Source organism: Shewanella metallivivens, from assembly GCF_028750675.1.
Classification (GTDB): domain Bacteria; phylum Pseudomonadota; class Gammaproteobacteria; order Enterobacterales; family Shewanellaceae; genus Shewanella; species Shewanella metallivivens.
Map to the genome: position 1 here is coordinate 1 of NZ_JAQQPZ010000004.1, position 57,671 is coordinate 57,671.

The window sequence follows — 57,671 nt, forward strand, 5'->3', positions numbered from 1 at the left end:
CGAAAACATGTACTTTTCGTGGATGCGCGACATTAACGACTGGTGTATCTCGCGCCAATTATGGTGGGGACACCGTATTCCAGCTTGGTACGACGAAAACGGCAAAGTCTACGTTGGCCGTAATGAAGCTGAAGTCCGTGCTAAGCACAAGCTTGCTGATTCAGCCGTACTGCGCCAAGACGATGATGTACTCGATACCTGGTTCAGTTCAGCATTATGGACCTTCTCAACCCTAGGCTGGCCAGACAATTTAGAAGACTTAAAAACCTTCCATCCAACCGACGTGTTGGTGACAGGCTTTGACATCATTTTCTTCTGGGTTGCCCGTATGATCATGATGACCATGCATTTCATTAAAGATGAAAACGGCAAACCACAAGTGCCTTTTAAAACCGTTTACGTAACCGGGCTAATCCGTGACGAAGCCGGTAATAAGATGTCAAAATCTAAAGGCAACGTACTTGACCCACTCGACATGATTGACGGGATTGAACTCGAAGCCCTCGTAGAAAAACGTACCGGTAATATGATGCAGCCACAACTGGCCGCAAAAATTGAAAAAAGCACTCGTAAAGAATTTGCCGATGGTATCGAAGCCCACGGTACTGACGCACTGCGCTTTACGTTAGCCGCTATGGCATCAACCGGCCGCGACATTAACTGGGACATGAAACGCCTAGACGGTTACCGCAGCTTCTGTAATAAGTTATGGAACGCATCACGCTACGTGTTGATGAACACCGAAACTCAAACCAACCCAGACAGCGACGAAGCAGGCACACCACTTGATTGTGGCCAAATACTCGTTGATGGCAAACCGGGCGAAATGGAGTTATCACTGGCCGATCGTTGGATTATTGGTTTATTTAATCAAACCGTGAAAACCTTCGACGACCATATGGCTGCGTACCGTTTCGACTTGGCAGCTAACACCTTATACGAGTTCACCTGGAACCAATTCTGTGACTGGTATTTAGAGTTAACTAAGCCGGTAATGCAAAATGGCAGCGATGCACAAATGCGCGGCACCCGCCATACATTAGTGACCGTGCTTGAAAAAATGCAACGCTTAATGCACCCAATCATGCCGTACATTACCGAAACCATTTGGCAGCGTGTTAAACCTTTAGCTGGCGTAACAGGCGACACCTTGATGTTGGCTTCATTCCCAACATATCAAGCTGATCAAGTTGATGCCACAGCAATGGCCGACCTTGAATGGGTTAAGCAAGTGATTGTGGCAGTACGTAACATTCGTGCCGAGCTCAACATTGCCCCTTCTAAGCCGCTTAACGCGCTGGTTCGTGGTGTCAGTTATCAAGACCGTATCCGCCTTGAAGCCAACCAAGCTTTCTTTGCAAGCCTTGCCAAGCTTGAAACCATCACAGTGCTTGAAGAAGGTGACAGCGCGCCAATGTCGACGACCCAATTAGTCGGTAACATGGAACTGCTGATCCCAATGGCAGGCTTAATCGATGTTGCCGCCGAAATGGCGCGTATCGACAAACAGCTTGAAAAACTAGCCCAAGAAATTGCCCGTATTGAAGGCAAATTATCTAACGAAGGTTTTGTGGCTAAAGCGCCTGCGGCAGTCATTGATAAAGAACGCGCCAAAATGACTGATTTAACTCGTGATATTGAAAAATTAAACGAGCAAAAAGTCGAGCTAGCTAAAATAGAAGCATAATCAATTAGTTAAATTGATACAAAAAACCAGCGACGTGTCGCTGGTTTTTTATTTTGCACTTATAGAAAACTTTAATATCCCATTTTGCGTTTTTGCTGTATAAGCTTGCGCCAATATCATCATTCTATTTAATGGGTCAAAACCATGTCTGATAAATTCTTTTTTAAAGGTCGTAGAACCCCAAAGCCTGCCTATGGCGAGAGCGGTTATAACACCAAGCGTACCACCAAACCCGGCACAGAACTGTCGCCATTATTGTTGTCGGTGCAAACCGATGAACGTAAAGCAGAAGTTGCAGCCATGGTTGCTGAGCATAAGCTATTTGCTCACATTACGGTTGATGCAGATAAAGCTGAGAACATTATTGAGCTAACAGGACTGCTAAATAAGCCTAAGTCAGTGAGTTTTGAAGCCAAACCTAATCGCAACGACGCTTGTACCTGCGGTAGCGGCAAAAAGTACAAAAAGTGCTGTGGCGCCTAAATATAGGCTAAAAGACACAGCAAATGACAATAAACAAAGCGGATCTCACGATCCGCTTTTTGTTTTTTGGATATTTTCCCTCAACTTAGGTAGAGTGTCTTGCGTTAACTCAACACACAATAATAAAGGGTGACTTATGAGCACTAATTCGCATTCAGGTAACGACCTGAGTGAAGTAAAACAACTGGGGATGTGGGCATCAATCACTAGCCTCGGTTATATTTTTTGGCTGGTCGGCGGCATGGAGCTGGTTGAACGTATCGCCTATTATGGCGTAAAAGCCTCTGCCGGTTTATATGCTAAATCCCCCGTCTCTGAAGGCGGCCTAGGTATCGACTTACACGACTACGGTATTATTATTGCGGTGTGGGCTATGCTGCAAACCTTTATCCCGGTGTTTACCGGCGGTATTTCAGACCGTGTCGGCTATAAAGAAACCATTTTTGTCTCGACCATCATTAAAATCATGGGTTATCTCACCATGGCGTTTTTCCCAGACTTTTGGGGATTTTTAGCCGGAGCCATGTTGCTTGCCGCTGGTACTGGGGTATTTAAACCCGGTATTCAAGGCACGCTAGTACTGTCAACCAAGCGCGAAAATACCTCAATGGCTTGGGGCATATTTTATCAAGTGGTTAATATCGGTGGCTTCTTAGGGCCACTGGTGGCTGTGCATATGCGTCAGTTATCGTGGGACAATGTGTTTTATGCTTGTGCAGCGATTATCTCGCTTAATTTTTTATTTTTATTGGCCTATAAAGAGCCAGGTAAAGATGAACGTTTAGTCAGAGCCGCTAAAGTCAAGTCGGGAGAGATCCAGCAAGAAGCACTATGGAAAGATGCACTACATGAACTGAAAAAGCCTATCGTGCTTTATTACATGTTAGTGTTTGCCGGTTTTTGGTTTTTGTATAACTCGTTATTTGACGTACTGCCTATTCATATTGCCGAATGGGTTGATACCAGTATTATTGTCACCTCACTATTTGGTCCAGAAGGCACCAGTAACGGCATATTGCAGTTCTGGCTAGGCTTGAGTAATGACGGCACCAAGGTGATGCCAGAGGGCATGTTAAACCTCAATGCAGGTATGATCATGACCACCTGCTTCTTAGTGGCAGCGTTTACGGCTAAATACCGTATTACTACGGCCATGCTGGTAGGGTGTATTTTAAGTATTACCGCCATCATGTTCGTTGGTGTCTTTAATGCTGCTTGGATGATTGTGTTGGCCATTGCGATGTTTTCTTTAGGTGAAATGATGATTAGCCCAAAGAAAAACGAGTTTATGGGCAACATTGCCCCTGAAGGTAAAAAAGCCATGTACCTAGGCTTTGTCATGTTACCGCAAGGGATAGGTTGGACATTAGAAGGCTACTTTGCCCCTAAGCTTTACCAAATTTATGCTTCTAAAGAGATTATCTCGCGCAATGAATTAGTGAGTCGTGGTATGAGCCAAAGCGACGTTGACGCGATTCCGCAAGGCGAAGCCTTTATGCGATTAGTTGATTTTACTGGTATGGAAGCACAACCGTTAACCCATATGCTGTATGAAGCCAATAACATCGGTATGGCATGGTATATCATCGCCGCTATCGGGATTATTTCAGCGGTCGGTATCTTCATCTACGGAAAATGGTTATTGAACATGCAGCGCCAACAAGCGGCAGCCTAATCGTTAATAGCACTCAATGAGTGCTGCAAATCAACAATACCAATAAGGGAGGCAGCAATGCCTCCCTTTTGCTATCTAGAATAAAGTCACGCCCATCAACCCACAATAAAAACCGTAAGTCGTCCTAGCAACCGCTAGCACTCTATTCCTTGAGTCTTGAACCTGGGACCTAGATCGATACGCTGCTAGGACGCTGCGCGGCTAGGGTCTATAAAATCTTAGCTACAAAGTTGTCCCCTATACCTAAGCGCAACGTTCGCTTGTGATCGTTTTCTAGCAGAGCGAAGAGTGTCCTAAAAACGAAGTAACATCCAGCAAGATAGGGTCCGTCTTAGCAGCGAAGCGACATCTAGCAGCGAAGCGACAAAGCGACAAAGCCAGCTCAGCTGCAAAGCAAACCTAGTACTATAAATGACTTATGACTTCATTCCAGCTGCACTGATGGATAAAAAATCAAATAAAAAAAGAGGGCGACATTGCTGCCGCCCTCTTAGTCATTTTCTTAAGTGATGATTAAGAAATTAATTTTTCTCTGTTAACTCGTTTAGTGAGCCACACTTGAATGCACGGTATCAATACCATAGGTTTTACCTTCAGCATGACATGTTGCACAAGACTCTACTGGTAAATCAGCTGTTGTATCAGGTTCACCTTCAACAGTTGCACCATTCGCTTTAAAGTGAGCAAGTGCAGCTGCATCAGAGTGAGCGTGACAAGTACGGCATGACTCTGCAACAGGAGAGATAAACTGAGTACCAGCTGAATTTACTGCGATAGCGCGTTTACCTGATGCTAAACCACCGTCAGCGGCAAAGATATCCATGCCGTCTTTGTGACAAGCAGAACATTCGGTTGCAACAGCTGGGTAACCTTGAGTTTCCATATCAGCATTTAAGTTAATTGCAGGGAAACCACGGTTGTCATCCCATAAACCACTGTGGAAGCGGTGAGATACGGTCATTAAGTCGCGGTTGTTGTAAGTTAAACCTTCGATAGTTTCGAATACTGGTTCGCCATCCTCATCAACAGCATCAGTTTTGTATTCAACAGCGACATGGTATGAACCACCCCATGTATTGTTGTGACAACCCATACATTGGTCAAAACGTTCGTTACCATAGTGTTTTGCAATGCCTAGAGATGTATGACAAGTGCTACATTTCGCTTCATCTGCAGTCACCATTGATGGCACACTTTGACGAGCAATATTTGCACCTGATCCATCTGCATTAGCTAGGTTCCAGTATTTGGTATCCATAGTAACTGCAACATACTCAACTGCGTACTGGTCTTCACCACTAGCATCTTGACAAGCAATCAACTGCGCATCTGAATCTGCACATACTGAAAAGCGAGGTGTAATCGCGATAGTTTGACCAGCAACATTAAAGTCTGCCACTTTAGTCACAACAAACTGACCACCAGATGAAACTACACCAGATAGGTTTACAGAAGTACCGACATAATAAGTGCCATCAGCGTCAACTGTACCAGTTTTGATTTCGTCATAGTTTGCATAATCTGCAAAGTCAAAACCATCAACAATTGGTGAACCATCTACTGTTACATCAAAAGTAATGCTCATTTGATCTTGCATAACACCGCTTACATCAACGGCATCTTCAGCATAAGTCACATTACTTACTGCAAATACAATTGAATCCGTTGTCATTGCGCGCACGCCAACATTATGTGCTTCAACAGGGCTTAAGCTACCCGCACCGTGACAACCAGAACAAACTGCATCACTTGCAGGCACAATGCCGTTATGGTTTTCACCCGTTGCCAAATCAACATCAACGTGACAAGACACACAGGCTTCTTCATAGACGTTGTCGTTCCACTGAGTGCCATTATCATGACATGCAGTACACTCATTTAACTCAGATGGAAATCCAATTTCACCAAACAACTCTGCAGCTTCGCCAGTTAACGAATCAGCAATATGGTGTCCAGCATGGATAGTATGGATCATGGCGTTGAAGTTAGCGTTAAAGCCAACATCTTCGTCATCTTGCCCACCCGCGTAAGCAGGGTTATGACAAGCCACACAGTTTTCGACTTTTTGATAGTTATGGTGAGCATCAATGTTAGCGATACGCATATCTGTATCTGCGTAACCATCTAATGAGCTGTGGCACTTAATACAAGCCGCATTAGACACTGAATCTTTTTCAGAAACAGCTAACTCGCCAGTCGCAGGAATAAAATCTAGCGGTGTTGATAAAATTTTATCACTGATACCAGTACCGTCAGCATTAACCACATCATAAGTACGTACCATCACACGTACTAAATCGTTAGCATCACCGTCGGTTAATACCACTGGTGCATTACCATCGTGTGCCCAAGTACCTGTATAAGTTCCAGGGTTTGCAGCATCTTCCACTAATGTACATGCTTCAACTTCTGCTCCACCACGAGCAACAGCAGTACCTGTAGGGGTACAATACATGCTGCTGCCAAAATCATTAGCAAGAGCATGGTTTGTCCATAACATTGGTGCGCCTGTGTCAGTCGTATTTTCAGACTGACTAGTAACATACAAAGCTATTTTTTCAAGGCCAGAGAAAGGTACTTCTGCGTTGCCAGTACCCACACCGGTTACAGTAAATTTAATACTAAATGGATCGCTGCCCACAACCACGATATCAGCTGGGTCAAGCGTTAAATTATAGTCATAAGCATTTTCAACTGTCGTTACAGTTAAGCCTGCATTGGTACCGTCAGCGCCATCGGCACCATCAACACCATTGACACCATCAACTCCGTCAGCACCATCACTGCCATCAGAGCCACATCCTGCTAAACCAAAAGCAGCGATAAAGGCTGCCGCAAGTAAGGTTTTATTATATTTTCTCATCTTAAATCCCCCGATTTAGATTTGTTAGTCTTACACGTACAAAATATAGGGAAATAAGACAGAAAGCCCGTGAGATGTTACAAAGGTGTGATAGCTGGTTGTAAATTCGTTAATTGAAATCGGTAATTTCAATATGCGATATTACCAAAAGTAAAATTAACACCTTGATTTTAATCATGCTGATAAGGGATTCAGCATACAAAAATTAACGAAAAATATTGCCTATAATGAATTGTTTATAGACAACATTGAATAAAAAAGAGAGGCAACATTGCCTCTCTTTTACTTAGTTTTATACGAGATAATTAAGGAATAAACTCTTTTATTCAATAATTTACAAGCATTCTACTTAGTGAACACTATCAATGCCATAAGTTTTACCTTCAGCATGACATGTTGCACAAGACTCTACTGGTACAGCGTCTGCAGAAGTAATGTTATCACCAAATACAGTTGCACCATTACTCTTGAAGTGAGCAAGCGCAGCATCACCAGAGTGAGCGTGACAACTACGACATGCTTCAGTAACAGGAGAAATAAATTCGCCATTACCTAGTGCTACCGAAGTTTTGCCTGAGGTTAAAGTACCAGTACCATCAAAGAATGGCATCGCATCACCATCAGCATTTGCATCTTTATGACACGCTTGGCAGTTAGTTTGATCAGCAGGGTAATTAACTAAGTCACCATCAGCATTAATATAAACACCAGATGCTTCTTCAGCATACGTACCACTGTGATAACGGTGAGCAACTGTAACTAAATCGCGGTTATAGTACTCTAGCCCTTCAACAACTGTAAACGTACCATCAGCAGATTCAATTTGAACTGTTTCATGGTGAGAACCTACAGGGCTCGCATTATTATGACAATCAGCACATTGGGTAAAGTTAGTCACACCATGACGAGGCGATTTAATGTGCGCTAAGTTATCATGACAAGCATTACACTTCGCTTCATCTGCTGTGGTACGGTCATTACCGACCTGTGTAGGTGCGGTATACACTGTAGCATTAATGAAACGCATGTTATCGGTAGTTTCAACACCTGTGGCTGCTGTATCACCAAATACAAAGTATTTAGTGGCAATGTTAGCTGGAATACCAACATCACAACCCTCATCTGTTGCAACAATCATATCGGTCTCAGCATCACCACACATGCTCAACTCAGATGATACATACAGTGTCTGGCCATCTAATGATGTTGTTTCTTCTAATGTTTGAGTTAATACGATTTGACCTGCGTCATTGACCACAAACATCGTTTCATCAGAAATACTAGAACCTTGTACGTAATCACCATTGTCATCAAGCGTACCGATTAAGATGGCTTTAGCATATGATGCGTTGAATAGGTAATCAAACAAGTCAGTACCGCTAGCAGCTGTTTCACCGTTTAATTCAACACCGATAGTAACAGTTAATACACCTGCAGAAACGTCAGCAGAAACAACATCTAACACTAAGCCATCAGCTAAGTCAGCACGACGGTTAACACTGTGTGCTTCCATAGGGCTTAAACTACCAGCACCATGACAGCCAGAACAAACAGCATCACTTGCAGGCACAATACCGTTATGGTTATCACCTGTTGCTAAGTTAACATCAACGTGACAAGACACACAGGCTTCTTCGTAGACGTTGTCGTTCCACTGAGTGCCATTATCATGACAAACCGTACATTCATTATGTTCAGCAGGGAAAGCAATCTCACCAAACAACTCTAGTGCATCACCCGTTAGCGAATCAGCAAGCTCATCGCCCATATGAATAGTGTGGATCATAGCGTTGAAGCTGATGTTATATCCTAAATCAGAATAGTCTTCATCAGCAGCCATCGCAGGGTTATGACAAGCTACACAGTTTTCAACTTTTTGATAGTTATGATGAGCACTAATATTGCTAATACGCATATCAGTATCAGCGTAACCGTCTAATGAACTATGACACTTAATACACGCCGCATTAGACACTGAATCTTTTTCTGATACTGCTAACTCGCCAGTGGCAGGAATAAAATCAATCGGTGTTGATAACAGCTTATCACTGATACTAGTACCGTCAGCATTCACAACATTATATGCACGTAGCATCACACGAACTAAATCGTTCGCATCACCGTCAGTTAATACTGATGGCGCATTACCATCATGCTCCCAAGTACCTGTATAAGTACCAGGGTTTTCAGTATCTTCAACCAAAGTACACGCTTCAACTTCAACACCAGCACGAGTAGTTGCTGTACCTGTAAGGGTACAATACATCGCGTTATCGCTAACAAAGTCATTAGCATATAAATGACTTGTCCAAAGGTATGGTGCACCTGTGTCAGTTGTATTTTCAGACTGGCTGGTGACATATAACTGAACTTTTTCAAGTCCAGAGAATGGCAAAGTCGCTCCACCAGTACCTTCAGCTGTAGCAGTAAATTTAAAGCTAAAATCGTCAGTACCCACGACAACAATATCTGCTGGCGCTATCGTTAAGGTAAATTGTGAAGCATCTTCAACGGTCGTAACAGATAAACTAGCACTAGTACCATCTGTACCATCAACACCATCGACACCATTTACACCATCAACTCCGTCAGCGCCATCGCTGCCATCAGAGCCACATCCTGCTAAACCAAACGCAGCGATAAAGGCTGCCGCAAGTAAGGTTTTATTATATTTTTTCATCTTAAATCCCCCGATTTAGATTTGTTAGTTTTGCACCTACAAAATATAAGGATTTAAACAAAAATACCCGCGCCATATAACAAACCTGTGATGCTTGGTTGCAAATTCAATAGCGGAAATTGGTGATTTTAATTTTGGTTATACATGAATGTGAAACTACCAATTTCACATTTTACTACCCCAAAGAGGTATCTAAAATTCAAAAAAAAAGTTTGAACCATGAAAGTTCAAACTTAAAACACACAAAGCACTGATATTGCAGGATTAAATCAAATAAAGTGTAATAAAGTTGTTAAGTCAGCCATGACACGTATAAAGGTTACTTTTTATACAGCAAGTCTATTTCAAGACAGAGTTAACAATATTAATTATCATTCCCCGTAAATCGGCAGAATAACGTCGATAATGCTCTGCACGCTCAATTAAACAATAATTTGGCATCGGCATCACTGAATGAAGTCGTTCAAGTTCTACTTTCGGTAAGCGCTTTACGCGTAATTGTGGGAGTTGCTCTGCAAAAGAGCCTTCATGACAAATGGCTAATGACAAACTATTCATGGTTAATATATGCCAATACCAATCCTCTAACTTGCCAACATACTCAATGTCTTCTAATAACAAGCCATTGTTTTGGCAATACAGTTCTAATGGATCAATACGATTATTAAAACCGCGACAACGTAAATACACCAGCGAATGTTGCACAATATCTTCAATTTTAATGTTATCGGCATTATCCCAAAAAGGGTGTTTCGCATTGCCGACAACAGAAACGTTACTCGGACTTGCTATAGGATAAACATCTAACCCATGAGAATCTTGGGTATCATAACCGATACCAAAATCTAACTCGCCATTGTAAATCAACTCTTCTGTGTCAGCTTGCCAACTGTGTAATCTAACTTTACCGACAGTATCTTGAGGGCACTCACTTAACGCTATGGCAACACTGGTAATAATGTTTGGCGAAACAGCAACATGCAATACGCTACGTTTACATTGATTGATATTTTCTTCAACCGAGCGCTCCATTTGGCTAAACATGTCACAAAGCTGACAAACCGGATGATATAAACGATCCGCTAATGGCGTCGGCTTAAGCCCCTGTTGACGGCGAAAAAACAGTTCGTCATTAAAAATAATGCGCAACGACGTTAAACAGCGACTAATCTTGGGCGCAGATACAGCCAACTCTTTTGCAGCAAAATTTGCATAACCGGTTTCATAAATGAACTTAAATACCATTAAGCTAAATACATCGAGTTCACTGACTTTTTTTAATGCTTGTAAATCCACGTTATATCCAACCCGTTGCCGATGAACACATAAATTAGCACGTTAAGCGGCTTAAAAATTTGATCTACTGCTGAATTACACAATCAATTTCAGCTTTTGTTAATGAACGAAATTCTCCGGGTAACAAGGTGTTATCAAGTACAATCTCTCCTATCGACTCACGATGCAATCCGACCACAGGATTGCGAAAACGGCCAAACATGCGCTTTATTTGATGATACTTACCTTCGCATAAACTCACCCTTGCCTGATGGCTCGACAAAATCGTTAGGGTTGCGGGTAATGTTGTTATATTTTCAAATTCAAAATACATCCCATGAGCAAATGCGTCGATATATCGCTCATCAATTGGGTTGGCTAAGGTGACAATATAATGTTTATCTACTTTATTGTTAGGCGCCATTAATGCCGCAGACCACTTCGCATCATTGGTTATCAATAATAGTCCTGTTGAATGTAAATCAAGTCGCCCTGCAATATGCAGCATATCGTGCTCAACGCCCAATAATAAACTGAGAGCCGTAGAATGTTTGTCATCAACCGTTGCACTCACTACACCATCAGGTTTATTGAGCATGTAATATTGCTTTTGGTATTGCTGTAAAACCACCTCATTACACACAATATGACTAAATTCATCAATCAACAAATCAGGTGATTTAGCCCACTTACCGTCTACCATCACTTTATTGCCAATTAATAACTGACGAACCATTTTTTTAGGAACCTGTAATCTACGAGCAATAAATTGATCCAGTCGACCACGCTTAGATGCCATAAAACCTCACTATACCAATTTGATTAAGAATACCTTATTCTGTTTACGGACTACATTAATAAGGAGTAACATGCTTTCGCTACCTGCTAGTACAGATATGCGCCCTGACATGACCACCGCTGAGTTTAAACAGGCGATTAAGTCACTGGATCTATTTTTACAAGAGAACATATTTCAAAGTGCAATTAACGACACCTTGAATAAGCGATCGCAGTTTTTCGACACTCTACTATGCCTACTCTGGCAATCTCTCGAACTAGACAATAATCATGTCTCGCTTAACGCAGTTGGCGGTTATGGCAGGCAAACCTTACATCCCTTTTCAGACATTGATATCTGCATTATCCACGATGGTAAACTGTCTGCCAGCGACGGCGCTAAAGTCAGCGAGTTTTTAACTCAATTATGGGATATTGGCCTCGACTTAGGCCATGCAGTACGTAGCTTAAAAGATACCTTCCAAGCCTGTAAAGAAGATGTCACCATCGCCACCAGTTTACTTGAAATCAGGCATTTATACGGTAATACCGAGCATCAACAACAAGTATTAAGCGCATTATATGGCCAGGATTTATGGCAAAGCCAAGCGTTTTTTAATGCAAAACTAAGCGAACAACAAGAGCGCCATGCCAAAGCTCAAGACACGTCATTCAGTATCGAACCTAATTTAAAAACCAGCCCGGGTGGTATTCGCGATATTCAAACCCTCACTTGGGTTGCCCGTAAGCATTTTGGTGTGTCCAGTATGCAGTCGTTACGACGCTTTGGCTTTTTAACCAATGATGAATACTCAGAATTAATGGAGTGCCAACACTTTTTGTTTCGAGTGCGTTTTGCTCTGCACCAAGCAGCACAGCGCTCAGAAAACCGTTTGTTACTGCAGCATCAAGCTGAAGTAGCCAAATTGATGGGCTTTGGTGATGGTATGCCCATCGGTGAAAGCGGCAATATCGCCATTGAAAAAATGATGCGTCAGCTGTTTAGAGCAATGAAACGCATTGGCGAATTAAATAAAATTCTCATGGCGTATTTTCAACGGGAAATTATTCCGCAACTCAATCCAGAAATCATCCCAATTAATGACAACTTTGAAATAGTCGACCAGTACATTCATGTGCGTGATGAAACGGTATTTATTGATCGTACTCAAATCATGGCGTTATTTGAATTTATTGCCATTCACCATGACAAAATCATCGGCATTAGCGCCGAAACCTTACGCTCACTGCGTCAAGTGAGACGCCGCCTCATGGGCGATTTACAAGATTTTCAGCGTTGCCGTGAACAATTTAAAGCCATTTTTGCCCACCCTCAAGGTATGGGCCTCGCGATTACCTTAATGCATCAACATGGTATTTTAGCTTCGTATTTACCGCAGTGGCGTGAAGTGGTCGGCCAAATGCAGTTTGATTTATTTCATGCTTACACCGTCGATGAACACACCCATAAGGTGCTAAAAAACATTTATGCCTACGGCAAAGACATAAAAAGCCTCGATAAAGACCTCGCGTTAGCAGCAGACATTTACCAAAAAATGTCCAATAAATCGACCTTGTTATTTGGCGCATTATTTCATGATTTGGCCAAAGGTCGTGGTGGTGATCACAGTGAGTTAGGCGCTGTTGATGCCAATATGTTTGCCAAGTTCCACGGCCTAAAAGTGTCACAGCAAAAGCTGATTAGTTGGTTAGTTGAAAACCATTTATTAATGTCGATTACCTCGCAACGCATGGATATTTACGACTCAGAAGTCGTCAATGCCTTTGCCAAAAAAGTCGGCACCCTTACCCGATTAGACGCACTATATTGCCTGACCATTGCCGATATACAAGCGACTAACGATGACCTATGGAACGACTGGAAAGCCTCGTTATTACAAGATTTATACTTTATTACTCGCAAAGCATTGCGGGGCGGATTTGAAAATGTGTTGCAAATCCGTACTCTCGTGCGCGAGCATAAGCAAGAAGCGCTCAACCTGTTAAATGCCGATGAAACGACAGCCGATGCGATTAAATCACTGTGGCAACGTTTACCGATAGGTTTTTTCAGTAATGCTGAAGCCGACGATATTGCCAGATACACCCAAGCATTATTGCAACATACCCAAAGCCCAGCTGAAGACAATCAATACAATACATTGATTTTACTCGACGACTCAGTGGTTAAAGGTTGCAGCGACGTATTTGTTTATACCAAAGATAGAGCGGGGCTATTTGTTAAATTATTTAATACCTTAGCGGCACTGCGAATGTCGGTAAAACAAGCCCAAATTGCCCGCACTAAAGACGGTTATGTAGTTGAATCATTTAAAGTACTCGACTTTGACGAGAAACCAATTACCAGCGCTCAACGGCGCAAACAAGTGCTTAACAAGTTATATCAAGTGCTCGATAAAGATGTCACCATCCCTAAAAGACGGGCATCAAGACGTCATCAAAGCTTTGATAATCACCCCAGCATTGAGTTTTTATATTCACGAAAATCAACCCGTACCTTAGTGAATATATCTGCACTAGACACCAGTGAGTTTATGGAGCAAATCGCCAGTGCATTTCGAGCACTCGACCTTAATATCCATTCTGCGACCATCAGTACGGTAGGCGAGCGTGCCGACAACGTGTTCTCAATCTCCAATAAGCAAGACCAGCAATTAACCTCTGAAGAACAGCAACAATTGACCCTAGAATTGGCGAATGCCATCACGGGTTAGCCAAGATACAACAAAGGTAGGGCCTGTTGATCTTTCAAGGTTGTTTTTGCAGCGAATTGTTGGCCATTACTCACATTTACAATTGCGCGGCAGAGACTTCGAGGTGTAGTTATTCTACATAAGAAGTCGATAACGCAGTAAAAATGGCCAACAAACGCTGCCCGAAGGGTTCGGCTAAAAACGTTTTACTCTTTGTTGAAAGGATTTTGCTTAGATGACTAGGCATCAATCCATTCGCCTAGATTAAAACGTTTTTAACTCGAACAAAATTCAACCAGCAAAGGTCAACAGGCCCTAGCCATTAGTTTGCACTTTACTTTGAGCAAACCAATGGCTATGCGATAATGACATTCATTCTATTACCAATAGTAAATCATCATGTCACAAGCGTTTCATTACACAACAGAATATGTGCTAGATAAAACCTACTTTGAAGAATGCTTTGATCAGTCTGTTAGTCCCCAAACGCATCCCAAGCAATACCTTAAAACGGTCATCTTTGTGGTAATCGGCTTAGGTATTTTACTGCTCGACAACCTCAGTCAATTACCTATCAGCAATAAAGAAACCTACTATTTAGGCTATTTTTTTATTGGTCTCGGTGTGGTGGAATGGTTAAGCATTCGCTTTAAAAGAACCTGGTGGTTATGGCGTCAAATGATGAGCAAAGCAGCTGGCGACAAGGTGACCTTAGAGATTAATGATGCGGGTATTCACAGTCAATCAACCCATGTTAATCAACAGATTGCATGGACAGATGTTTATCGTGTCACCCAAACTGAAGCAGGCTTTTTAATCGCCCTGCAAAAAAGCACCACCTACTTATCTAAACGCTGCCTAGATGCAGCAAGTATTGAGTTTATTGCCAGCAAACAATCGTAGTTTACGCTAATGCCTCGCTAACGCGTTGCTGAATATGGCTGAGCAAATCCTGTTCAAACCAAGGATTGCGGCTCAACCAGATATTATTGCGAGGGCTCGGGTGCGGTAATGGTACAAATAAAGGCCCAAAGCTGCGCCACTGTTTTACCGTTTCGGTGAGCGTTTTGGGCTTGTTAGCGATATCGTCATCATCTAACTCGCTATGGGCTAATGCATTAATCGTTAAGCGATGCTCACGTAAATAATACTGCTGTGCATATTGGCCAACCAACAACACTAATTTAACCTGAGTTAAGTGAGCCAATAATAACGCGTGCCACTTAGGGGCGCACTCTGGTCTAGGAGGTAAGTCACCCGATTGACCTTTTTTAGCGGTAGTCGCGGTATAACTCCCTGGGTAACAAAAGCCCATAGGCATAATGGCGACCTGCTTAGCATCGTAAAATACCTCACGGCTTACGCCTAACCACTCACGTAACCTGTCGCCACTGGCATCATTGAAAGGAATACCCGTTTCATGCACTTTACGCCCTGGCGCCTGGCCAATAATCAATATTTTTGCTTGAGGGTCGAGTTGCACCACAGGACGAGCTCCCTGCGCTAAAAAGGGGGCACAAATTTGGCATTGATTAACTTGAATAAGTAAAGATTCCATATCTGACATCGATGTTGCTCAATTTAAATAAATAACCGGACAAATCGCTATATCCAAAGGAACTAAGCTGAAGTAATATTTGTCAAAATAACAAAGTTCTCCCAAGAAGGAACAACTATGCCATCTTTTATTACCCGCACAACGATTACTCGCTCTACCCTCGCTGCATTATTTGCTAGCTGCGTCGCTGTCAGCTTTACCGCTAGCGCATTACCCAGCGCACCACTTAAAGATGTTTTATCATTAAAAGAAGCTTGCCAGCAAATAGCCATTGAAGACCAATTACCCGAAAATGAAGTTGGTGTATTTTTATTAGATTGCGTTAATGACCAACTCACCGAAATGGGCTACGAGCGCATTGCCAGCCTAGACGAACTTCAATAGCCCCTAATAATAACTCGCATCAACTCACAGCCATAAAAAACGCCGACAAGGCGTTTTTTATGGCAATTACAAGGCGTTTTTTATAGCGATGACAAGGTATAAAGCTTTAAAAAGCTTGGCAAAATATCGCTATCGACGCGCCTATCGCCACAAACCAAGATAACGACCGCATTGTGCTGTAATCTAATAAATACAACACATGGTACACCACTCTGGCAACCACATGGACAATGGCTAATAATGCCACCACATCGGTTACGTTGTTGGTGAGCAAAGCCGTTAATACCGCAATGCCAAATACAATGAGCGACTCAAATGCATTTTGGTGCCCTGCCAATGCTCGCGCTCCAAAACCGGTTAATTGCGCTTGCTGCGCACGTGGATGGTTATTGTCATAACGGCCCAATTTTGTCATTGCCATGGCCACAGGCACTTTAGCGATATATGGCAGTAACATGGCTATCAATAAACAAATCAATATGGTTTGCATGGTATCCCTTCCCTAGTTATTTTTTTAATGAGGTCATACAGACAAATAATCATCTTCAGTAATGAGTATGCGTGCTTCTAGCATAAAGTAATTATCGTAAACTACACGTTAAAAATTAATGATATTCAGTACCAGACGGTGAACAGTTAGGTGACACTGATGGTGAATAGATACCGGTTAAACGGGTTGCCACCGAAGGAGCTAAACAATAAAAATGAGCATTATTGAGCAGGTAACCATACTTTGACGCTTAAGCCCCCCTCGGGGCGGTTTTGCATACTAATTCGGCCACCGTGGGCTTCAATAATCTCACGGCACAATGGTAAACCAATACCGGTACCCGACTGTTTAGTGGAATAAAAAGGTAATAATGCTTGCGACAATACCTCGGTTGACATTCCGCAGCCCTGATCTTCTACTTTAACGACCAATCCGTTAACAGGATGGGTCACTTCTTCAAACATTACCGACACAGTGTCTGCTGGCGTTCCAGACTCGTGGGCATTTTTAAGCAGATTGATAAAAACCTGCTCTAATTGCACGGCATCGAGTTTTATCGGCTTAACCGGTAAAGGGGATAACAGCTTAAATGGATATTGCTGAGCCAATTGCTGGGTCATGTTAGCCCAATCAATCAAGGCTTTTTGTGGCTGTGGCAACTTTGCAAACTGCGCATAATGCGAAATAAATTGGCTTAAGTGTGTGGTGCGATTTTCAATGGTATCAAAAATTAATTGCAGCTTGTTGTTATCTAAATGCTGGGTTAAAAACTTGCCAGAATTAACCATAGAAGCAATGGGAGCCACCGAATTATTCAGCTCATGGCTAATAATCCTAATCACCTTTTTCCACACTGCCACCTCTTGGCGATTAAGCTCTTTGGTGAGTTGTTTAAGCAAAATCAAATGGTGTTGCTGATTATTTTGAGTAAAGCGGCCACGAGAAATATGCCAGGTCTCAACATCGCCACTATCGGCAAGATTACCACTGTCATCACCCGCACTATCGCTGCTTGCCATCGAAAACAGCCCTTCTTGCTCACTGTGCAATGCTGCTTTTAACGCATCGGGCAGCAACGCAGCAAGATCTGGCATTAACATGCCTTCTATTTTGACACCGTGATTGAACAAATGCCTAGCAGCACCATTGGCATACACAACCCGCTGCGCGTCATCGATTAATAACATTACATTAGGCGAGTTCTGAATGACCTTATCGAGCATTAATTCACGCTGATAAATAAACTGGCGCTCGCTACGCAATTTTGCCGAGGCTTGATTGTATAAACTCACGAGTCTATCGAGTTGTGGCTCGCCGTAGGGATGCAATGACACACTAAAATCGTTGTCTTTAAAGTTAAGCAGACCGATTTCAAGCGCTTGCAGGCTTTCATTGAGTCGTGTGATAAGCCACCTGCTGCCAACATAACACACCACTAGCATTACAATCAGCGCCAACCACAAGGCAGCATCACCTAAAATAAACCACACTAACGCGCCACACAGTACACCTAACAAACAGCTAAGCATATTGGCAATGACCAGCTTGCTTTGCAGCGACAACATCATGATTTTGTTTCTCGGATCCCGTATTTTTCCATACGGCGATATAAGGCTTGGCGGCTTAAGCCCAGGGATTTGGCTACTCTGGCAATCACACCATTATGCTCAGTTAATGCGGCTTCTATTTGCTGTTTATCGGGCTCATTAATCAAGGGGGCATTATCTTGCGACTTAGCCGATAAAGGTGCAAAAAATGGGCTCGGCTCATGGCTTGCAAGTGCAGTCATTTGCCCAACTAAGTGAGTGTTTAAACCAAAATCGTCCACGGTTAATTGCGCTGACTTAGCTAATAACGACGCCCTTTTACAGGCATTTTCAAGCTCGCGTACGTTACCAGACCAACAATGATTAATTAACGCCTGCTGGGTCGCTTTATCAACAATAAACTGCTCACCCATAAAATGTTTTACCAGGGGTAAAATATCATCTTGGCGTTGTTTAAGTGGCGGCACACTCAGCTCAATCACATTTAAACGATAAAACAAATCTTCACGAAAGCGCCCATGGGCAATGTCGTCGGCTAAATCAGCATTGGTGGCGCTAATGACTCGCACTGTGACTTTACGGGTTTGGTGGCTACCAAGGCGCTCAAACTCTCCCGTTTGCAGTACGCGCAATAACTTTACTTGGCCAGACAATGGCAAATTACCAATTTCATCTAAAAATAAGGTTCCCCCATCGGCGGCTTCAAAACGGCCCACGCGGGTTTTATTGGCCCCTGTAAACGCGCCCGCTTCTGCCCCAAACAGTTCGGCTTCTAATAAATCCATTGGTAGCGCACCAATGTTGACCTTAATAAAGGGCTTATCTTTAAGCGGCGAGTTAGCCTGTAAAATATCGGCTATTTTGTCTTTGCCTGCACCATTGGGGCCGGTGATCATCACCGACACGTCAGAACGGGCAACTTGCAGCGCTAAATCAACACAACGTTGCATGGCACCACTGGCAAACACCAAACCGCATAAATCAGCGCCATTAATGGCCGACATACGGTCACTGTGAATACGGTTTAATTGGCTATTTTGCTGAGACAAACGGTAAATAGACAATAAATTGCTAATACTGTTTAACAACTTAGCATCGTCCCATGGTTTACCCATGTAATCAGCGGCCCCCGCTTTAACTAACTCGACTGCGGTTTCTAATTGTGTCCAAGCCGTCATTAAAATAATCGGTAAATTGGGCTGTAACTGGCGCAATGCATAAAACAGCTGTTTACCCTCTTCGCCCGAGGTCGTGTCGCGGCTAAAGTTCATGTCTTGGATCACCAAGCTGATCTCTTTGTGGGTCACAATATCAATAGCTGCATCAGGTGAATGACAAAAAATGGCATGGTAATCATGCAACTCAATCATTAACGCAAGTGCTTGGCAAATGGCGTGATTGTCATCAACAATTAAAATAGTATCCATTACGATGATGTTGTTCTCATTGAGTTATATCCAAATATCCGTATGTATTAGCCACGTCTACAAGACTAAGGCAACATTCAATACATAAGCAATGATTGTCTCACATAAAACACAAGCTAGTGCCTAACACAAAGTCTGTAATGATGCGCCACCTACACACTACGCGTGGCCATAGCGGGTGAAATATTGGCCGCTTTGGTCGCTGGCACGATTACCGCTAGGGTTGTCACAACCAGTAAACCAATAACAGACATAATAGGATAAATCACTGGCACCATAGGTAAACTATATAAAGACATCAGTTGCTGCCCAAGCACTAAAGCTAATACGCCACCAATCACGCCGCCCACAATACAAATTAAGTAATTTTCAACCATAAAGTATTGAATAATATCGCGCTTACGAGCCCCAAGTGCTCTACGAGTGCCAATTTGTTTGGTGCGGCGTTGAATGTTAAACATCACCATACCGGTTAATCCTAATGCGGTGATCAGTAACAGCAACACGACCATCATACTTAATACTGTCGCCATTAACCTATGATTGCTGTAACTGCGGTTTTTAAGCTCTGCCACGGTTTGAAAGTTATCCAGTACACGGTTTTGGTTTTCGGCGTGTAACGCGCTACGAATTGCCTCTTCTAATGCAGGGATATGCTCCGGTAATGCCCGCACCATATACATTTTATTACTACTGTTACCGCCAAAATCAACATTTTGGATCACACTGTATTCAAAGTTTTCATGGTCGACCCATGCCCCTTGTAGCTTATCAACCACACCAATAATGGTGACAGTTTGCGTCCCCTGGTACATGGTTTTACCCAGTGGTGACTCATCTCCCCAAAAGGCTTTGGCTAAAGGTTGTGACACTAACGCCAACATACCAGAGTCGTCGATATTGGTATTGATTTCGTCTGGATTAAAATTACGTCCTGCAACTAACTTAGCCCCCATCACATTGAGTAAATGATCGTTACCCAAATAAAAAGCAAAACCTGGGGTACTTTTAGCGGTATCTTCGTTAGGGCCGTCAACGTAACGGTCCATCCAGCCACTATCACTTAATGGCAGCATATTACTGGAGCTGGCATCAATCACATTGGGTAAGGCACGTAAAATAAGTTGATCGACTTCATTTTGTTTGATGTTATCGATCGCGGGGTCAAAGTTGTACACGCTAAAGGTGAGTATTTGCGCTTCGGCATAGCCCGATTCACGCTGCATTAACGATAAGCGTTCATAAATGATAAAACTGGCATTAGCAACAATAGCAACAGACAAAATAATCTGTAATAACAATAAAATGGGTGAACTTTTACTGCGCATCAAACTGGATAAAATCGGTTTAATATGTAACATGGCGATGTCCTTTTTAACCTACACTGGCGTTATTGCGCTTTTAAATACACGCTAGGTTTAGTGCGGCACACAACCCATGCCGGATAAATGCCCGCGAGTACGGCTGTCGAAATGGCAATTAACGGTGTAATAACCCACATACTGGCATCAAGCCCAGTAACGCTTTGATCCATTGAAAAATAACTGTGTAGCGCGGTTAACGACCCCCAAGCCCATAACAAGCCTACCAGCCCACCAATAAACCCTATCATGCCAACCTCAACCATATACTGACTAAATATCTGCCCACGGCTGGCTCCAATGGCACGTCGAACACCAACCTCTGGGGCGCGTTTTAAAAATTTAGTCAGCAATAACCCAAGAATATTCACCAAACACACACTTAAAAACAGCAAGCTGAGGCCAACGAGTATTTTGTTGTCTTGTGGCACCACATTGTTATCTTCAAGCCATTTATCGATATCACTAATTTGCACCGCTTCTGCTGCCGATTTAGCGGTATCGGTAAAGCGACCAATGGCGCGTTGCTGCTCAACATAGCGGGTCAGCCAGCTTTGGTAATGTTGCTTTTCATCTTCGCTGTTAAGCTCTGTCCAAAACTGAATCCACACTTTTTCAGACGCTAAGCGGTCGCTGTAAGTGATCATGGGCTCGAATTTCCAACCACTGGTATTACCCCACACATCAAACTCTTCTTGAGCGGTCAACGAAAACGGAATAAAGATTTCTTCGGCGTCGTTAAAGGCACCATTAAGCGGATCGTAATATTTTGGTTGGGGATTCCAGTGGTCAATCACCCCCACAATTTGATACGGCTTACGGTCCAAAAATACCGTTTTACCCACACTGTTTTTACCTTCAAAAAAGCGTAAGTTTAGCTTTTGGCTAATGACCACTTGATACGCTGGGCGTAAATCAACACTGGCGTCCCAATAGCTGCCGTATAAAAAGGGCACCGAAAAAATCCTAAAAAAATCACGGTCTGTCACCCTTACACTTTGTAAAACAGGTTCAATTTTGGGGTTGTCAGATTGTAACGCCAAGCCGGTCCGAAAGGTCGCAGCTTTTAGGCTTAGTTGCTGGTTATTACGCAAATTCATTGCGTCGATATAAGTAATGTTTGAAATAAAATCATCCCAGGTATCTAAGCCTTGGCTCCAAAGCTGCACCGAGTTAATCACCTCACTGCGCTCACCCGCAGGGTTATAAGACATGGTTTTATACACATTTAACGTGGTGATGGTAATACCAATACCTATCGAAATCGCTAACACCATTAGCATTGATAACATTGGTGTTTTGCGAATACTTCGCCAGGCTAAATCACAATAATAAAAAAACATGATGTTCCCCTTAGCGAGTGCCGGTTGCAGCAGGTTGGTACATCGAAAAGTCACACACCTGGCCATCAACAATTTGAATATTACGCTGAGCACGGCGAGCCAATTCTGGGTCGTGGGTCACCATAATAATGGTGGTGCCTTGCTGATTAATATTCTCTAAAAGCTCCATCACCTGGCGCGCCATTAAGCTGTCTAGGTTTCCGGTAGGTTCATCGGCGAGTAAAAAGCGTGGTTCGCCAGCTAACGCCCGCGCAATGGCAACACGTTGCTGCTGTCCGCCAGACAATTGCGTCGGTAAATGCTTCATTCGCGCGCCTAAACCCACTTGCTCTAGCGCTGACTCGACTCGGCGCTTACGCTCACTGGCATTCATACCGCGATAACGCAGCGGCACTTCAACGTTTTCGGCTAAGTTAAGATCAGGAATTAAATTAAACCCCTGAAAGATAAATCCAATTTTTTCATTACGTACTTTTGCGCTGTGGTTATCACTTAAATTAGACACATTCACGCCATCAAGGCTGTATTCGCCCGAGCTAAAGCCTTCGAGCAGACCTGCAATATTTAAAAAGGTGGTTTTACCTGAGCCAGAAGGCCCGGTAACTGCAACAAACTCGCCTTCATTCACTTCAAGGCTAAAATCGCGTAGTGCATGGGTTTCAACTAAGTCAGTTTTGAACACTTTGTTGATATTTTTCATGGATAACATAATGGTTTCCTTGGTTAATTCTGTTGCCACATCCCTGCGCTTAACGCTAATAATGGGGCTTTGCTAATCTAAATACGGCGTTGATAATGACTTTTTTATACGATTAATGTCGCTACCGTTAACTAAAGCAACAGCTTAATGTTAAGCATGTCGCTGATACCTATATGCAAACTCACGGCTGGGGTAACATCACTTAGCCGAGTCGATACTTGGCTGCTCATATCAATTAGCTGCAAACTTACCGATAACCAATCTGTATGATTATCAATACGATAACTTACAGCCATCGCCAAAATAAATAACGCGGCTAGTGCGATAAGCTGTCTACGTTGAATCAAAGTCATTGAATGTCCTTACTCAGTTGAGTGTCTTTTCATTAACATGTTTATCGGATTTGAATTGTGGGCTCATTTTTAAAGGTTTCGGTGCCAGATATCACCCACACATCGCCTACTTCACCGCCCTCAATCACTTCAACTTGGCTCATACTGCGTGCGCCCAATTTAACGGTTTTTTTATGCGCAATGGTGTCATTAACTTGGTATGCCACATCGCCCCCCATATTAAGAAAATCACCCCGTTTAACCATTAATACATTGGGCCTGTTTTCCAGTAACACTCGGGCAGACAAGCGCTGATTTTGACGTAACGATAAGCGGTCACTGTTAGCAAAACGCACTCTGGCGGTCACTTCACGATTACGCACTTCAGGTGAAATTGACGACAATTGGCCAACCACATTTTCGCTCCCAAAACTGAGCTCGACATCCATACCTAGGCCCAGTTCATCGGCATAAGACTCAGGTACAGCAAGTTCTGCTTCAAAAGCGGTTAAGTCGACCACAGTTAATATGGGTTGGCTGGCAGCAATGCGGGCTTTTTGTTCCACCAGCCAGTTACCAATAATGCCACTCACTGGGGCGACAATATTAAGTGCATTGGCTTGGCGGGTGAGTTCTTGCACCACTAAGGCCTGACGCTGAACCTCAAGGGTACGGTTTTTAATTTCAAAACTGAGGGTGTCGCGCATTAACTCGACTTCTTGCTGGGCGTGTTTATGTAATAGTTTGGCTTTGTGTAAGTCATCTTTGCTTTTTTCAAAATCGATTTTGCTGATCAAGCTCGACTCAATCAATTGATCGCCACGACGGCTTTCACGATCTGCCGCTGCTAAATCCACTTTGGCCATATCTAAAATCTGACTAACACGCAATTGCTCACGGCGCGCATCTAACTTAGCCCGCTCAAGGCTGCCTTGCATTCCTTCAAGTAATGATTGCTGTTGTTGCAACTCGCTTTGTAGGCGCGGGCTTTCAATTTTGGCCACCACCTGCCCAAGCTCAACTTCATCGCCAGGCTGGCTTAATAGGGTTACTACGCCTTCTTCAGTGCTGTATAAAATGGGCGCATTAGCTGCAACAATTTTACCTGTGGTGGCAATATCACGCACCAAGGTGCCACGGGTTAAGGTTGCCAAGCGTAAATCGGCACCATCAACCGAACGCTGGTGACTGTCATGGCTCAAACTCGCCCACACCAATGCACTCATTAATATGGCACCGCAACCTATCATCAAGGGCAAGCGCAATTTACGGCCTAACGTTGGCGCAATCACGGTATCTTGGCTACTTGTGTCTTTAATCATGTCAAATCCTTAGGTAATACGTTAGCAGCACGTACCACTTCACGTTTATACCCAAGATAAAGCACAAGCCATGCCAGTTGTTATTTATTGTTGTTTTTCATGAAGATAATAATTTAAAAGGGTGTTTGAACAGTTTAAAAGTGTCCGCGGACAGGTGTAAAAACTGTCCGGTTATTGAGAAAGTGTCCGAGCGGACACTTGGTTTTGTACTTATGTACTTATGTACTTTATGGCCTGCGGCCACTAACGTCGTGGCCGCAGGCCATGAGTACAAAACGATCAAACAACAAAAGCAAACACCTGGATTCCGGCTCAAAAGCATTGCCGGAATGACGCAGTATTTAACCCGTGCAGGGTGGAACCTTGCGATCTTATTTCAAACGAAGTTTGAACATTCTGGTGTCGGCGAAGCACCACGACGTTAGTGGCCGCAGGCCATAAGAAACCGTGCCTAAACTCACCAGTTTAATCATCTACCCTCTTACTTTATCTAATGCCCCGCAAACCGCATTAACACCTAGTATGGATCTTGGGGTTGCGCGGTGGAGTAAGTCTGCATCGAACTGATAAATATGCTGATTTTTTACTGCGGGGAGCTCTGGCCAATCGGCCCAGTTAATGCCTAATACGTTGCCTTCATCCTGGCTTTGTAAAATCACCTCAGCACCGGTTAATAGCACATTTTCGATGCTAATTTGTGGGTATTCGCTGGCGGCGTCATAAAACACATTTTCACCGTGACACACTTCTATCAAGTTTTGGATCCAGCTGCCTTTAGCCACCGTCATGAGTGGGGTTGACCACAATTGATAAAAGACTTTTACCGCGGGTTTATTTTGATTGTTACTCTTTATCTCAGCCAATTGCTGACGATAGTCATCTGCCACTTGCTTGGCCTTAATTGAATGCCCTGTAAGCTGACCCAGTTGCTCAAGATTGGTTGCAATATCGGCTAAGGTTTTCGGGTCGCTATTAACAAGCTTAAAGCCTAAATCTTGCAGTTGCTTGATGTCTTCCATTTTATTGCCGCTTTGCCATACCACGATTAAATCAGGGTTTAGCTCAATCACTCGCTCAACTTGAATGCCATAATAGCCACCAATACTGGGAATGTTTTTAGCTGTGGCTGGGTAATCGGCATGGTCTGTAGTGGCAACGATTGTGTCACCTGCACCAATGGCGAACAACATCTCAACAGCATGGGGTGATAATGCAATAACCCGTTTAGCTAGCTGCTGTGGCTTTGGTAAATGGGTCGATTCGGCAGCACCTAAAATAAACGAGACTGGCAACAGCACAACAAGCGTAATGGGCAATAACAATGTACGTAGCAAAATGTATTCCTTAATCATGTATTCTTTTCAGCGCCTTGTGTCACAACGTCTACTCTACCAGTTTGTCAGGCCAACCATAGTGATCAATATAATTAACTAAATTTTTAGGTCGATAATTATTGTCATTCAACCAACGTGTTTTAACCGATTTATGTAAAACAATCGGTACTAGCTCTGGATCTAATTGACGTAGAAAACGTTTTTTAACCCGGTAAAAACTACGATAAGAATCGTGAATATCGGCCATGGGATTAGGTAATAAAGTATCAGACAAATGCAGTTCAACCGTTAATTTAAACAATTTAGCTTGGTTTAGCATCCACTGTAAGGCAATGTCCGACAAGGTACTACCATCGCGATTAGGCGCACAGCTACCACCAATATTACTGTGAGCGCCCGCAAACCACACTTGTTGAATATCAATGCCGCTGCGTGGTTGCCAAATAGTGGGTTCAAAGTCACTTCGATGCTCATCCAGTGCTAAAGCATGGCGAGCTACGTTAACATTGCGCCCCAATTTGGTGTCGTAAAACTCATCTTTATCTTCAAATAGCCCTAAAAATGACACTGGGATCCCCATTGCGCCTACGGTGTCCCACACGCCGACAAACGCCACTTCGCGCGATGGATGAGAATGCTGTTGCCTAAATTCAACCGAACGATCACCGTCTGGCGCAAATGGTTTGGTCTTCATTTTATAGTGGTCAAATGCTTGTTGAATCAATTTAGCATCGGGCCGGGTCACAATACCGCAGTTGTTAATAAGGCCGCATAAACAACGCACGGTATAAGCACCACGACTAAAACCAAATAAATAAATCTCATCGCCTAGGGAGTAGTTTTGCACAATATAGCGATAAGCATCCATGATGTTTTTATGTAAACCGCGTCCGGTTGCGCCGCCAATGAATGCATCATGGTATGAGCCAATGCCCCAATCATAAAATACCTGTTGCGGTACGCCGTCATCACCGAGCGGTTTAATCGCTCTGGCGAGTTTGAGCACATTGGTTGCGTGATCTTTTTCAAGATCTTTTTCTGGCCGATTCCAAGTTCCGTCGGCACAAATGACAATTCGTTTTTTCATTACTTTCCCAGCTCCCTGCCTAAGTCGTCCAATCATAGTCATCCTGTCATCACTATAGACTAAAAGCCAATTTGAACCCGACAAAAAATAACCAATACTCGTCAATTAACCCTCAGCAAAAGGAACCGCGAAATGATCACTGCAGCGCAAAGTGTACTAATGATTGTTGACGTACAAGGCAAGCTTGCACAAGTGATGCAACAATCGACCCTATTACACCAAAAACTGGCCGTACTCATTCAAGGGGCACAACTTTTTGATATTCCTATTATTTGGTTAGAGCAACTGCCAGACAAACTGGGCCATACCAGTGACGAGTTAGCACATATACTCTCAAAAACCACTCACCCCATCGCAAAACAACATTTCAGCGGTTGGCATTGTGATGAGGTAAAGCAACAGCTCAATGCATTAAACCGTCACCACGTTATTTTGGCCGGGATTGAAACCCACGTGTGTGTTTACCAAACCTGCCAAGACTTACAGGCCAACGACTTTCAAGTGCATGTGGTTAACGATGCTGTGTCATCAAGAGAATTAGAAAATAAAACTCTTGGAGTACAAATGATGCTAAACGATGGCGCTAAACTCACTAACGTTGAGTCGTTATTGTTTGAGTTACAGCATGTTGCCCAAGGCGAGCGCTTTAAGGCATTACTCAAGCTGATAAAGTAGCCATATGATGCCAGTATGAGTATGATGTTAAGCACAAATATAACAATAACATCATACTGGTATGCATTCATTTGATCGGCCCATTATTATTTTATCCGCGCCACGTTCTGGCAGTACCCTACTGTTTGAAGTGCTGTCAAAAAGCCAATCGCTGCATACTATTGGCGGCGAAAGCCATGCATTGATTGAAACCATTCCTAAGCTCAATATTGCCTATCGTCAGTTTAGCTCCAATGCCTTAAGTGCTGACGATATTGACGATGAGTTACGTCGCCAATTACAACAACGTTTTAGTGATGAACTGCGAGACAGCAAAGGCCAAAAGCCTAAAACATCATCGGTTAGACTGCTTGAGAAAACACCTAAAAACAGCTTACGTGTTGATTTTTTTAATGCGCTATTTCCAGATGCGTTGTTTATATACCTAGTGCGCGATCCCAAAGAAAATATCAGCAGTATTATGCAAGCCTGGCGTTCCAATAAATTTGTCACCTACCCTAACCTTCCTGGTTGGGATAAACGTCACTGGTCACTGTTATTACCTCCAAACTGGCAACAATTAAACAAGCAACCGCTGCACAATATCGCGGCGTTTCAATGGCAAGCGGCTAACGATGCCATTATGAGTCAATTGCAAAAGTTACCAGCCGATCGTTGGTGCATGTTGTCGTATGACCAATTAGTGTCTCAACCTGAGCAAACTGTGAGCGCATTGTGTGAGTTCACTGGCATTGAATTTGACCCCGATTTAGCCGCCCTATGTAGCCAACCTTTACCGCATTCGCGCTATACCATTACCACGCCTAAAGCCGATAAGTGGCTAGACAATTATCACGACATTGAAAAAGTGTGGTCCAATATTGCCAATACCCTTGGTCATATTAATCAGCATTTGAGCGCACACGGCCAGCCTGTTTTTGAAGCACAATGGCAAGTATATGATGTGGCACCGCCACTACAGCCTAAGGCCGACTTTGCAGCAGTGCCACGTAATAGCCCATGCCCATGCGGCTCAGGTAAACGCTTTAAACAATGCCATGGCGCATTACGTTAATTTAAAGAGAGTCATATAATGAAGTTACCTCATGAATTTTATCAACTCCCTTACCGCTTTGATGTGCCTAAACTCATTGAAGAAATTAGCCAATTTACCGAAGACGATTGGGTGACTCACCACGAAGGGTTTCAAGGCAATTCAGCCATTCCATTAATATCGGTCAATGGCGAGTTTAATAACGATTTTAAAGGGCCAATGAAGCCAACTGCGGCCCTTGAACAAAGCCCTTACATTAAGCAAATATTGGCCTCTTTTGGTGAGGTATTGAGTCGTTCACGCTTAATGCGTTTAGCGCCGGGCGCACAAGTGCCGTTGCATTCAGACATTAATTACCATTGGTATAAACGGGTTCGAGTGCATATTCCGATCACCACCACCGAACAGGTTCAGTTTTACTGTCATGATAAGCAAGTGCATATGGGAGCTGGAGAATGTTGGATTTTCGACTCATGGAAATACCATAAAGTTGAGAATAACAGCGATCAATATCGGGTTCATTTAGTGATAGACCTGGCTGGTTCAAGTGCATTTTGGCGAACAGTATTTCAACACTCGCGAGCAATTGTTGCCCCGCAAACCCCGTCATTAGCTTGTAGCAGTATCGATTATCAGCCAGAGGCACAGACTGACATCATCACCGAGCAATATAATGCGCCTATTATTATGCCGGTGGCAGAAGTGGAATACTTAACCAACGAGCTGCTTGCAGAAGTAAAGCATAATCCACAAAATCCAGCGGCCGAAATTGATGCATTTAACCTATTAATTGCCGAGTTTGTGGCCGATTGGCGCATGCTATGGTTGCAGTTTGAATGCCAGCAACAAGGTTGGCCGCAGTATCATGCCTTGCGTGAGCACACCATGAAAAAAGCCATGCAACAAGTGCCGTCACTGCAATTAGCCCATTCAGGCTCTGCGGTTAAAGCATTTGAGCAATTAGTGATTGTGGCGTGTATGAATATTGAGCTAAGCCAAACTCGTCAAAGTCCGACTCATCAAGCCGCTCAAGCTAAGCCTAGATCGACACCTCAATCTAGCGCAGCAAAACCTTCAGCGACAGCGGCATCTCAGCAAGAAGTTGCAGCGCCACCAACACGTAATAGCCCTTGCCCTTGTGGCAGCGGTAAGCGCTATAAAGCCTGCCACGGTAAAATGAGTTAATACAACCCTTAAAAAATCCTTAACGTTTAGGTATTGCTTTATGTATTGGCGAATAAAGTCACATCGTCGTTAACCAAAAAACTGCTGCGCCGCTTTTTGAGCTATCGCATCTAGCTTGGCAATTTCGGCTGGCAGATAGTCGCGGTATTTATCACTTTGACCAATGGCCTTAGGGTTCATCGGCTGCCTCACTTGGCTGGCACTTGGTGTTAATACCGCACGCTTTGACTCATAAAACGTAAAACACTGCGCCTGGGTCTCTAAGCCGCAATAATCTAACATTCGCTGAATTTGCGCCTGTGGCTGATTAACCAACTGCTCAAAACACACATGCAGGATTTCATTGGGATATAACGTGTCCCAATGTGCCATGATGTCCAAATAGTGGCTCCAATAAGTATTAATACCATCGAGTGAGTAAGAATAGTCATGACCATGACTAAAATATTGTTTAAACACACTTAAGCCGTTATCGACCGTATTACGCACCACGTTGATAATTTTGGCTTGAGGAAACAGGCTTTTAATCAAGCCAATATGCAGAAAGTTATTCGGGTTTTTATCAATCACATACACAGGTGCATCGTCAAAATAGTGATTCACTTCTGCCAAGTACTTTACTTTAAAGGCGTTAATCTCGGTGGCGGTTAAGTTATTTAACCGCGCTTGATAGCCGCCCGACATTTCCAGTTGCAGCGCAAAACGCTCCATAAATTGCAGCTCATCCGTAGCCCCAACCTTAGTATGGCACGCTAAAATTTGCTCCACCAAAGTGGTGCCAGAGCGCGGCATACCTACAATAAAAATCGGTGTTTGGTTATGTACGGCCTGTCGATCAATCTGAGCTGACGGCTGGTGTTTTAACAATGAAAACACTAAATTTGAAAACAGTGCCTGCTTAAAGGGTCGTTGAGTAGCCATTAACTCATTGGCTTTTAACATTGCCTGACACGCTTTATCAACTTGTTGGTGTTGCTCATAAGCCTTACATAACGCAAATTGGATCAAGCTATGATTGCTGGTACTTAACTGAGTATCACCTGCGCAGCGTTCAAGCTCGCTAATATCATCAGCGCTAAATTGATAGCGCTTTAAATCGGCCAAGCTCCAATAACCTACACCATATTGATTACCGCTTAAGCTAATGTATTTTTTGTAAAAGTCGGCAGCAACATCAGTGTTGCTTTTAGCTTTATGAATGTGACCTAAATTAAGCATTACGGCAGGTTCTGGCATATTATTGCTCACACACCAGTCAAAACATTGCTCAGCCAGCGCCATGTTACCCACTTTAGTGGCAACTAACCCCAGCTTATAACGATACGGGTGCGAAGCGGGTTCAAGTTCACACAGTTGCTGCAACAAATGCAAAGCCGCAAAATGATCTTCTTTTATTTCACTAATACTCACTAAACCTGCCAGCACATTAACGGAGGTAGGCGACAATACTTGTGCGGCTTTTAAATGTGATTCAGCGTCTTGCAACTGTTGTTGCTGTAAATAAATCAATCCCAACATGGTTAATGCCGAAACATTGTTGGGGTCACGTTTAACCACTTTGCGAGCATACATTCTGGCCGATGAGTAATTTTTAGATTGGAAAAGAGACTCAGCCTGAGATAAATACTGTTCAATAACACTCACATCATGATCCTTTAATTATTATTTTATCACTCTAAATTGATTATCCTGAGGTTATCACAACTGACACTGGCGACTGAACCCAATACTGAACGAAATAGCCCGCAACTTCGTATTGCATTAGAGATAGAGCATTGAATGCTCCAATGATATTGTAAATAACCTAAGCTCACCCCTTATCGAGCTCAAGTTAAATACATGTCTTTAATATTCGCCCCAAAGCATAGTGAGTTGCCATGAAAAATAATGAAGTAAAAGTCCCCAGTGGCCGTCTGTCCCGTTTATCAAAAATGGGTGGCCTCGCATCGCGTTTGGCGGGTAACGTATTATTTGAAGGGGCAAAGCAACTAAGTAAAGGGCAGTCACCTAAGTTACAACAATTGGTGATGACGCCATCGAACATTGGTCATGTGGCCGAAAAGTTATCGCAATTGCGCGGTGCGGCCATGAAAGTCGGCCAAATGTTGTCAATGGATGCCGGTGATCTCGTCGCGCCAGAATTAGCAGAAGTACTCGCTAAGTTGCGCTCGGATGCTAAAGTCATGCCGCACAAGCAATTAACCACATTACTTGTACAACAATGGGGCCGAGATTGGTTAGCGCCTTTCGCCCAATTTGAATTGCGCCCTTTTGCCGCAGCCTCTATTGGTCAGGTGCATGTTGCCTACCTCGATACAGGTGAAAAGTTAGCGGTCAAAATTCAATATCCCGGCGTACGAGACAGCATCGACAGCGACATTGATAACGTTGCCACCTTATTAAAAGTATCGAGGCTTATCCCCGCAAACGTTAAGCTTGATACCTTACTCGCCGAAGCCAAAGCGCAATTACATAATGAGGCCGACTATCACTTTGAAGCCGAGCAAATCGCACTTTATCAGCAGCAACTTGGTGATGACCCGCATTTTATTGTGCCTAAAGTGTACTCAGCGCTGAGCAATAACAGCATCTTAACCATGCAATTTGTTGAAGGCACGCCCATTGAATCAGTCGCCCAGGCCTCGCAAGAGGTGCGCAACCTCGTTGCCAGTCGCTTAATGGAGTTGTGTTTTAAGGAGTTATTTGAGTTTAAGTTGCTGCAATCGGATCCAAATTTTGCCAATTTTCAGTATCAGGCTGACAGCCAAAAAATTGTCCTACTCGACTTTGGTGCCACGCGCAGTATTAGCGATAAATTAGCACAAGGTTACCAACTGCTGATGACCGGTGCACTCAAGCACGATAAAGTGCAAATGGCCATTGGCGCACAACAAATTGGCTTTTTTCAAGATGCGATAGATCCTGCGCACAAGCAATTAATCATTGATATTTTTTATCAAGCTTGTGAACCAATATATTTTGATGGCGAATATGATTTTGGCCAAAGCACCCTAGCCAAACGCATCACAGAGGCTGGTAAAGCCATGAGTACCCAACAAAATGAATGGCATACACCGCCAACCGATGCTATTTTTATTCATCGTAAATTAGCAGGTATGTATTTACTGGCGGCTAAACTCAAGGCTAAAGTGAACGTTGGCGAGCTATTTTCTAAGTATCGAGGTTAAAAACACAGTAATGATGCCTGTTAAATTGCACATTTACTTAAACAAGGCATCATTATGATATTAAATCATTTTTGGCGGTTTTACTCTCTCATTAGTGTAGCGATGCTCATGATAAGTGCACCTTCCTTTGCCCATGAAACCGAACAACTAACCGCTCAAAGCAAAAGCGATGCAGCCCAAAAACCACAGCAGCAAACCGCCGAACTCACCCTATCGCCTGTTGCGCCAGATGTGTATTTACATCGGTCATATCAGGCAGTAAAAGGTTTTGGATTAGTTGAATCGAACGGCCTAGTGGTGGTGCAAAATAAGCAGGCGTTTATTATTGATACCCCCTGGACAGATAACGATACCGCTAAGCTTGTTGATTGGATTACCCAGCAAGGTTTAACCGTGACAGCCAGTATCTCAACTCATTCTCACCAAGATCGCGCCGGCGGTATTGGTTATCTTAACAGCCAAGGCATCGCCACCTGGGTGTCAGATAAAACTCAGCACATATTAACAGCCAACCAACTCGCAACAGCCACACATACATTTGCAGGTAATCAACACATATTGCAACCACAACTCATTGAAGTGTTTGACCTTGGCGCTGGCCACACGGTCGACAACCTAGTGGTGTGGCTGCCAACACAACAGATTTTATTTGGTGGCTGTTTAATTAAATCATTACGTTCACGCACTCTCGGCTATACCGGCGAAGCAAACCTGCAACAATGGCCGCTTACCGTTGCAAAAGTACAAGCACAATTTACTAAGGCTACAATAGTGGTACCGGGGCATGGCAAAATAGGTGATAGGTCACTGCTAAGCCATACCATTGACCTGCTCACACAGTAGTCTCACGTCAGCACTGATTTAATAATGCATCACTGTAAAACCATACAAAAAAACAGTTAGTTAACTTATAGTTCAATTGAACTTACACAAGGAGAGTCACCATGTTTAGTCACGTTATGATCGGCGTTAACGATATTGAAGCGTCAAAAAAATTCTATGATGCCACTTTAGGTGCATTAGGCATTGCACCCGGCCATATTGATGCTAAAGGCCGTTGTTTTTATATGACACCAAGCGGTATTTTTGCATTAACTAAACCGATTAATGGCGAGCCAGCTAGTCACGGTAATGGCACCACTATCGGTTTTGCAGCACAAACACCTGAACTAGCCGACGCGTGGCATGCTGCGGGGGTTGCTAATGGCGGCACCGCCAGTGAAGATGCGCCAGGTGTGCGCTCAGGCCCAGCATTTGATCTTTATCTTGCCTATTTACGCGATCTTGATGGTAACAAGCTTTGTGCCCTGCACCGAGTAGCAAAAGACTAATAAGCACTCAGTAATCACCTAATTAGGTGCGGTGCTAGGGCCTGCTGATCTTTGCTGGTTTAATTTTTCTCAAGTTAAAAACGTTTTAATCGAGGCGAATGGATTGATGCCTAGTCATCTAAGCAACTCTTTATTTGCAAAGCATCATTCAACAAAGCGTAAAACGTTTTTAGCCGAACTCTTCGGGCAGCATTTGTTGGCCATTTTTACTGCATTATCGACTTTTTATGTAGAATAACGACACCTCAAAGTCTCTGCCGCACAGTTGAATATGTGAGTAATAGCCAGCAATGCGCTGCAAAAACAACCTTGAAAAATCAACAGGCCCTACTACTTCGCCTACCTCTATTTAATCACAATGCATTGCCATTATTCGTTACTTACGCGATACAAAAAGCACTTCAACTTACCGACACCAGGTTACGAAGTTTGATACATGTCTTTATATAAGGTAATTAAATGTAAACTTATTGGTATTTAATTGAAGTGGACAAAGTGAGGGCTTAGTATTGCCAACATCAAGTCAGTGGAGTACCCAATGAAATTTAAAATATGTCCGTTATTGCTGCTCGCCAGCTTTGCGACAACCGCAGCACCATTAAGTTACAACGGCACGGCACAGGTTATTGAAGGCCAAGCAACCGTCACAAAAGCAAACTTATTTACCTGCCAACATGGCCAGTCGCGTACATCACCTACCGGCGTAAAAAGCGATAACGGCCATGAGTTTACAGTGCCTGCATCGCTTCAATACCAACCACAATACTTCACGGCAGATCTTTATAATGAATGCTCAGGGGTTACGCCGGCATCAATAGCTGAAGTCGATTTATCGGCTGTGCCTGTTATCGAGGTCGATAACGATGGCGAGGTAATAACCGGTTATATTTTTGCCGATAATTACTTTGAACTCTTTATTAACGGCAAACTCATCGGCGTAGATCCCATTCCTTTTACGCCATTTAATTCCAATATTGTCCGATTTAAAGTTAAAAAGCCTTATGACATCGCTATCAAAGTCGTCGATTGGGAAGAAAACTCAGGGTTAGGAACAGAAAATAATCGCGGTAAACAATATCATCCAGGCGATGGCGGCTTAATTGCCAGCTTCTCTGATGGCACCACAACTCACGCCGAGTGGTCTGCGCAAACGTTTTATACTGCCCCCATTTATGACTTAAGTTGCGCGACTGAAGTGGGCCAACAACGGTTAACCAAAAATTGTAATACTGAAGGCAGAAATAGCTATAACCAGGCTTATTCACTGCATTGGCAAATACCTCAAGACTGGCAGACTAATAATGAATATGTCAGTTGGCCAAAGTCTGTTGAATTTACCGAACAAGAAATTGGCGTAGACAACAAAAAAGCCTACATGAATTTTCAGCAGCAATTTTCAGGCTCGGGAGCAGCGTTTATTTGGTCAAGTAATGTCATTCTAGACAACCTAGTATTGTTTAGATATCACGTTAAGTAGCAAAATGCTAAATGCTAAATGCTAAATGCTAAATGCTAGGTGTTGAGTGTTAAGTGTTAAGTGCAAGTCAGGATGCCAATAATGGTGGCATCCTGACTCTATGACTCATTTTTACTATCAAATATCGCTTTATCGTTAAAAAACTTACTAGATGCATCGCAGACTACTACGGGGTAAAATAGCCGCCCTTTTATGCTGTGAGTGTATGTAATGACTGTTAGCGACCCGTGTGTTATTCCTTTTCATGATGCGATAGCGTTCAGTAGCACACTTGCACAACACGGATTACCAGAGTCTTTTACTTTCCCGTTTTATTATCAACCTCACCCACTCACCATACTGGCCGCACAACAATTGCAGCAAGAGTTACTTGAAGCAAACCCATGGCAGCATAACTTTGGCCTAAACAGCAGCAACGATCGCGGCATGGTCATCGGTAAGATGTTTGGGGTATTGGTAGTAAAAGACACCCAAGGGCGACTTGGTTTTTTAGCGGCGTTTTCAGGCAAATTAGCCGAGCAAAATATCTTGCCACCTTTTGTGCCGCCCGTGTTTGACATGCTGACCCAAGACAGCTTTTTCAGCCTTGAAAACAAGCAAATTAACCAGATTAACCAGTTACTCCACCAGCATGAAAGCGCCCCGCTACTGGCCAGTTTAAGCGCGCAGTTAACGCAGCAACAACAGCAAGCAGAACGTGAGCTTGAGCAACAACGCAACGCAATAGTTGAAGGCCGCAAACAGCGAAAACAACAACGCGAGCAAGCCGATAACGCATTAGCCCAGGCCGACATCAACAGTGATGAGCATAAAACCTTATCAATTGAGCTTAGCCGCCAAAGCGTGCAGCAAAAGCATCAGCTCAATACATTAAAGCAGCAATGGCAAAGCCAAATCATGGCAACGCAAACCCAGCTTAATGAGCTACAGCAGCAAATAAAACAGCTTAAGCGCCAGCGTAAACAGCTGTCTAACAGCTTGCAAAAAAAGCTGTTTTCCCAGTATCAGTTTTTAAATACCTTGGGTGATGCACGAGACTTAAACGATATTTTTAACGATGCACCTAATCACTTACCACCAGCAGGTGCTGGCGAGTGTGCAGCGCCTAAGTTGCTGCAATATGCCTTTAAAAAACAGTTAACGCCTGTTGCTATGGCCGAGTTTTGGTGGGGCGCATCGCCAAAATCAGAAATTAAACAGCATAAAAACTTCTACCCTGCATGCCACGGAAAATGCCGGCCAATTTTAACCCACATGCTGGCGGGTATGCAGGTTGATGCAGATCCATTACTGCTTAATCCCGGTAAAGACTTAACCATCGATATTATTTATCAAGACGATGTAATGGCGGTTATTAATAAGCCCGCCGAGCTCTTATCGGTACCAGGCAAAAATATCACCGACTCAGTATTTAGCCGTATGCAACAACAATTCCCTAATGCGACGGGGCCGCTGATTGTGCATCGCCTAGATATGTCAACATCAGGGCTGATGGTGATAGCACTTACCAAAGAGGCCAACAAAGCCTTACAACAGCAATTTATACAGCGCAGCGTAACCAAACGTTACATAGCGTTAATTGAGGGTGTGCCGAGCCAAAATGAAGGTGAGATAAGTTTGCCACTTAGAGTCGATTTAGACGACCGACCTAAGCAGCTTGTTTGTTATGAACACGGCAAGCATGCACTAACGCATTGGCAGCTATTTAAGCGCCAAGGTAACCGCACCTTGGTGCATTTGTACCCTAAAACGGGGCGGACTCACCAATTACGTGTGCATTGCGCTCATCATGATGGTTTACACATGCCAATCGTCGGTGATGACTTATACGGTGTTGCCGCAAATCGCTTACACTTACATGCTCAATATTTGGCGTTAACACACCCAGCCACGGGTGAAGCAATGGTATTCGAGGTTAAAGCGGATTTTGAATAAACCAAATGCCAATCTATAAACAATAAAACCGATATTGCGTAAACAATATCGGTTTTGGTTAACGCATTAGCGTTGATAAAACGACAACTATTTAGAAGTTATTGGGTTTCTCTTCCAAATGCATTTGCTCAACAAGGCCTTGCCCCGTGCGTTGCTGATAAGTTGATTCAGCTTGCTGCATTCTGGTTTTGCCACTGGTGACCAGTGCTTGGCCTTGTTCTGTTTCACTCTGACCTTCAGCCACATTGGTATTACCGTCTTCAATAAGCTCCTTACCGTCGACATACATTTCGTCTGCATCTTCCCAAGCATCGGCAATATCATCTAAGCGTTCAACTAAATCCGCTGCACGCTTACCATTTTGAGCCCCCGTTAACGAGCTCGCCATTGCTTGAAACGCTTCAGGTTGCTTTTGAGCATTGCTTCTCGCTTGAGTAATCAGTTTTTCACCTTCACGAATTTGTGCATTGCCTTTACTTATCGCTTTACGGCCATCAGCTAACAATGCTTCACCTTTTTTAACGTCCTTTTGACCTTGTTCCCATTGCTGAGACACATCAAGATGTTTTTCGCTCTCGGCTTTCACTTTTGAGGCAAAATTATTTTGAGGTGTGGCACATCCAGTGATACCAACAACACCAACAACGATCAAACTACACAGTACTTTGTTCAATTAACGTCTCAATAATTCAGGTTAGGATCGGCGCAATTAAACAGTTTGATCACAAAAATAGCAAGAGCCTAACCACATTAAATCGCGTTAATGAAACCCAGCCCCTTCGGGGTTTAGCATTAATTGCTAATATAAATATACCGTCCAAAAGGCTCTAAAACAAAAAGTGTCCAATGTAATGTTACAGCTCGAACAACACATCCGTTCTAATGATGTATTTAACCCCATGATAAATCGGCTCTGAACTGTGAATACAGTGCAATGGGTGCATGCCATGAGGAAAACACAATACACTCCCTGCAGGCGTTCGCACATCCACCTGTTTGACATTATCGCCACGTTTTGCCGGCAAATGTGGATTGTCAGCATTAACTAAAAAGCGAGTTGCCCCACCTTCAAAGTCATCTGTGAGTAGGATTAAAAAGGTTAGCTGACTGTAACGGTCGCCAAAAGCATCACGCACCAGTTGGCCATTGATGACTTGACTGCCAGGCCATGAACCATCCGAATGCGGTTTAAAATAATCCCCTTTACTGTAACGATAAAAACGAAAGCGATTGTTTAATCCAAGTGCAGCTTTACCAGCAAAAATACCCAAATCATCACCCATAAGGTGTGTTACTTTATTCCAAATGGCTTGCTCAGTGGCGTTATCAACCACCCAGGTCAAACTGTCGTTATGGCGAACATCACGCGGTAACGACACGGCAGCATCGGGCAAAAAGCCCATCGACTCACTTGCCGCAATTAAGCGTTTGCACTCATCGGCAGACAATACATTCAATAATTGAAAAGCCCCTGGCACTTCGTCTAACCTTTTTTTAGTCACAGGCGTTGTGGCAACATCATTCAGTGACGCGGTATTTGCCTGATGATTTGCCCATGTTGGCAATGCTGGATGCTCGGCTCCTGGCTCATGAGCGATGACATAAAACGCTGAATTCTCATTTGTGCTATTCATTAAAAACTGACCTTAATACTCAATATAAAGCGATGATAAACCTGCAATAAGCTTATGGTTAATGTTAAATGGTTAGTAACTCATCACCCTAACTTGGCCAAACTGACGATGACCCGCCGCCGTACCATGAAAACCAAAACCACTTTGCTTAGCGCCAACCCATGGTGCATTACCTGCTCCACCACCTTGGTTAACCCCCACCATGCCTGCTTCAAGTTGTTCGGCCACCGCATGAGCACCTTGCCCGCCAAATACCGCCGCACTTAAGCCATAAATGCTGTCGTTGGCCCGAGTGATTGCATCGTTAATGTCATTAAATCGGCTGATGGCCACCACAGGGCCAAAGGTTTCCTCACGCTCAAGCAACATATCAGGGGTTAAACCACTCACCACGGTGGGTTGAATAAACGGCAACGAATAATCATCGCTGCCTAATAAAAATTGCGCGCCCTTGGCTTTAGCGTCTTGCAATTGTTGCAATACTTTTTGGTGTTGAGTTGGATTAACCATAGGGCCAATATTCACTTGTGCTTGGTCCCATGTACCCACTTGATATCGGCTAGCCAGTTGCACCACCTTTTGCTCAAACTCGTCGGCAATCCGCTCATCCACGTAAATACGCTCGGTTGATGTACACATTTGCCCAGCATTTTCAAACGAGCTTGCCACCGCAAAGCGCACTGCGGCATCAATGTTGGCACTGGCCATAACAATCATCGGGTCGTTACCACCGAGCTCCATCACTAATCGTTTTAATCCTGGAGCAGCATTGGCCATAATATGCTTACCTGCGGCTAGAGACCCAGTAAAAGCCACCATATTAATGTCGGCGCTCACAAGTGCCTGGCCGAGAACTTTATCACCTTGGGCCACTTGCAATACATGGGCAGGCAACACTTTATTTAAGGTATCAACAAACAGCTGAGCAACTAACGGTGTTTCTTCTGATGGCTTTAACACCACACTGTTACCTGCAATTAAGGCTGGCATTAATAAGTTATTGGCCATCGCTAACGGATAATTCCAGGGCGAAATTACCGCAACGACGCCTAAAGGTCGATATTGCAATTGAGTGTTGTGGCCAAGGTCTTCTGCTGCCAAGGCATCGCCTATTTCACCAGCAAAATAAGGCGCGTTTTGAATCGTGCCGCCGACTTCATAAGTGGCGCGGCGATAGTCTTTACCCATTTCTTGGCCAATTAACATCGCCAATTCATCTTGCACCTCGGCTAACGCTTGATAAGCCTTAACTACATACTGTTGGCGCTCGCTTAACGCTAAGCTCGCCCATGCTTTTTGTGATGATCTGGCTTGCGCTATCACCTGTGGAAGATCGGATATTGCTAAAGCATCAACACTGCCCACCGCAGTCGCTTGGATAGTGTCGCTCCCAGCCACTTTATGGTAGCTACCTGCATCATAAGAAGTTAATACTGCCATGGAGAAATGTTCCTTAATGGTACTAGTCTAATTACCGCCTATTCTGATACAGTGGGATATAAAAGCAACCAGTATACTTTTAGTAACCTAGAGTAAATCAAGTTGGAATAATGAAAACAACAATTGAAACAATGAATAACGGTCAAAAAAAAGTAATTAACCCATGCAAAGAACCTTGCTCAGTTGAACGCGGCATGCGTGTGTTAGGCGGAAAATGGAAAGCCTCTATCCTGTGGCACCTACAAGATGAGCCGGTCCGCTTTAATGATTTATCGCGCATGTTAGGCGGCGCCAGTAAAAAAATGGTCGACCAACGGCTCAAAGAACTTGAAGCCCAGGGGTTAGTGACTCGTCATGTCATCAACGACAGACCGATTGCTGTCGCTTATGCCATTACTGAGCTGGGTCGCACAGCCTTAGATATTTTAGAGCGCTTAAAAGAGTGGGCAGATGAGTATGTTGTGTGATGGCGATTTAAGCAATATCGTCTAAGAGGAATAACCTCTAAGTCATTGATATCGCAAAGCGGCTAGAGCATATATTCAAAACAGTAAAAAATATGAGACAGGTAAACGAATAATACAATTGTATGGTGGCTACTCATGTACGTGGACATCCCCTACAATCCGCAGTTGATGTTATTGAAGTAGGTATTTATGAGTAGATTTGTCTTAGCATTTATCATTGTCGCTAGTGTGTTTATTCCGCAGATGGTTTGCGCGAGAGACAAGATTGTCTTTTATACCGAATCTTACCCCCCCTTCCAATCGCAAAATCAACAAGGTGAATTTGTCGGCTTTGCTATCGATATTTTACATGCAGCACAGCCTTACCTTGATTTTGATATCGACATTCAAATTATGCCGTGGAGCCGCGCTTATCATAATGCACAAACCCAACCCAATACCTTTATTTTTTCAATTGCCAACACCGAAAAACGCTTAGCACACTTTAAGTGGATTGATGGGTTCTATACAGTACAAGATATGATTTACCGTAAAAGTAACCGTCCAGATATTGTGCTCGACAATATCGACGATATTAATCGTTACACTTTGGCATTATCACGCAGTGATGCGGCGCTAGACAGATTAAAACTTGATAATAAGCACCCTAATGTATACCTCGTAAGAAGCCAAACCGCAGCGCTAAAAATGCTGCACTTTGATCGGGTTGATTTAATCTATAACAATGAAGTTGGCTTTGCAGAAGACATCAAAAAAATGGGTTACACATTGAGCGAGTTTACCCCGGTATTACCTGTTGTGAACATGCCTATCGGTATTTCAACCCACAAAGACACCGATGAAAAGCTGGCTGATAATATGCGCCAAGCACTGCACATGCTTAAACAAAATGGCGAGTTAGCACAAATCACCACTCGTTGGTTCGCCCCTCGAGTTGCCACCGCCCTTGTAACTGAGTAAATGAGTAACACTGAGTAACTCAGCCAGCGTTGGTTTATTTATACGCGTTTCGCAGCCCAATTGCATACAGCCCCCACAATTAGCGTCTTCATATTCAGTGTTGAATTGTGGATATTATTAAGTGGATATTGCGAAATAGATATAATTAGCCAGCGGCTGACTCATTTGGGGACAAACCGTGAAACCTCTTCTCGTCATTCCGGCAATGCTTTTTAGCCGGAATCCAGATGTTTGCTCTGTTGTTTGGTCGTTTTGTGCTTTTTGTGCTTTATGGCCTGCGGTCACTAACGCTTAAGATCGCAAGCTTCCATTCCACCCTGCACGAGCCAAATACGACGTCATTCCGGCAATGCTTTTGAGCCGGAGTCATGGTGTTTTGTTCTTTATGGCCTGCGGCCACTAACGTCGTGGCGCTTCGCCCACACCAGACCAAGAGGAAACCAACGGCTGTTCCCTCTTTACTCTTTATAAAAGAATTGGCCCAGCCGCCATATCAAAATTATCATTCTTGTTACTAAACGATAACTGCGATAATTTCGCGACGTGGTTGAATCCAGCTTTTAACTTCGTTTGTAACCTGCTTCGGCCCATCTTGTAGTAAAGAGTGAAAATGCTAACGCTTCAGATGGGGCGTCCCTTCCCCTCTAAAGCTAGCCAGACATCCATGCCTGGACTCACATCATTTTCTTCAGCGGCCTCAAGTTCAGAGTTGAATTTAGGCATTTCAAGCTGAGGCATCTAACTCACTTTTGGACAGAACCTTGTTAGGGGAACTGCTAAGTTGATCGCCAATTGATGAATAAAAGTAAGCCAACATTGTTAATCTATAGCGCCTTTAATCGTCAAGCAGCTCAAGCATGCGCGCCTTAATTAACCCCACTAGGTGACTAGCGCCTTTCAATTTTGCATCGCGAAACTCTTCAGCCAAAACTATCATTTCATCAGGTTCAAGATAGCCAAAGTCTAAAGAACGTTGATTCAATTTACACAACCCAATAGTGAAGTGCCCTTTTTTAGTTTTATCCACATACCAACGGTCACGAAAAATATCGATATGGTCGGCGTAATCATCGAAGTGAGGATGGACTAACAAGAAAGCCCCTGACGAAGATGGATACCTTTTCCGCTCTCCGGTGCTAAGTGGTTTTATGGTGTCACGATTCCATTTGATGGAATTACAATCAGCACAAGCAACGCATAAATTTTTAGGGTAAAACATGTACTTCTTATACATTTCTTTTGGCGCAATGTGCTCAACTTGGCAATTTGAAGCAGATTGAACACTGACGTCTTTTCGGCAATAAGCACATTTTGACTTCTGCTCAATTCTGTAATGCTTACGAATATGTGATCTTAAAGATTGTAATGGTTCTTTTTGCTCTTCCTTGGTCCAGTCATTGTGGGAGAAGTTTTCATCCTCAACTATTTTCTTAATTAGTTGTCTCTGTTCTTTGGAGAATACTACCTCTTTTTCAATATTAGCCATATTTACGATAAACCTCATTGAGCATCTCTACTAACTCAAGAACTGGGTCATCCTCGTGAAGCAAAGATAATTGGCCGTTAAGCATTCGTAGTTTTTCTAAATCTTGATTATCGAATTTCTTTTCTGATTTTACCTTTGAGAATACATAAATAGCTGTTTTTATCAGATACTCGTTGCTGTGCCCAGGATTGTGAAAGAGAGTGGCAAGATGATAATCAGATGAACGTAAGCTATGTTCTGAAGCGATTGTAAGTACCTGTTCCGTCATGTCCAATATTTCACAATTTTTAACCGCAATATCTGAAACTATAAGCGGGGAATGAGTTGCAATTATGAAATGGCACCCAGAATATTCACTTAAGGACTTATTTAAAATTTCAACAAATCTTTGCTGCCAAGAAGGGTGTAAGCTGATTTCTGGCTCATCAATCAGAATCAGAGAATTGTCATCAATAGAGGAAATGATTCCAAGAAATAGCAAAAAAAGGCACTGCTCACCAGAGCTTCTTGAGGCTAGAGGTCGTACTTTGGCTGAGCCTGATAAGCCTAGACCATCAAAGTGTTGATCCTTTACTGTTTCAATGTCTGCAACACTTATTAAACCTGACATAAGTAAATCTGCAAGTTCCCGAGATGTATATATTATTTTTTTACTTGAATCTACAGAGTTTAGGAGAACACCTGAGTCACTAAAACATAGCAAAATCCTTGGCTCATCTATGATCGATTCTATTAGTAAGATTAGTTCGTTCAAATCCTCTAATTCATAGTGTTCATAGGCATTTCGTAGTGCTATTTGTGTTTCAGGGGTAGTGTCATTGTCCCCATTAATAATCTTATTTAATTCATCTCGTGATAATATAGGCTCTAGAGTCACTTTCAGAACATCACCAAACCCAAAGCTTAATAAAAACTCTCTAAGAGACCTTATCTTACGACTATCATATGTATCCCTAGCAAGAAGTTGGTTTAAAGCTGTTGAGGCTATGCGTGTAGAAGGCAGGCGATTAGGAATGTAAGGCTTAGAACCAATGTAGGCATAATACCCGCCTTGGACAACGTCATTCTTTAGTTTCCAGCTTTCGGAAAACTTCTCGAATTGGCTAGTTGATGCACAAATGAGTTTTTGAGGTATTGAGTAGCCCAAAGCTCTCTCAACCATATCCCATCTATAGTCATTCTTATAAAAATCTCTACGTATTACTTGTAAGTCAGCAGATTTCGAGCTTATCAGCTCACCGTATAGCATTTGATAATAGTTACAGATATCCAACAAAAGCTGAGTTTTACCACATCCGTTGTTTCCAATGACAAGTGTAAAAGCGTTATTCGCTGAGCTTTCGCCTTCAAATAGTGAAATACCTCGAATTTTTCTTGCCCTAAACGCCATTAACTTTTCCTAACTAAAAATAACTATAGATATTTTAATATACCATAGAGAATCCTCACTATTAGTCTAGTGATTCAGTAGCATTACTAAAATTTGGTCAATAAAGCGTGATGCAGTAGGGCAAGTTTGGTGGTGCGAAACACGTTTTGGGGCATAGATGAGTTTCATTCCTCATCAATATGCCTAATTTGCTGCAAATGAAACCATTGAGAATGCCGTTACTTTGTTCAGCAATAACAGGCACAATACATATTCCAACTCGATAGTTCGCATCAACTTATAACAATCAGCACAAAAATGTGAGCCTTCTTACTGGTTAAAATCAAAAAAAGCCTCTGCCCATAAAATGAGAAGAGGCTTAACTGTCGGTTCGGCTGTTTACATCACACAAACAACATCAATAAATCAATAATCAAAACCCAGCTGCGCTTTAATGCCATCATTAAACGCGTGCTTTATCGGAGTAATTTCGCTCACAGTATCGGCTAATTCAATAATGTCGCGGTGACAAGCGCGGCCGGTAATAATGACATGCTGCATTGGTGGGCGATTTTTAAGTGCCGTTAATACTCGCTCAAGCTCTATGTAGTGATAACTCACCATGTAGGTTAACTCATCTAATAGTACCAAGTTAACCGACTCGTCTTTGAGTAGTTTTTCGGCTTCAACCCAGGCTTCCATTGCGGCTTGAGTGTCTTTTTCTTTGTCTTGGGTTTCCCAGGTAAAGCCAGTACCCATGACATGAAACTCAACCCCTGCACCTTCAAGTAAATTACGTTCACCACACGCCCAGGTGCCTTTAATAAACTGCACCACGGCCGCTTTATGGCCATGGCCCACCGCGCGGGCAACCGAACCAAAACCAGAGGTTGATTTGCCTTTACCGTTTCCGGTGACCACTAACAAAATGCCCTTTTCATCTTGCGCGGCAGCAATTTGAGCATCTACGCCTTGCTTTACTTTTTGCTGGCGCGCTTTGTGACGCTCTGCTTTAGTGGCATCAATCGCGTTGGTTTGCTCAGTTTTTTGCTTATCCGTTGTCATGTCTGTATTCCTGTCAGTGTGCTGATATCCAAATGCGCTTTTATTTAGGCAACAATACGCGCGAGAGGCTATTCGTAGATCTGATTAATGTATATTGGGTGTACATCTAGTGCATGTGCGATGAACGGCTATTGCTTTAATGATAAAGGCAGGCCCGCTACCACCAGTGTCACTTGATCTGCCACCGAAGCAATCGCTTGATTTAACCAACCGGCCTCATCCACAAATTGACGATTTAACTCACCCATTGGCACAATGCCAGAGCCGACTTCGTTGCTCACTAACACGACATCACTGTGTAACCGAGAGACACATTGAAGCAATAAGGTTTTTTGTTCAGGCCAACGAGTAGGATCTGGATCAAGTAAATGATTCGTTAACAGTAGCGTTAGGCAGTCGACTAGAATGACTTGTTGCGGTTTATCAATTGCCATTAGAGTTTGGGCGAGGTCAAAGGCTTGTTCATGTAGTATCCAGCTATGAGCGCTGGCCCCTCTGTCTTGCTGGTGTTTAGCAATACGTTGAGTCATTTCATGGTCTAGCGCCGTTGCGGTTGCAACATAAACGCATGTGTAACCGATGGCAGCGTACTCGGCAACACGCTGTTCAGCAAATCGACTCTTACCACTACGCGCCCCCCCCAACACCAAGTGGATCATTAACTTAATCCTACCGCTAATATGACTAAGTAACAGCATACTTCACTGATTTGTTGCGCTGCACCTAGGGTGTCGCCGGTGTATCCGCCAATTTGTTTGCGGAAAAAGCCACCCAACAAAATACGCACCAGCCACAACGAAATAAACAACACAAATGCCGCCACGCCATTTAACCACAACAACACAAAAATGCCGCTAGCGATTAAAATAAACAAATCGTTTAATTGCTGATCTTCAGCAATCGGTTTTGATTTGCTGCTGTCATCATCGCGAACATATTGCTCACTAAAAATTAAGCTCGATGCTACCACTCGGCTCAAAGTGTGCCCTGCAATAAGCGCACTCACCGCCGCCATTGGACTATAAAGCGCAAGCTCAACCAATAGTTGCCACTTTAGCAATAACACTAACCCCAAGGCTAAGGCACCATAACTGCCTAAGCGTGAGTCTTTCATGATGCGCAGCTTGTCTTCTATTGTCCAGCCGCCACCAAAGCCATCAGCCGTGTCGGCTAAGCCGTCTTCATGAAATGCACCCGTGACCAATACGCTGGCGACCATAGCCAGTAAAATAGCAATACTGGCGGGTAAAATTAACTGCGCCAACCAAAACACCAACGCACAAATTAAGCCAATAACTAACCCGACGACACCAAAATAACGGCTGGCCTTGTTGAGTTTATCGTTATCAATGACCACCCATGACGGTATTGGGATCCGAGTAAAAAAACTCATCGCCACAAAAAATAAATTTAACTGTCGCAACCATTTTATATCGCCAGACATTTTGCCCCTTTAAACCACATTATTAACGCCAGCATCATCGAAACTGGCCATTTGATTGTAGAAATTTACAGCCCCTTGAATGAGTGGTAAGGCCAACGCAGCGCCAGTACCCTCTCCTAATCTTAATCCCAACGACAACAATGGTGTGGCCTGTAATGCTTGTAGCATTAATTGATGCCCTTGCTCGTGCGACTGATGAGCAAACACTAAATAATCGTGTGAATGTGGCGCTAATTTTAACGCAACTAATGCTGCAGCAGTAGCGATAAAACCATCTATCACCACTAATATTTTTTGCTCTGCAGCAGCCAAAATGGCCCCTGTCATTTGCACAATTTCAAAACCACCCAAGTGAGCTAAAATCGACTCAATTGACGTAAACTCATTACGATGCAAATCGATTGCCTGATTAATTAATGTGACTTTTTTTGTTAAGGTCGCATCATCAATGCCTGTACCACGCCCAACACATAGATCTACATCAAGATTGAGTACTGCCGCCATCAACGCCGCTGCCGCACTGGTATTACCAATGCCCATTTCACCTAAGGCAATTATGCTGGTGCCATTATCGACATGCCTTTTGACCAACCGTTTTGCAAATTCAAATCCCTGACGCACTTGAGTTAACGACATAGCAGGTTGCAAATGCATGGCCTGAGTACCCGCGCCCAAGCGCTGATTAACCACACCTGAGTCAGTGGCTAATGGCTGTAAAATACCACAATCGATGACTTCTAATGCAAAACCCACCTGGCGACAAAACACATTAATCGCTGCGCCGCCGTGAATAAAATTATGCACCATTTGGGTGGTCACTTCGCTGGGCGCAATTGACACACCATAAGCCGCAATACCGTGGTCGGCAGCAAACACCAGCATGGTAGGCTTGTTGATATATAACGGCAAATGAGTCGCGTTTAGGCTCGATTCAGTACCAGCCGATTCTGTACGATTAAGTAGAGTGTTACTCAATTCACTTTCACGGCTGTATTGCACCCTGGCGATTTGCATCGCTAAAGACTCAAGCAGCCCTAACGCACCAAGAGGTTTGGTTTTTTGGTTAATTTTGTGCTCTATGGCCTCATCATATTGGCGACTCGCCGCGGTAACAGAAAATAACGATTGTGCAATAGATTGTTGGTTCAATTCTCTACCCTTTTATCGACGATGACGCAAAATAAACAAAAAGAACACACTGCCAAGTGCTGCAGTAATAATGCCCACGGGTAATTCTTGATTTGTTAATAAACAACGGGCAACAACATCAATCCACACCATAAATAAGCCACCTAACACCGCGGTTAAGATCATCGGCTGACGCCCAGAAAACAACAACCTAACCGTATGGGGGATCATTAACCCCACAAAGCCGATACCGCCACAACTGGCCACTAGCATCGCGGTAATTAATGAGCACAATAGCAACATGCTTAATCTCAGTTTGGCAACATTAACCCCAAGTGTATGCGCGCTCTCATCGCCCGCTTGCAGCGCCATAATTTGCCGCTTAAAGGCCAACATAATCAATAAGCTCGAACCAACGGTTACCGTAGGCAGCCAAAGTTGCGACCAACTGGCTTTTGCAAAGCTGCCTAAACTCCAAAACAGTACAGAGGCAGTAGCTTGCGGACTTGAAAAATACAACAATAAACTGGTTAACGCGCCAAATAAAAATGACGTTGCCACCCCAGATAACAACATGCGTTCAACCTGACTTGTGCGGCCAATACCAGACAACACCACCACTAATAGCACTGATAAACTGGCACCAATAAACGCCCCCACAGGCAAACTGAGCATCGACCAGGACCACCAAGGCTGCTGCCCTAGCGATGATACCACCAGCGCGCCGTCAAATAGCTGAGCAAAAATCCCCGTTTGACTGAATAGCGAAATCACCACAACTGCACCAAATGAGGCACCAGAGCTAATACCAAATAAATACGGGTCGGCAAGCGGATTTCGGGTCACGGTTTGCAACACACTCCCAGCAAGAGATAAGCCTGCCCCGGCCACAAACGCCAATAAAATCCGCGGTAAACGCAGCTCTAAAATAATCCGCTGGCTTAAGGTTGCGCTATGGCTTGCATCGTTATTACCACTGATTAACCCTGTCACAACACCCAATACGTCAGACAGCATAATATTAGCAGCACCAAAACTGGCGGCAAAAAACGGGGTCGCGATGGTTGCTAGCACTATTAAGGCTAACACACTGTAATAGCGAGTATGAGTAGCATTAATCATTGTGTTTGCTCACTGTATTATTGGCTTGGTAACCATAAAAATAACTGATCAACGGCTTGCCATGTTGAGGATGGCTGTTAACGTCGCAGCACACGCCAAATACATCGCTGATTTGACGTTCGGTAAGTACAGAGGTTGGATTGCCTTTGGCGATAAGCTTACCCTGATCAAGTAACAATAATTTGTCACACATGGCACTGGCTAAATTCAAGTCGTGGATCGATGCGATGACGCTTATCCCAAGCGAAGCCACTAATTCTAAAATTTGAATTTGATAACGAATATCTAAGTGATTGGTGGGCTCATCTAAAATAAGGATTTGTGGTTGTTGCACAATCGCACGGGCAATGAGTGCCCGTTGTTTTTCGCCACCAGACAATTGCTCGTAAGGCTGTTGGGCATGTTGACTTAGGCCAACTTTAGTTAACGCCGTGTCAATAAGCTCACGGTCACGCTGAGTTGTTGAGTCAAATAAGCCTTTATGCGGGGTTAACCCCATGCTCACTAATTGCTCTGTAGTTAGGTCAAAATAATGCGGTGTGTCTTGCTGCACCACCGCTACGGTGCGCGCTAAAGCCTTAGCGGAATAATTGCTAATATGTTTAGAAAATAGCGTAATGTTACCGCCGCTAGGTTCAATAAAACGATACAAACAGCGCAAGAGGCTAGATTTACCGGCACCATTAGGGCCAATAAGCCCTAACATTTGCCCTTTAGGTAAACTGAAGTGAATATCGGCAAGAATGGTTTTACCATTAACTTGCCAAAAAAGATGTTCAACATCTAATACCGACTCAGGCATGGTTTACACCTCGACATGCCCAAAAAGTGCTAATAAAGATCAACATAATAACTCCCCTAAGTCACCCGCTTAGGTATGGATATTGAGGCAATTCAAAGCTGGTATCTGACTTATATTCAATAGGCTATTGAATATCTACAGTTGCGGGTACAGTTTGGGCTTATCCCAATTCCCAATACCTTGAATTGCGTAATGATTAACGTGTTTCCGTTGGCACAATTTGTGGCCAATTTAACCTAAAGGTTGCTTTAGGTTGATGTGTTTGGTTATCCACTAGTGATGTAACGTCATCGCTTGGGGCATCCCAGTACACATCAACAGACATAATAGCAGCATAGGGGATAGCAAGGTTAGCGAATAATCCATTGTTTTGGCTGCTTTTAAGCACATAAGCCATAATGCAGCGCATTACCCCGCCATGAGTGACCACTAGGGCTTGCTGATGATTCGCTTCAGGCTCATCTGCTGCATATAACGTATGCCACATACTGTCGACAACGGCCATAAAGCCTTGCTGCACTCTTTGATAAAAATCCACTAAACTCTCACCATTTTCGGGTGTGTTAGCCACATGCCATGGGTCTTGCCAATAAGCATCAAATTGACTTGGGCTTGCATGATAAATGGCATCATAGGTTTGCCCGTCCCATACACCAAAGTTAACCTCTTGCAATGCGGGCAATACAGTGAGTGGTAAATTTAATTGCTGAGCAATGCTAGTCGCAAAGTGTTGGCAGCGCACTAAAGGAGAACTAAAGATCTGCATAAAAGGCAATGGCACACAGCTAACAGCTTGGTGCATTTTCTCTCGGCCCTGCTCTGTTAATGCCACATCTATTTGGCCACGGGCGATTTCACCACCTTCACACTCACCGTGACGCAAAAATACGATTCTGGCTTGTTTCATTTAATGCCACCTCAGCCTTGCCCTTTGAATAAAAACTCGCGTATTATAGCCGTCTATACGTTTATATGTCTAAATGAAGTTTTTAAGTCATCATTCAGAACAGACTCTTTGCCTTGTACAATCAGGATATCACCCTTTTCCATCTATTTAAGGGTATGCTTATCTCAATCAAGGTATCAAGCAACATAGTGATAAAAGGTAACCGTTTATGGCGAAGTCGACTTCTCACAGTCAAACACTTGAACAACTTAACGCATTATTAGCAGAGCGTATTGTGATTTTAGACGGTGCAATGGGCACCATGATCCAAGACCATAAGTTGCAAGAAGAAGATTATCGCGGTGAGCGCTTTAAAGATTGGCATTGCGATGTTAAAGGTAACAACGATTTATTGGTACTCAGCCAACCCGAGCTTATCAAAGCCATTCATGTTAAATACATGCTCGGCGGTGCTGACATTATTGAAACTAACACCTTTAACGCCACCACTATCGCCATGGCAGATTACGACATGCAAGCCTTGTCTGCCGAAATTAACCTTGAAGGTGCCCGCATCGCTCGCCAGGCGGCTGACGAAGTGGCCGCACAAACCGGTAACCCACGCTATGTTGCAGGGGTACTTGGCCCTACTAACCGCACCTGTTCAATCAGCCCAGATGTAAACGACCCTGGATTTCGTAATATCAGCTTTGATCAATTAGTAGAAGCTTATGTTGAATCAACCACCGCATTAATTGAAGGTGGCGCCGACATCATTATGGTCGAAACCATTTTTGATACCTTAAACGCCAAAGCCGCCTTGTTTGCCATAGAAACCGTGTTCGATAACCTCGGCGAACGCTTACCTGTAATGATCTCTGGCACCATTACCGACGCATCAGGCCGTACGCTGACCGGGCAAACCACCGAAGCCTTTTACAATTCATTGCGCCATATTAAGCCGTTATCGATTGGCCTTAACTGTGCCCTTGGCCCTAAAGAGCTGCGCCCTTACGTAGAAGAGTTATCACGCATTGCCGAATGTTATGTGTCTGCCCACCCTAATGCGGGCCTACCCAACGAATTTGGTGGTTATGATGAAACCCCAGAAGAAATGGCCGAGGTCATTATTCAATGGGCAGAAGCAGGCATGCTTAATATTGTCGGCGGCTGTTGTGGTAGCACGCCAACACATATTAGCGCCATCCGTGAGGCGGTATTACGCCATGCACCGCGTGCATTACCGGAGATCCCCGTTGCCTGTCGTTTATCAGGGTTAGAGCCATTAACCATCGACAAAGACTCATTATTTGTGAACGTCGGTGAGCGCGCTAACGTCACTGGCTCAGCTAAATTTTTACGCTTAATCAAAGAAGAAAAATTTGAAGAAGCACTCGATGTGGTGCGTGAGCAAGTTGAAAACGGCGCACAAATCATCGACGTCAACATGGACGAAGGCATGCTAGATGGCGCCGCGTCAATGACCAAGTTTTTAAACTTAATTGCCTCTGAACCAGACATTTCACGCGTGCCTATCATGATCGACTCATCTAAATGGGACGTCATTGAAGCAGGCCTTAAATGCGTACAAGGCAAGTCGATTGTTAACTCAATCTCGATGAAAGAAGGCGAAGAAGCCTTTATTAAACAAGCCACCTTAGTGAAACGTTATGGCGCAGCGGCGATAGTAATGGCGTTTGACGAGCAAGGCCAGGCTGACACTCGCGCCCGTAAAACCGAAATTTGTACCCGCGCTTATCGTATTTTGGTCGATGTAGTCGGTTTTGCCCCAGAAGACATTATTTTCGACCCGAACATTTTTGCTATCGCCACCGGCATTGATGAACACGACAACTATGCTGTCGACTTTATTGAATCAATAAAAGACATCAAAGCCACTTTGCCACATGCAATGATTTCTGGCGGTGTGTCTAACGTGTCATTCTCGTTCCGGGGCAATAACCCAGTACGTGAAGCCATTCACGCAGTGTTTTTATACCATGCGATTCAAGCCGGTATGGACATGGGGATTGTTAACGCCGGCCAGTTAGCGATTTACGATGACATCGATAAAGAGCTAAAAGACAAAGTCGAAAATGTGGTACTTAATCTGCCTTGCCCAGTAGCAGACTCAAGCAACACCGAGCAGTTACTCGACATTGCCGAGCAATATCGTGGCGACGGCTCGCAAGTGGCCAAAAAAGAAGACTTAGCATGGCGCAGTTGGCCCGTTAAAGAGCGCCTGTCTCATGCGCTGGTTAAAGGCATTACCGAATTTATCGATGAAGACACCGAAGCAGCGCGTCTTGAAGCCACCCGCCCACTCGATGTTATCGAAGGGCCATTAATGGATGGCATGAACGTGGTGGGCGACTTATTTGGCGCAGGTAAAATGTTTTTACCCCAGGTGGTTAAATCTGCCCGGGTGATGAAAAAGGCCGTGGCTTACCTCAATCCGTTTATTGAGCTTGAAAAGGTCGAAGGTCAATCTAACGGTAAAATCTTAATGGTGACCGTAAAAGGTGATGTGCACGACATTGGTAAAAACATTGTTGGCGTTGTGCTGGCCTGTAATGGTTTTGAAGTATTCGATTTGGGCGTGATGGTGTCGGTTGAGAAAATTCTCGAGGCAGTAAAAAAACACAATATCGACATTATTGGTATGTCTGGACTGATTACGCCAAGCCTAGATGAAATGGTGCACAACGTAAAAACCTTCCACCGCGAAGGCCTAACCATACCGGCGATTATTGGCGGCGCAACTTGCTCTAAAATTCACACTGCAGTGAAAATTGCCCCGCACTATCCCCATGGCGCCATTTACATTGCCGATGCCTCGCGTGCAGTACCAATGGTATCAAAGTTAGTTAACAATGAAACTCGCCAAGCCACCATTGACGAAACCTACGCAGAATACGACATCATGCGTGAAAAACGCCTGTCGCAAACCAAGCGTAAAACCATCGTATCGATTGAAGCGGCACGCGAAAACCGCTGCAAACACGACTGGGAAAGTTACACCCCATTTACGCCTAATGTGTTAGGTCGTCAGGTGTTTGATGACTATCCGTTAGAAGACTTAGTAGAGCGTATCGACTGGACACCCTTCTTTAGAAGCTGGGAACTACACGGCCATTACCCTGAAATTTTAAATGACAACATCGTCGGCGAAGAAGCACGCAAACTGTTTGCCGACGGTAAAGCCATGCTTGAGACCATCATCAAAGAGAAATGGTTAACCGCCAAAGGCGTGATTGGGCTATTTCCGGCTAATACGGTTAATCATGACGACATTGAGCTGTACACCGACGAAAGCCGCACCACAGTTGAAATGACCACTCACCATTTGCGCATGCAACTTGAACGAGTGGGTAACGACAACTTTTGTCTAGCTGACTTTGTTGCGCCAAAAGACAGCGGCGTTGCCGACTACATGGGCGGCTTTGCGGTTACCGCAGGACATGGTATTGACGAGCACGTAGCGCGCTTTGAAGCTAATCACGACGACTACAATGCCATTATGCTCAAATGTTTAGCAGACCGTTTAGCCGAAGCGTTTGCCGAACGTATGCACGAACGTGTTCGTAAAGAGTTTTGGGGTTACGCTGCAGATGAAGAGTTAGATAACGAAGCGTTAATTCGTGAGCGTTACAAAGGTATACGCCCAGCACCTGGTTACCCAGCATGCCCAGATCATACCGAAAAAGGCTTGCTATGGGATTTACTAAAACCCGATGAAACCATCGATTTAAACATCACCGAAAGCTTTGCCATGTACCCAACCGCTGCGGTATCTGGCTGGTACTTTGCCCATCCTAAATCACGCTATTTTGGCGTGACTAATGTCGGTAAAGATCAGGTAGAGGACTACGCTAAGCGTAAAGGCATGAGCTTAGCAGAAGCCGAAAAGTGGCTCGCACCAGTGCTGGACTATGATCCTGAGTAGAGAGTGCTCCAGAGTAAAGAGTGCCTCTGAATAAAGAGTGATTAAAATAAAGAGTAACCTTGAGTCATCATGGTTACTCTTTTTTATGTCCAAACGTCGTTTGGATACAATACCAATCAGGATAATTGATCAGAGATTGCGTAAGAAAAATCGCTTAGCACAAGGCACCTCTCATGGATCATTCAACCAGATTGTTGCCCTAAGACGTTGACTTGTATGGATACGATTAAAGCTGCGGTTTATTGATAAGTGCTGCCATTGTGTTTGAGCCAGCCGCCGATATGTTGTCCGCGAGGGTCGTGGTGAGTCCAGTGGATAACCCCGCCTTTGTAATTAAACTCATACACACCGTAAAACTCGACAGTATCGCCAACATTAAGGCCATTTATGCGTGGGGCTAAATCGATATTATGGGCCACGAGTAAGGTGCCGCCACTGGCTATTTTTAAAATAAATCGTTGGTGACGACTGCCTTTTAGATCGTCACCAAGCACTTTTATCACCTCACCAGCCCCAGCAACCTGAACATTACTCTGTTGATTATCAATGGCATTTTGTAAAGCGCTATTATTGGCACTTGCACTATTACTGGCACTGACACTGGTATCAGCCGCGAAAACGTTTTGTACAATTTGCGTGGTTTGAACGTTTTTGTCGAAATAGCCAAATAACGCAATGCCGAGTAAGCCAATGAGCAGTATTTTTTTCATGATTATAAAATCCCTTGTGATAACAAGCCAAGTTTTTCTTGTTCTAAAATCTTACTATGCTGCATTAACAACAAGTCCAATACCTCAGGCGATAAACTAAATATTTGCACTACGTACTCACCAGATGCTGAGTGGGTTGCTTGCTCACCTTCATAGGCAATGTATAAGCCTAATTGTTTTAAGGTTTTCTGATCATAACTGAATAACTGCGCGTCTCTTTTATCGTGCAACCCCGGCATCATGCCTATCACAGTCACAATCTGATTCACCTTTACCTTGTTGAAAAAGTCGAGCTCGGCTTGACGCCATTTTGTAATGAATTGCTCATTTTCTAAATTATTTTTATGAGCTTGTTTTTGGGGGTGTTGTAAAGATAAGTACAGTGGTTGTAATGCACCGCCATGCCAACCCAATAGGCCACCTTCTCTAACCGTGACATCATTACTGGCTGTTGCAATATAATTAGCACAAGATGATGCGCAGACTTTGTCTACTATCACCTTTAACTGGTATTGATATACCAGCTCGCCAAAGCGAATACCTGCGAATACTTCACCGCCACCGCTGTTAATGATAAGCGATTCTATGGGTGTTGGGCTGTTAGTGATAAGTTGTTCAAAAGAGGCGACATTATCGGCGTTGATTTCACCACGATAAACAATTGTGTTTGCTGAGAGTGGATCAATCACCACACTGAAAGGTTCTGGCTGGCTTGCACACCCGGTTAAGGTGAGCAGCAAAACGACAAGTAAATTACGCATTCATATTCCATTATGATGTTGAGTTAAAATAAATTATCACGAATAACTGCTTTTACGTAAATTTATAATCATCAAAAAATAACACATTTGGTTATTAATATTATGGCTAACAGCCGATATCATTGTGACGCTTAACTCACTGCAAATACCCAACAGTATGGCTAATGCCAGCAATACTTGTGAGACTCATAGGCTATGTAAATTCATACTCGGTGGTATTCAGATTACTCATTAAAAAACGCGATATATTATCGCGTTTTTTTATATCCAACTCGAAGTAGCTTTAAAAAATGTAGTGCTATTTCAGCGACGCTAACCATTGATTAAACGACGATGCAGGCATCGCGCCAGACTGCTGTGCAATCACTTTACCTTGTTTAAATACCATTAAGGTTGGGATAGAGCGAATATTAAACTGCGCGGCCAAAGCTTGTTGCTCTTCGGTATTGAGCTTACCAAAGCGGAATTGTGGCTCCCACTTTTTAGCGGCTTGGGTAAACACAGGCGCAAAGTTTTTACACGGTCCGCACCAACTGGCCCAAAAGTCCACCACCAGTGGCAGTTCAGACTTATTTGCATGGTGGGCAA

The 57,671-nt window shown here is 43.6% G+C and carries 49 protein-coding genes and 1 riboswitch (1 of these 50 running past the window's edge); of the genes, 18 read left to right on the forward strand and 31 right to left on the reverse strand.

Annotated features, from left to right (window positions below):
- From PQR79_RS07000 to PQR79_RS07010, 3 genes are all read left to right on the forward strand, one after another.
- On the forward strand, positions 1 to 1,687 hold a 1,687-nt coding region (locus PQR79_RS07000), incomplete at its 5' end, for a class I tRNA ligase family protein (protein WP_274408428.1).
- Positions 1,688 to 1,831: 144 nt separating this feature from the next.
- Positions 1,832 to 2,170, forward strand: a complete 339-nt coding sequence (locus tag PQR79_RS07005) for a PBPRA1643 family SWIM/SEC-C metal-binding motif protein (RefSeq protein ID WP_238106847.1) — start codon at positions 1,832 to 1,834, stop codon at positions 2,168 to 2,170.
- 136 nt (positions 2,171 to 2,306) lie between these two features.
- A complete protein-coding gene (locus tag PQR79_RS07010) occupies positions 2,307 to 3,845 on the forward strand; it encodes an MFS transporter (RefSeq protein ID WP_238106846.1) in 1,539 nt (512 codons plus the stop codon).
- Between the two features lie 544 nt (positions 3,846 to 4,389).
- On the opposite strand, the gene PQR79_RS07015 is transcribed toward PQR79_RS07010, so the two are convergent.
- The 4 genes from PQR79_RS07015 to PQR79_RS07030 form a co-directional block, all read right to left on the reverse strand.
- Complete coding sequence (locus tag PQR79_RS07015; RefSeq protein ID WP_238106845.1) at positions 4,390 to 6,708, reverse strand: OmcA/MtrC family decaheme c-type cytochrome; 2,319 nt, start codon at positions 6,706 to 6,708, stop codon at positions 4,390 to 4,392.
- A 349-nt stretch (positions 6,709 to 7,057) separates the two neighbouring features.
- A complete protein-coding gene (locus PQR79_RS07020) occupies positions 7,058 to 9,388 on the reverse strand; it encodes an OmcA/MtrC family decaheme c-type cytochrome (protein WP_238106843.1) in 2,331 nt (776 codons plus the stop codon).
- Between the two features lie 339 nt (positions 9,389 to 9,727).
- Positions 9,728 to 10,684: a LysR family transcriptional regulator gene (locus PQR79_RS07025; protein WP_238106842.1), complete on the reverse strand. Its 957-nt coding sequence runs from the start codon at positions 10,682 to 10,684 to the stop codon at positions 9,728 to 9,730.
- Between the two features lie 64 nt (positions 10,685 to 10,748).
- On the reverse strand, positions 10,749 to 11,462 hold the full coding sequence (locus PQR79_RS07030) for a 16S rRNA pseudouridine(516) synthase (RefSeq protein ID WP_238106840.1): 714 nt from the start codon (positions 11,460 to 11,462) through the stop codon (positions 10,749 to 10,751).
- A gap of 70 nt (positions 11,463 to 11,532) precedes the next feature.
- Here PQR79_RS07030 and glnD point away from each other — a divergent pair, with 70 nt between their 5' ends.
- Positions 11,533 to 14,175, forward strand: coding sequence for a [protein-PII] uridylyltransferase (gene glnD, locus PQR79_RS07035; protein WP_238106839.1), 2,643 nt, complete (start codon positions 11,533 to 11,535; stop codon positions 14,173 to 14,175).
- 378 nt (positions 14,176 to 14,553) lie between these two features.
- Positions 14,554 to 15,057 (forward strand): YcxB family protein, encoded by a 504-nt coding sequence (locus PQR79_RS07040; protein WP_238106838.1) that lies wholly within the window; start codon positions 14,554 to 14,556, stop codon positions 15,055 to 15,057.
- Position 15,058: 1 nt separating this feature from the next.
- Here PQR79_RS07040 and PQR79_RS07045 read toward each other — a convergent pair whose 3' ends face one another.
- Positions 15,059 to 15,721: a uracil-DNA glycosylase family protein gene (locus PQR79_RS07045; protein WP_238106837.1), complete on the reverse strand. Its 663-nt coding sequence runs from the start codon at positions 15,719 to 15,721 to the stop codon at positions 15,059 to 15,061.
- A 108-nt stretch (positions 15,722 to 15,829) separates the two neighbouring features.
- Here PQR79_RS07045 and PQR79_RS07050 point away from each other — a divergent pair, with 108 nt between their 5' ends.
- A complete protein-coding gene (locus tag PQR79_RS07050; RefSeq protein WP_238106836.1) occupies positions 15,830 to 16,096 on the forward strand; it encodes a hypothetical protein in 267 nt (88 codons plus the stop codon).
- A gap of 106 nt (positions 16,097 to 16,202) precedes the next feature.
- Here the strand turns inward: PQR79_RS07050 and PQR79_RS07055 are convergent, their stop codons facing one another.
- The 8 genes from PQR79_RS07055 to PQR79_RS07090 all read right to left on the reverse strand — a co-directional run bounded on the left by PQR79_RS07055 (position 16,203) and on the right by PQR79_RS07090 (position 24,618).
- Positions 16,203 to 16,586, reverse strand: a complete 384-nt coding sequence (locus tag PQR79_RS07055; protein ID WP_238106835.1) for an MAPEG family protein — start codon at positions 16,584 to 16,586, stop codon at positions 16,203 to 16,205.
- A 221-nt stretch (positions 16,587 to 16,807) separates the two neighbouring features.
- The gene (locus PQR79_RS07060) at positions 16,808 to 18,151 is read right to left on the reverse strand and encodes a sensor histidine kinase (protein WP_238107203.1); all 1,344 of its coding nucleotides are present in this window, start codon (positions 18,149 to 18,151) and stop codon (positions 16,808 to 16,810) included.
- Positions 18,151 to 19,560 carry a sigma-54-dependent transcriptional regulator gene (locus PQR79_RS07065; protein WP_238106834.1) on the reverse strand — a complete coding sequence of 470 codons (1,410 nt, stop codon included), beginning with the start codon at positions 19,558 to 19,560 and terminating at the stop codon, positions 18,151 to 18,153. The genes PQR79_RS07060 and PQR79_RS07065 overlap by 1 nt, the downstream gene beginning before the upstream one ends.
- A 152-nt stretch (positions 19,561 to 19,712) precedes the next feature.
- Complete coding sequence (locus tag PQR79_RS07070) at positions 19,713 to 20,921, reverse strand: FtsX-like permease family protein (protein ID WP_238106833.1); 1,209 nt, start codon at positions 20,919 to 20,921, stop codon at positions 19,713 to 19,715.
- Positions 20,922 to 20,950: 29 nt separating this feature from the next.
- The gene (locus PQR79_RS07075) at positions 20,951 to 22,264 is read right to left on the reverse strand and encodes an ABC transporter permease (protein WP_238106832.1); all 1,314 of its coding nucleotides are present in this window, start codon (positions 22,262 to 22,264) and stop codon (positions 20,951 to 20,953) included.
- A gap of 10 nt (positions 22,265 to 22,274) precedes the next feature.
- A complete protein-coding gene (locus PQR79_RS07080; protein WP_238107202.1) occupies positions 22,275 to 22,973 on the reverse strand; it encodes an ABC transporter ATP-binding protein in 699 nt (232 codons plus the stop codon).
- 122 nt (positions 22,974 to 23,095) lie between these two features.
- Positions 23,096 to 23,317, reverse strand: a complete 222-nt coding sequence (locus PQR79_RS07085; protein ID WP_238106831.1) for a hypothetical protein — start codon at positions 23,315 to 23,317, stop codon at positions 23,096 to 23,098.
- Positions 23,318 to 23,358: 41 nt separating this feature from the next.
- A complete protein-coding gene (locus PQR79_RS07090; protein WP_238106830.1) occupies positions 23,359 to 24,618 on the reverse strand; it encodes an efflux RND transporter periplasmic adaptor subunit in 1,260 nt (419 codons plus the stop codon).
- Between the two features lie 212 nt (positions 24,619 to 24,830).
- On the opposite strand from PQR79_RS07090, the gene PQR79_RS07095 reads away from it, so the two are divergent.
- A complete protein-coding gene (locus tag PQR79_RS07095; protein ID WP_274408429.1) occupies positions 24,831 to 25,043 on the forward strand; it encodes a hypothetical protein in 213 nt (70 codons plus the stop codon).
- Positions 25,044 to 25,091: 48 nt separating this feature from the next.
- Here the strand turns inward: PQR79_RS07095 and PQR79_RS07100 are convergent, their stop codons facing one another.
- Both PQR79_RS07100 and PQR79_RS07105 read right to left on the reverse strand, forming a co-directional pair.
- On the reverse strand, positions 25,092 to 25,895 hold the full coding sequence (locus PQR79_RS07100; RefSeq protein ID WP_274408440.1) for a cobalamin-binding protein: 804 nt from the start codon (positions 25,893 to 25,895) through the stop codon (positions 25,092 to 25,094).
- Between the two features lie 106 nt (positions 25,896 to 26,001).
- The gene (locus tag PQR79_RS07105; protein WP_238106827.1) at positions 26,002 to 27,039 is read right to left on the reverse strand and encodes a T6SS phospholipase effector Tle1-like catalytic domain-containing protein; all 1,038 of its coding nucleotides are present in this window, start codon (positions 27,037 to 27,039) and stop codon (positions 26,002 to 26,004) included.
- A gap of 132 nt (positions 27,040 to 27,171) precedes the next feature.
- Between PQR79_RS07105 and PQR79_RS07110 the strand changes: the two genes are divergently transcribed.
- From PQR79_RS07110 to PQR79_RS07120, 3 genes are all read left to right on the forward strand, one after another.
- The gene (locus PQR79_RS07110) at positions 27,172 to 27,714 is read left to right on the forward strand and encodes an isochorismatase family protein (RefSeq protein WP_238106826.1); all 543 of its coding nucleotides are present in this window, start codon (positions 27,172 to 27,174) and stop codon (positions 27,712 to 27,714) included.
- Positions 27,715 to 27,775: 61 nt separating this feature from the next.
- Positions 27,776 to 28,768 carry a sulfotransferase family protein gene (locus tag PQR79_RS07115; RefSeq protein WP_238106825.1) on the forward strand — a complete coding sequence of 331 codons (993 nt, stop codon included), beginning with the start codon at positions 27,776 to 27,778 and terminating at the stop codon, positions 28,766 to 28,768.
- A gap of 18 nt (positions 28,769 to 28,786) precedes the next feature.
- Positions 28,787 to 29,932, forward strand: coding sequence for an aspartyl/asparaginyl beta-hydroxylase domain-containing protein (locus PQR79_RS07120; protein WP_238106824.1), 1,146 nt, complete (start codon positions 28,787 to 28,789; stop codon positions 29,930 to 29,932).
- Between the two features lie 69 nt (positions 29,933 to 30,001).
- Here the strand turns inward: PQR79_RS07120 and PQR79_RS20270 are convergent, their stop codons facing one another.
- On the reverse strand, positions 30,002 to 31,576 hold the full coding sequence (locus PQR79_RS20270; protein WP_238106823.1) for a tetratricopeptide repeat-containing sulfotransferase family protein: 1,575 nt from the start codon (positions 31,574 to 31,576) through the stop codon (positions 30,002 to 30,004).
- A gap of 233 nt (positions 31,577 to 31,809) precedes the next feature.
- Here PQR79_RS20270 and PQR79_RS07130 point away from each other — a divergent pair, with 233 nt between their 5' ends.
- From PQR79_RS07130 to PQR79_RS07150, 5 genes are all read left to right on the forward strand, one after another.
- Positions 31,810 to 33,120, forward strand: a complete 1,311-nt coding sequence (locus tag PQR79_RS07130) for an ABC1 kinase family protein (RefSeq protein ID WP_238106822.1) — start codon at positions 31,810 to 31,812, stop codon at positions 33,118 to 33,120.
- Positions 33,121 to 33,174: 54 nt separating this feature from the next.
- On the forward strand, positions 33,175 to 33,963 hold the full coding sequence (gene blaDIM, locus PQR79_RS07135) for a DIM/SIM/IMP family subclass B1 metallo-beta-lactamase (RefSeq protein ID WP_274408430.1): 789 nt from the start codon (positions 33,175 to 33,177) through the stop codon (positions 33,961 to 33,963).
- 101 nt (positions 33,964 to 34,064) lie between these two features.
- Positions 34,065 to 34,451: a VOC family protein gene (locus PQR79_RS07140; RefSeq protein ID WP_238106820.1), complete on the forward strand. Its 387-nt coding sequence runs from the start codon at positions 34,065 to 34,067 to the stop codon at positions 34,449 to 34,451.
- A 538-nt stretch (positions 34,452 to 34,989) separates the two neighbouring features.
- On the forward strand, positions 34,990 to 35,928 hold the full coding sequence (locus tag PQR79_RS07145; RefSeq protein WP_238106819.1) for a hypothetical protein: 939 nt from the start codon (positions 34,990 to 34,992) through the stop codon (positions 35,926 to 35,928).
- Between the two features lie 210 nt (positions 35,929 to 36,138).
- Positions 36,139 to 37,863, forward strand: a complete 1,725-nt coding sequence (locus PQR79_RS07150) for an RluA family pseudouridine synthase (protein WP_238106818.1) — start codon at positions 36,139 to 36,141, stop codon at positions 37,861 to 37,863.
- A gap of 91 nt (positions 37,864 to 37,954) precedes the next feature.
- On the opposite strand, the gene PQR79_RS07155 is transcribed toward PQR79_RS07150, so the two are convergent.
- The 3 genes from PQR79_RS07155 to PQR79_RS07165 form a co-directional block, all read right to left on the reverse strand.
- The gene (locus PQR79_RS07155) at positions 37,955 to 38,536 is read right to left on the reverse strand and encodes a hypothetical protein (RefSeq protein ID WP_238106817.1); all 582 of its coding nucleotides are present in this window, start codon (positions 38,534 to 38,536) and stop codon (positions 37,955 to 37,957) included.
- A 181-nt stretch (positions 38,537 to 38,717) separates the two neighbouring features.
- Complete coding sequence (locus PQR79_RS07160; RefSeq protein ID WP_238106816.1) at positions 38,718 to 39,497, reverse strand: prolyl hydroxylase family protein; 780 nt, start codon at positions 39,495 to 39,497, stop codon at positions 38,718 to 38,720.
- Positions 39,498 to 39,569: 72 nt separating this feature from the next.
- On the reverse strand, positions 39,570 to 40,937 hold the full coding sequence (locus tag PQR79_RS07165) for an aldehyde dehydrogenase family protein (RefSeq protein WP_238106815.1): 1,368 nt from the start codon (positions 40,935 to 40,937) through the stop codon (positions 39,570 to 39,572).
- A gap of 110 nt (positions 40,938 to 41,047) precedes the next feature.
- Here PQR79_RS07165 and PQR79_RS07170 point away from each other — a divergent pair, with 110 nt between their 5' ends.
- Positions 41,048 to 41,404 carry a winged helix-turn-helix transcriptional regulator gene (locus tag PQR79_RS07170; protein WP_238106814.1) on the forward strand — a complete coding sequence of 119 codons (357 nt, stop codon included), beginning with the start codon at positions 41,048 to 41,050 and terminating at the stop codon, positions 41,402 to 41,404.
- Between the two features lie 189 nt (positions 41,405 to 41,593).
- Complete coding sequence (locus PQR79_RS07175; RefSeq protein WP_238106813.1) at positions 41,594 to 42,364, forward strand: substrate-binding periplasmic protein; 771 nt, start codon at positions 41,594 to 41,596, stop codon at positions 42,362 to 42,364.
- A gap of 835 nt (positions 42,365 to 43,199) precedes the next feature.
- On the opposite strand, the gene PQR79_RS07180 is transcribed toward PQR79_RS07175, so the two are convergent.
- The 9 genes from PQR79_RS07180 to PQR79_RS07220 all read right to left on the reverse strand — a co-directional run bounded on the left by PQR79_RS07180 (position 43,200) and on the right by PQR79_RS07220 (position 51,687).
- Entirely contained in the window at positions 43,200 to 43,850 is a 651-nt protein-coding gene (locus tag PQR79_RS07180; protein ID WP_238106812.1) for an HNH endonuclease, read from the reverse strand.
- Positions 43,843 to 45,240, reverse strand: coding sequence for an ATP-binding protein (locus tag PQR79_RS07185; protein WP_238106811.1), 1,398 nt, complete (start codon positions 45,238 to 45,240; stop codon positions 43,843 to 43,845). The genes PQR79_RS07180 and PQR79_RS07185 overlap by 8 nt, the downstream gene beginning before the upstream one ends.
- A gap of 405 nt (positions 45,241 to 45,645) precedes the next feature.
- Positions 45,646 to 46,284, reverse strand: coding sequence for a cob(I)yrinic acid a,c-diamide adenosyltransferase (gene cobO, locus PQR79_RS07190; protein ID WP_238106810.1), 639 nt, complete (start codon positions 46,282 to 46,284; stop codon positions 45,646 to 45,648).
- Between the two features lie 128 nt (positions 46,285 to 46,412).
- Positions 46,413 to 46,943 (reverse strand): bifunctional adenosylcobinamide kinase/adenosylcobinamide-phosphate guanylyltransferase, encoded by a 531-nt coding sequence (gene cobU / locus PQR79_RS07195; protein ID WP_238106809.1) that lies wholly within the window; start codon positions 46,941 to 46,943, stop codon positions 46,413 to 46,415.
- A complete protein-coding gene (locus tag PQR79_RS07200; RefSeq protein ID WP_238106808.1) occupies positions 46,943 to 47,728 on the reverse strand; it encodes an adenosylcobinamide-GDP ribazoletransferase in 786 nt (261 codons plus the stop codon). The genes cobU and PQR79_RS07200 overlap by 1 nt, the downstream gene beginning before the upstream one ends.
- Positions 47,729 to 47,737: 9 nt before the next feature.
- On the reverse strand, positions 47,738 to 48,877 hold the full coding sequence (cobT, locus tag PQR79_RS07205; protein ID WP_238106807.1) for a nicotinate-nucleotide--dimethylbenzimidazole phosphoribosyltransferase: 1,140 nt from the start codon (positions 48,875 to 48,877) through the stop codon (positions 47,738 to 47,740).
- A 12-nt stretch (positions 48,878 to 48,889) separates the two neighbouring features.
- On the reverse strand, positions 48,890 to 49,978 hold the full coding sequence (locus PQR79_RS07210) for a FecCD family ABC transporter permease (RefSeq protein WP_238106806.1): 1,089 nt from the start codon (positions 49,976 to 49,978) through the stop codon (positions 48,890 to 48,892).
- The gene (locus PQR79_RS07215; protein ID WP_238106805.1) at positions 49,971 to 50,780 is read right to left on the reverse strand and encodes an ABC transporter ATP-binding protein; all 810 of its coding nucleotides are present in this window, start codon (positions 50,778 to 50,780) and stop codon (positions 49,971 to 49,973) included. The genes PQR79_RS07210 and PQR79_RS07215 overlap by 8 nt, the downstream gene beginning before the upstream one ends.
- A gap of 79 nt (positions 50,781 to 50,859) precedes the next feature.
- A riboswitch (cobalamin riboswitch) is annotated at positions 50,860 to 50,978 on the reverse strand.
- Positions 50,977 to 51,687 carry a histidine phosphatase family protein gene (locus PQR79_RS07220; RefSeq protein ID WP_238106804.1) on the reverse strand — a complete coding sequence of 237 codons (711 nt, stop codon included), beginning with the start codon at positions 51,685 to 51,687 and terminating at the stop codon, positions 50,977 to 50,979. (Overlaps the previous riboswitch by 2 nt.)
- Positions 51,688 to 51,895: 208 nt before the next feature.
- Between PQR79_RS07220 and metH the strand changes: the two genes are divergently transcribed.
- On the forward strand, positions 51,896 to 55,612 hold the full coding sequence (gene metH / locus PQR79_RS07225) for a methionine synthase (RefSeq protein WP_238106803.1): 3,717 nt from the start codon (positions 51,896 to 51,898) through the stop codon (positions 55,610 to 55,612).
- Between the two features lie 239 nt (positions 55,613 to 55,851).
- Here metH and PQR79_RS07230 read toward each other — a convergent pair whose 3' ends face one another.
- From PQR79_RS07230 to trxC, 3 genes are all read right to left on the reverse strand, one after another.
- Positions 55,852 to 56,322, reverse strand: coding sequence for a DUF3465 domain-containing protein (locus tag PQR79_RS07230; protein ID WP_238106802.1), 471 nt, complete (start codon positions 56,320 to 56,322; stop codon positions 55,852 to 55,854).
- A 2-nt stretch (positions 56,323 to 56,324) separates the two neighbouring features.
- A complete protein-coding gene (locus PQR79_RS07235; RefSeq protein ID WP_238106801.1) occupies positions 56,325 to 57,083 on the reverse strand; it encodes a Clp protease/crotonase-like domain-containing protein in 759 nt (252 codons plus the stop codon).
- Between the two features lie 298 nt (positions 57,084 to 57,381).
- Positions 57,382 to 57,671, reverse strand: the 3' portion of a protein-coding gene (gene trxC, locus PQR79_RS07240; protein WP_238106800.1) for a thioredoxin TrxC. The gene runs 133 nt beyond the window's last position; the window shows 290 of its 423 coding nt (coding positions 134-423); the start codon falls outside the window, past its right edge — the gene reads right to left on this strand; its stop codon occupies positions 57,382 to 57,384.

Coding starts and splice junctions, on each gene's coding strand:
- glnD (WP_238106839.1), top strand. CDS start 11,533: ATGCTTTCGCTACCTGCTAGTACAGATATGCGCCCTGACATGACCACC.
- PQR79_RS07010 (WP_238106846.1), top strand. CDS start 2,307: ATGAGCACTAATTCGCATTCAGGTAACGACCTGAGTGAAGTAAAACAA.
- PQR79_RS07005 (WP_238106847.1), top strand. CDS start 1,832: ATGTCTGATAAATTCTTTTTTAAAGGTCGTAGAACCCCAAAGCCTGCC.
- PQR79_RS07200 (WP_238106808.1), bottom strand. CDS start 47,728: ATGTCTGGCGATATAAAATGGTTGCGACAGTTAAATTTATTTTTTGTG.
- PQR79_RS07110 (WP_238106826.1), top strand. CDS start 27,172: ATGATCACTGCAGCGCAAAGTGTACTAATGATTGTTGACGTACAAGGC.
- PQR79_RS07055 (WP_238106835.1), bottom strand. CDS start 16,586: ATGCAAACCATATTGATTTGTTTATTGATAGCCATGTTACTGCCATAT.
- PQR79_RS07030 (WP_238106840.1), bottom strand. CDS start 11,462: ATGGCATCTAAGCGTGGTCGACTGGATCAATTTATTGCTCGTAGATTA.
- PQR79_RS07050 (WP_238106836.1), top strand. CDS start 15,830: ATGCCATCTTTTATTACCCGCACAACGATTACTCGCTCTACCCTCGCT.
- PQR79_RS07215 (WP_238106805.1), bottom strand. CDS start 50,780: ATGCCTGAGTCGGTATTAGATGTTGAACATCTTTTTTGGCAAGTTAAT.
- PQR79_RS07040 (WP_238106838.1), top strand. CDS start 14,554: ATGTCACAAGCGTTTCATTACACAACAGAATATGTGCTAGATAAAACC.
- PQR79_RS07090 (WP_238106830.1), bottom strand. CDS start 24,618: ATGATTAAAGACACAAGTAGCCAAGATACCGTGATTGCGCCAACGTTA.
- PQR79_RS07105 (WP_238106827.1), bottom strand. CDS start 27,039: ATGAAAAAACGAATTGTCATTTGTGCCGACGGAACTTGGAATCGGCCA.
- PQR79_RS07045 (WP_238106837.1), bottom strand. CDS start 15,721: ATGTCAGATATGGAATCTTTACTTATTCAAGTTAATCAATGCCAAATT.
- PQR79_RS07145 (WP_238106819.1), top strand. CDS start 34,990: ATGAAATTTAAAATATGTCCGTTATTGCTGCTCGCCAGCTTTGCGACA.
- PQR79_RS07170 (WP_238106814.1), top strand. CDS start 41,048: ATGAAAACAACAATTGAAACAATGAATAACGGTCAAAAAAAAGTAATT.
- blaDIM (WP_274408430.1), top strand. CDS start 33,175: ATGATATTAAATCATTTTTGGCGGTTTTACTCTCTCATTAGTGTAGCG.
- PQR79_RS07095 (WP_274408429.1), top strand. CDS start 24,831: ATGTACTTATGTACTTTATGGCCTGCGGCCACTAACGTCGTGGCCGCA.
- PQR79_RS07210 (WP_238106806.1), bottom strand. CDS start 49,978: ATGATTAATGCTACTCATACTCGCTATTACAGTGTGTTAGCCTTAATA.
- PQR79_RS07230 (WP_238106802.1), bottom strand. CDS start 56,322: ATGAAAAAAATACTGCTCATTGGCTTACTCGGCATTGCGTTATTTGGC.
- PQR79_RS07140 (WP_238106820.1), top strand. CDS start 34,065: ATGTTTAGTCACGTTATGATCGGCGTTAACGATATTGAAGCGTCAAAA.
- PQR79_RS07080 (WP_238107202.1), bottom strand. CDS start 22,973: ATGTTATCCATGAAAAATATCAACAAAGTGTTCAAAACTGACTTAGTT.
- PQR79_RS07120 (WP_238106824.1), top strand. CDS start 28,787: ATGAAGTTACCTCATGAATTTTATCAACTCCCTTACCGCTTTGATGTG.
- PQR79_RS07175 (WP_238106813.1), top strand. CDS start 41,594: ATGAGTAGATTTGTCTTAGCATTTATCATTGTCGCTAGTGTGTTTATT.
- PQR79_RS07235 (WP_238106801.1), bottom strand. CDS start 57,083: ATGCGTAATTTACTTGTCGTTTTGCTGCTCACCTTAACCGGGTGTGCA.
- PQR79_RS07015 (WP_238106845.1), bottom strand. CDS start 6,708: ATGAGAAAATATAATAAAACCTTACTTGCGGCAGCCTTTATCGCTGCT.
- PQR79_RS07185 (WP_238106811.1), bottom strand. CDS start 45,240: ATGGCGTTTAGGGCAAGAAAAATTCGAGGTATTTCACTATTTGAAGGC.
- metH (WP_238106803.1), top strand. CDS start 51,896: ATGGCGAAGTCGACTTCTCACAGTCAAACACTTGAACAACTTAACGCA.
- cobU (WP_238106809.1), bottom strand. CDS start 46,943: ATGATCCACTTGGTGTTGGGGGGGGCGCGTAGTGGTAAGAGTCGATTT.
- PQR79_RS07070 (WP_238106833.1), bottom strand. CDS start 20,921: ATGTTACATATTAAACCGATTTTATCCAGTTTGATGCGCAGTAAAAGT.
- PQR79_RS07075 (WP_238106832.1), bottom strand. CDS start 22,264: ATGTTTTTTTATTATTGTGATTTAGCCTGGCGAAGTATTCGCAAAACA.
- PQR79_RS07085 (WP_238106831.1), bottom strand. CDS start 23,317: ATGACTTTGATTCAACGTAGACAGCTTATCGCACTAGCCGCGTTATTT.
- cobO (WP_238106810.1), bottom strand. CDS start 46,284: ATGACAACGGATAAGCAAAAAACTGAGCAAACCAACGCGATTGATGCC.
- PQR79_RS07180 (WP_238106812.1), bottom strand. CDS start 43,850: ATGGCTAATATTGAAAAAGAGGTAGTATTCTCCAAAGAACAGAGACAA.
- PQR79_RS07065 (WP_238106834.1), bottom strand. CDS start 19,560: ATGGATACTATTTTAATTGTTGATGACAATCACGCCATTTGCCAAGCA.
- PQR79_RS07220 (WP_238106804.1), bottom strand. CDS start 51,687: ATGAAACAAGCCAGAATCGTATTTTTGCGTCACGGTGAGTGTGAAGGT.
- PQR79_RS07060 (WP_238107203.1), bottom strand. CDS start 18,151: ATGTTGTCGCTGCAAAGCAAGCTGGTCATTGCCAATATGCTTAGCTGT.
- PQR79_RS07020 (WP_238106843.1), bottom strand. CDS start 9,388: ATGAAAAAATATAATAAAACCTTACTTGCGGCAGCCTTTATCGCTGCG.
- PQR79_RS07165 (WP_238106815.1), bottom strand. CDS start 40,937: ATGGCAGTATTAACTTCTTATGATGCAGGTAGCTACCATAAAGTGGCT.
- PQR79_RS07115 (WP_238106825.1), top strand. CDS start 27,776: ATGCATTCATTTGATCGGCCCATTATTATTTTATCCGCGCCACGTTCT.
- PQR79_RS07130 (WP_238106822.1), top strand. CDS start 31,810: ATGAAAAATAATGAAGTAAAAGTCCCCAGTGGCCGTCTGTCCCGTTTA.
- PQR79_RS07150 (WP_238106818.1), top strand. CDS start 36,139: ATGACTGTTAGCGACCCGTGTGTTATTCCTTTTCATGATGCGATAGCG.
- PQR79_RS07160 (WP_238106816.1), bottom strand. CDS start 39,497: ATGAATAGCACAAATGAGAATTCAGCGTTTTATGTCATCGCTCATGAG.